This is a genomic window from Phycisphaeraceae bacterium (assembly GCA_015709595.1).
Classification (GTDB): domain Bacteria; phylum Planctomycetota; class Phycisphaerae; order Phycisphaerales; family SM1A02; genus CAADGA01.
The window spans coordinates 1,439,945-1,496,668 of sequence record CP054178.1; the positions used below are offsets into that span (position 1 = coordinate 1,439,945).

General features: G+C 67.8%; 51 protein-coding genes, 1 tRNA gene and 1 pseudogene (1 of these 53 running past the window's edge). 19 read left to right on the forward strand and 34 right to left on the reverse strand.

Features of this window, described 5'->3' with window-relative positions; all coding sequences use genetic code 11:
* Positions 1–52: 52 nt before the first annotated feature.
* A complete protein-coding gene (locus HRU76_06020; GenBank protein QOJ17159.1) occupies positions 53–568 on the forward strand; it encodes a DinB family protein in 516 nt (171 codons plus the stop codon).
* A gap of 46 nt (positions 569–614) precedes the next feature.
* On the forward strand, positions 615–3,134 hold the full coding sequence (locus HRU76_06025) for a hypothetical protein (protein ID QOJ17160.1): 2,520 nt from the start codon (positions 615–617) through the stop codon (positions 3,132–3,134).
* A gap of 39 nt (positions 3,135–3,173) precedes the next feature.
* Here HRU76_06025 and HRU76_06030 read toward each other — a convergent pair whose 3' ends face one another.
* The 4 genes and pseudogenes from HRU76_06030 to HRU76_06045 form a co-directional block, all read right to left on the reverse strand.
* Entirely contained in the window at positions 3,174–5,555 is a 2,382-nt protein-coding gene (locus HRU76_06030) for a BamA/TamA family outer membrane protein (GenBank protein QOJ17161.1), read from the reverse strand.
* Between the two features lie 306 nt (positions 5,556–5,861).
* Complete coding sequence (locus HRU76_06035; GenBank protein QOJ17162.1) at positions 5,862–6,551, reverse strand: hypothetical protein; 690 nt, start codon at positions 6,549–6,551, stop codon at positions 5,862–5,864.
* 256 nt (positions 6,552–6,807) lie between these two features.
* On the reverse strand, positions 6,808–7,686 hold the full coding sequence (locus HRU76_06040) for a hypothetical protein (GenBank protein ID QOJ19121.1): 879 nt from the start codon (positions 7,684–7,686) through the stop codon (positions 6,808–6,810).
* Positions 7,684–8,547 (reverse strand): annotated as a pseudogene (locus HRU76_06045) (hypothetical protein). Before HRU76_06045 ends, HRU76_06040 begins: the two are co-directional and overlap by 3 nt.
* Positions 8,548–9,367: 820 nt before the next feature.
* On the opposite strand from HRU76_06045, the gene HRU76_06050 reads away from it, so the two are divergent.
* On the forward strand, positions 9,368–10,126 hold the full coding sequence (locus tag HRU76_06050; protein ID QOJ17163.1) for a hypothetical protein: 759 nt from the start codon (positions 9,368–9,370) through the stop codon (positions 10,124–10,126).
* Positions 10,127–10,686: 560 nt separating this feature from the next.
* On the opposite strand, the gene HRU76_06055 is transcribed toward HRU76_06050, so the two are convergent.
* Positions 10,687–11,013 carry an ATP-dependent Clp protease adaptor ClpS gene (locus tag HRU76_06055; GenBank protein ID QOJ17164.1) on the reverse strand — a complete coding sequence of 109 codons (327 nt, stop codon included), beginning with the start codon at positions 11,011–11,013 and terminating at the stop codon, positions 10,687–10,689.
* 298 nt (positions 11,014–11,311) lie between these two features.
* Between HRU76_06055 and HRU76_06060 the strand changes: the two genes are divergently transcribed.
* The 5 genes from HRU76_06060 to HRU76_06080 all read left to right on the forward strand — a co-directional run bounded on the left by HRU76_06060 (position 11,312) and on the right by HRU76_06080 (position 15,551).
* Positions 11,312–11,827: a hypothetical protein gene (locus HRU76_06060; GenBank protein QOJ17165.1), complete on the forward strand. Its 516-nt coding sequence runs from the start codon at positions 11,312–11,314 to the stop codon at positions 11,825–11,827.
* Positions 11,824–12,540, forward strand: a complete 717-nt coding sequence (locus HRU76_06065; GenBank protein ID QOJ17166.1) for an ATP-binding cassette domain-containing protein — start codon at positions 11,824–11,826, stop codon at positions 12,538–12,540. The genes HRU76_06060 and HRU76_06065 overlap by 4 nt, the downstream gene beginning before the upstream one ends.
* Before the next feature lie 99 nt (positions 12,541–12,639).
* The gene (locus HRU76_06070) at positions 12,640–13,404 is read left to right on the forward strand and encodes a hypothetical protein (GenBank protein QOJ17167.1); all 765 of its coding nucleotides are present in this window, start codon (positions 12,640–12,642) and stop codon (positions 13,402–13,404) included.
* Positions 13,405–13,600: 196 nt separating this feature from the next.
* Positions 13,601–14,116 (forward strand): hypothetical protein, encoded by a 516-nt coding sequence (locus HRU76_06075; protein ID QOJ17168.1) that lies wholly within the window; start codon positions 13,601–13,603, stop codon positions 14,114–14,116.
* Positions 14,106–15,551, forward strand: a complete 1,446-nt coding sequence (locus HRU76_06080) for a hypothetical protein (GenBank protein QOJ17169.1) — start codon at positions 14,106–14,108, stop codon at positions 15,549–15,551. The genes HRU76_06075 and HRU76_06080 overlap by 11 nt, the downstream gene beginning before the upstream one ends.
* Positions 15,552–15,570: 19 nt before the next feature.
* Here HRU76_06080 and HRU76_06085 read toward each other — a convergent pair whose 3' ends face one another.
* The 8 genes from HRU76_06085 to HRU76_06120 form a co-directional block, all read right to left on the reverse strand.
* The gene (locus HRU76_06085) at positions 15,571–18,396 is read right to left on the reverse strand and encodes a tetratricopeptide repeat protein (protein ID QOJ17170.1); all 2,826 of its coding nucleotides are present in this window, start codon (positions 18,394–18,396) and stop codon (positions 15,571–15,573) included.
* 194 nt (positions 18,397–18,590) lie between these two features.
* Entirely contained in the window at positions 18,591–19,568 is a 978-nt protein-coding gene (locus tag HRU76_06090) for a diguanylate cyclase (GenBank protein ID QOJ17171.1), read from the reverse strand.
* Between the two features lie 24 nt (positions 19,569–19,592).
* Complete coding sequence (locus HRU76_06095; protein QOJ17172.1) at positions 19,593–20,759, reverse strand: 23S rRNA (adenine(2503)-C(2))-methyltransferase RlmN; 1,167 nt, start codon at positions 20,757–20,759, stop codon at positions 19,593–19,595.
* Positions 20,752–21,096, reverse strand: a complete 345-nt coding sequence (locus tag HRU76_06100; protein QOJ19122.1) for a lipid-A-disaccharide synthase N-terminal domain-containing protein — start codon at positions 21,094–21,096, stop codon at positions 20,752–20,754. The genes HRU76_06095 and HRU76_06100 overlap by 8 nt, the downstream gene beginning before the upstream one ends.
* A 284-nt stretch (positions 21,097–21,380) precedes the next feature.
* Positions 21,381–22,307: a glycosyltransferase gene (locus HRU76_06105; GenBank protein ID QOJ17173.1), complete on the reverse strand. Its 927-nt coding sequence runs from the start codon at positions 22,305–22,307 to the stop codon at positions 21,381–21,383.
* A 345-nt stretch (positions 22,308–22,652) separates the two neighbouring features.
* Positions 22,653–23,891: a hypothetical protein gene (locus tag HRU76_06110; protein ID QOJ17174.1), complete on the reverse strand. Its 1,239-nt coding sequence runs from the start codon at positions 23,889–23,891 to the stop codon at positions 22,653–22,655.
* Between the two features lie 217 nt (positions 23,892–24,108).
* A complete protein-coding gene (locus tag HRU76_06115; GenBank protein ID QOJ17175.1) occupies positions 24,109–24,399 on the reverse strand; it encodes a hypothetical protein in 291 nt (96 codons plus the stop codon).
* A gap of 65 nt (positions 24,400–24,464) precedes the next feature.
* Complete coding sequence (locus HRU76_06120) at positions 24,465–25,046, reverse strand: hypothetical protein (protein QOJ17176.1); 582 nt, start codon at positions 25,044–25,046, stop codon at positions 24,465–24,467.
* A gap of 201 nt (positions 25,047–25,247) precedes the next feature.
* Between HRU76_06120 and HRU76_06125 the strand changes: the two genes are divergently transcribed.
* The 3 genes from HRU76_06125 to HRU76_06135 all read left to right on the forward strand — a co-directional run bounded on the left by HRU76_06125 (position 25,248) and on the right by HRU76_06135 (position 27,505).
* Positions 25,248–25,715, forward strand: coding sequence for a low molecular weight protein arginine phosphatase (locus HRU76_06125; GenBank protein QOJ17177.1), 468 nt, complete (start codon positions 25,248–25,250; stop codon positions 25,713–25,715).
* On the forward strand, positions 25,712–26,191 hold the full coding sequence (rpiB, locus tag HRU76_06130) for a ribose 5-phosphate isomerase B (protein QOJ17178.1): 480 nt from the start codon (positions 25,712–25,714) through the stop codon (positions 26,189–26,191). Before HRU76_06125 ends, rpiB begins: the two co-directional genes overlap by 4 nt.
* Positions 26,192–26,302: 111 nt before the next feature.
* Positions 26,303–27,505: a tetratricopeptide repeat protein gene (locus tag HRU76_06135; GenBank protein ID QOJ17179.1), complete on the forward strand. Its 1,203-nt coding sequence runs from the start codon at positions 26,303–26,305 to the stop codon at positions 27,503–27,505.
* Positions 27,506–27,528: 23 nt separating this feature from the next.
* Here HRU76_06135 and HRU76_06140 read toward each other — a convergent pair whose 3' ends face one another.
* Both HRU76_06140 and HRU76_06145 read right to left on the reverse strand, forming a co-directional pair.
* Positions 27,529–29,148, reverse strand: a complete 1,620-nt coding sequence (locus HRU76_06140) for a methionine--tRNA ligase (GenBank protein QOJ17180.1) — start codon at positions 29,146–29,148, stop codon at positions 27,529–27,531.
* Between the two features lie 81 nt (positions 29,149–29,229).
* Entirely contained in the window at positions 29,230–29,928 is a 699-nt protein-coding gene (locus HRU76_06145) for a hypothetical protein (GenBank protein ID QOJ17181.1), read from the reverse strand.
* A gap of 86 nt (positions 29,929–30,014) precedes the next feature.
* Between HRU76_06145 and HRU76_06150 the strand changes: the two genes are divergently transcribed.
* Positions 30,015–30,638 (forward strand): hypothetical protein, encoded by a 624-nt coding sequence (locus HRU76_06150; protein ID QOJ17182.1) that lies wholly within the window; start codon positions 30,015–30,017, stop codon positions 30,636–30,638.
* On the opposite strand, the gene HRU76_06155 is transcribed toward HRU76_06150, so the two are convergent.
* The 4 genes from HRU76_06155 to HRU76_06170 all read right to left on the reverse strand — a co-directional run bounded on the left by HRU76_06155 (position 30,547) and on the right by HRU76_06170 (position 34,136).
* Complete coding sequence (locus HRU76_06155) at positions 30,547–31,929, reverse strand: MFS transporter (protein QOJ17183.1); 1,383 nt, start codon at positions 31,927–31,929, stop codon at positions 30,547–30,549. The genes HRU76_06150 and HRU76_06155 overlap by 92 nt on opposite strands.
* Before the next feature lie 204 nt (positions 31,930–32,133).
* On the reverse strand, positions 32,134–32,409 hold the full coding sequence (locus tag HRU76_06160) for a hypothetical protein (protein QOJ17184.1): 276 nt from the start codon (positions 32,407–32,409) through the stop codon (positions 32,134–32,136).
* A gap of 620 nt (positions 32,410–33,029) precedes the next feature.
* A complete protein-coding gene (locus HRU76_06165; protein ID QOJ17185.1) occupies positions 33,030–33,578 on the reverse strand; it encodes an HIT domain-containing protein in 549 nt (182 codons plus the stop codon).
* A 45-nt stretch (positions 33,579–33,623) separates the two neighbouring features.
* A complete protein-coding gene (locus tag HRU76_06170) occupies positions 33,624–34,136 on the reverse strand; it encodes an NUDIX domain-containing protein (GenBank protein QOJ17186.1) in 513 nt (170 codons plus the stop codon).
* Between the two features lie 109 nt (positions 34,137–34,245).
* Here HRU76_06170 and HRU76_06175 point away from each other — a divergent pair, with 109 nt between their 5' ends.
* Positions 34,246–35,250, forward strand: a complete 1,005-nt coding sequence (locus HRU76_06175; GenBank protein QOJ17187.1) for a threonylcarbamoyl-AMP synthase — start codon at positions 34,246–34,248, stop codon at positions 35,248–35,250.
* A gap of 191 nt (positions 35,251–35,441) precedes the next feature.
* Here the strand turns inward: HRU76_06175 and HRU76_06180 are convergent, their stop codons facing one another.
* From HRU76_06180 to HRU76_06220, 9 genes are all read right to left on the reverse strand, one after another.
* Positions 35,442–36,092, reverse strand: coding sequence for a cyclase family protein (locus tag HRU76_06180; GenBank protein QOJ17188.1), 651 nt, complete (start codon positions 36,090–36,092; stop codon positions 35,442–35,444).
* Positions 36,093–36,528: 436 nt separating this feature from the next.
* Complete coding sequence (locus HRU76_06185) at positions 36,529–36,894, reverse strand: hypothetical protein (protein QOJ17189.1); 366 nt, start codon at positions 36,892–36,894, stop codon at positions 36,529–36,531.
* A 16-nt stretch (positions 36,895–36,910) separates the two neighbouring features.
* Entirely contained in the window at positions 36,911–38,320 is a 1,410-nt protein-coding gene (locus HRU76_06190) for a 2-oxo acid dehydrogenase subunit E2 (protein QOJ17190.1), read from the reverse strand.
* A gap of 238 nt (positions 38,321–38,558) precedes the next feature.
* Positions 38,559–39,527 carry an alpha-ketoacid dehydrogenase subunit beta gene (locus HRU76_06195; GenBank protein ID QOJ17191.1) on the reverse strand — a complete coding sequence of 323 codons (969 nt, stop codon included), beginning with the start codon at positions 39,525–39,527 and terminating at the stop codon, positions 38,559–38,561.
* A gap of 68 nt (positions 39,528–39,595) precedes the next feature.
* Positions 39,596–39,841 carry a hypothetical protein gene (locus HRU76_06200; GenBank protein QOJ17192.1) on the reverse strand — a complete coding sequence of 82 codons (246 nt, stop codon included), beginning with the start codon at positions 39,839–39,841 and terminating at the stop codon, positions 39,596–39,598.
* Positions 39,838–40,968 (reverse strand): pyruvate dehydrogenase (acetyl-transferring) E1 component subunit alpha, encoded by a 1,131-nt coding sequence (gene pdhA, locus HRU76_06205; GenBank protein ID QOJ17193.1) that lies wholly within the window; start codon positions 40,966–40,968, stop codon positions 39,838–39,840. Before pdhA ends, HRU76_06200 begins: the two co-directional genes overlap by 4 nt.
* A complete protein-coding gene (locus tag HRU76_06210; GenBank protein QOJ17194.1) occupies positions 40,958–42,031 on the reverse strand; it encodes a Glu/Leu/Phe/Val dehydrogenase in 1,074 nt (357 codons plus the stop codon). Before HRU76_06210 ends, pdhA begins: the two co-directional genes overlap by 11 nt.
* A 65-nt stretch (positions 42,032–42,096) precedes the next feature.
* Positions 42,097–44,040, reverse strand: a complete 1,944-nt coding sequence (locus tag HRU76_06215; protein QOJ17195.1) for an acyl-CoA dehydrogenase family protein — start codon at positions 44,038–44,040, stop codon at positions 42,097–42,099.
* 278 nt (positions 44,041–44,318) lie between these two features.
* Positions 44,319–45,071, reverse strand: a complete 753-nt coding sequence (locus tag HRU76_06220; GenBank protein ID QOJ17196.1) for an enoyl-CoA hydratase/isomerase family protein — start codon at positions 45,069–45,071, stop codon at positions 44,319–44,321.
* A 64-nt stretch (positions 45,072–45,135) separates the two neighbouring features.
* Between HRU76_06220 and HRU76_06225 the strand changes: the two genes are divergently transcribed.
* Positions 45,136–45,208: transfer RNA gene (locus tag HRU76_06225), tRNA-Ala, on the forward strand.
* A 40-nt stretch (positions 45,209–45,248) separates the two neighbouring features.
* Here the strand turns inward: HRU76_06225 and HRU76_06230 are convergent.
* Positions 45,249–45,809: a heme-binding protein gene (locus HRU76_06230; GenBank protein QOJ19123.1), complete on the reverse strand. Its 561-nt coding sequence runs from the start codon at positions 45,807–45,809 to the stop codon at positions 45,249–45,251.
* 154 nt (positions 45,810–45,963) lie between these two features.
* Between HRU76_06230 and HRU76_06235 the strand changes: the two genes are divergently transcribed.
* The 4 genes from HRU76_06235 to HRU76_06250 all read left to right on the forward strand — a co-directional run bounded on the left by HRU76_06235 (position 45,964) and on the right by HRU76_06250 (position 49,738).
* Entirely contained in the window at positions 45,964–46,236 is a 273-nt protein-coding gene (locus tag HRU76_06235; GenBank protein ID QOJ17197.1) for a hypothetical protein, read from the forward strand.
* The gene (locus HRU76_06240) at positions 46,233–46,634 is read left to right on the forward strand and encodes a type II toxin-antitoxin system VapC family toxin (GenBank protein QOJ17198.1); all 402 of its coding nucleotides are present in this window, start codon (positions 46,233–46,235) and stop codon (positions 46,632–46,634) included. The genes HRU76_06235 and HRU76_06240 overlap by 4 nt, the downstream gene beginning before the upstream one ends.
* Positions 46,635–46,895: 261 nt before the next feature.
* Positions 46,896–48,176: a cystathionine gamma-synthase gene (locus HRU76_06245; protein QOJ17199.1), complete on the forward strand. Its 1,281-nt coding sequence runs from the start codon at positions 46,896–46,898 to the stop codon at positions 48,174–48,176.
* A complete protein-coding gene (locus HRU76_06250; GenBank protein QOJ17200.1) occupies positions 48,173–49,738 on the forward strand; it encodes a homoserine dehydrogenase in 1,566 nt (521 codons plus the stop codon). Before HRU76_06245 ends, HRU76_06250 begins: the two co-directional genes overlap by 4 nt.
* A gap of 7 nt (positions 49,739–49,745) precedes the next feature.
* Here the strand turns inward: HRU76_06250 and HRU76_06255 are convergent, their stop codons facing one another.
* Entirely contained in the window at positions 49,746–52,523 is a 2,778-nt protein-coding gene (locus HRU76_06255; protein QOJ17201.1) for a hypothetical protein, read from the reverse strand.
* Between the two features lie 190 nt (positions 52,524–52,713).
* Entirely contained in the window at positions 52,714–53,496 is a 783-nt protein-coding gene (locus tag HRU76_06260; GenBank protein ID QOJ17202.1) for a tryptophan 2,3-dioxygenase, read from the reverse strand.
* Between the two features lie 615 nt (positions 53,497–54,111).
* On the opposite strand from HRU76_06260, the gene HRU76_06265 reads away from it, so the two are divergent.
* Positions 54,112–55,641, forward strand: a complete 1,530-nt coding sequence (locus HRU76_06265; GenBank protein QOJ17203.1) for a helix-turn-helix transcriptional regulator — start codon at positions 54,112–54,114, stop codon at positions 55,639–55,641.
* Here the strand turns inward: HRU76_06265 and HRU76_06270 are convergent.
* From HRU76_06270 to HRU76_06280, 3 genes are all read right to left on the reverse strand, one after another.
* Complete coding sequence (locus HRU76_06270) at positions 55,593–56,024, reverse strand: hypothetical protein (protein QOJ16073.1); 432 nt, start codon at positions 56,022–56,024, stop codon at positions 55,593–55,595. The two genes, HRU76_06265 and HRU76_06270, sit on opposite strands and share 49 nt — an antisense overlap.
* 21 nt (positions 56,025–56,045) lie before the next feature.
* On the reverse strand, positions 56,046–56,300 hold the full coding sequence (locus HRU76_06275) for a hypothetical protein (GenBank protein ID QOJ17204.1): 255 nt from the start codon (positions 56,298–56,300) through the stop codon (positions 56,046–56,048).
* Positions 56,301–56,653: 353 nt separating this feature from the next.
* A protein-coding gene (locus tag HRU76_06280) for a hypothetical protein (protein QOJ17205.1) crosses the window boundary here: on the reverse strand, positions 56,654–56,724 show its final stretch. It continues 574 nt past the right edge of the window; only the last 71 of its 645 coding nucleotides appear in the window; its start codon lies beyond the right edge, outside the window; it ends in the stop codon at positions 56,654–56,656.

The window sequence follows — 56,724 nt, forward strand, 5'->3', positions numbered from 1 at the left end:
CCCGTGTCCGTACAGTATCAGGACGGTTCAACCATCCTGAAAGGACGCATCCATGCCGGCGACGGTTTCCCAGATCGCGGACATCATGATCGCTTCGGGGTCGCGGGCCCTGGGCTACGGCGAACTGCTGCTCAAGGACATTCCCGCCGACAGGTTCGCCCACATGCCCCTGCCCAACATGAATCACGCGGCCTTCAACTACGGCCATCTGTCCATCTATCCCAACCGGCTGCTGAGCATGATCGGGCGGGACGACCTGGTGGTCGAGAAGCCGGGTTTCACAGACCTCTTCAAGGCGGGCAGTCCCTGCGTGGAGCAGGACGGGCGCTACCCCGCCAAGGACGTGATCGCGTCCTACTACGTGGACCGCTACCAGGCGCTGCTGAAAGCCCTGGAGGGCGTGGCGGAAGAAACCTTCGCCAGGCCCAATCCGGCGGAGGGGCGGATGCGCGAACTCTTCCCAACCGTGGGCAAGGCGGTCAACTTTCTGCTCGGGGCGCATCACATGATGCACCTGGGGCAGGTCAGCGCGTGGCGACGCGCCATCGGGCTGGGTTCGGCGATGTGACGACGCCCGGCGGACGCGCCGCCGGCGACAGACTCAGGGAGAAGCCATGAACACCACGACGCTCAATCGAACGCCGTCGTCGTCGCGCCTTGCGCGGGTCTTCCGGTCGGGGATGTCCCTGCTGGCGGCGGCCCTGTGCCTGCTGCTGCCGGTCCAGCGGGCCGCGGCGCAGGGGGGCGACGGGTTCATTCCCTCGCCCTTCTCGAGCGAGTCGTTCAACAAGTCCATCACCACGCTCAAGCCCACGTACGAGCAGCGGCTGGCGCTGGAGGCGGCCCACGAGGCGTACAAGACCCGCTTCCGCCAGCTGCGCGACAGCGAGGCGGAGATGATCCTGCGGCGGATGCACGAGGTGCAGTCCAACTCCATGTTCCGCGTGCCCAAGAAGCGCGACGTGGAGGAGCTGCTGCGCATGCGCCGCACGCTCATCGGGCAGATCATGGCCATGGAGGGCGAACTGTTCGACCGCATGGCCGAGGCGCTCCACGAGCGGCAGATGGGCGGGCTGGCCCGCATCCGGCGGGCCCGCGAGCGGGCCATCTGGAGCGAGGGCGACATGATGTCGGGCATGGGCGGCGGCGACGCGCCGGACCTCGTCAACATCGTCATGTCCCTTCAACTCACCGACGAGGAGCTGGGGCGCATCGATCCGGCGCTGGTGGAGTACGAGATCTCCATGAACGCGGCGGTGAAGAACCTGCACGACAAGGCCCTGGGCATGATCTCGTCGGTGGTGGACGTGATGAGCCAGATGGGGCTGGACGAGGTGGACATCACCGACCAGGACCAGATGATGGAGTACGGTCGCCGCATCCAGGAGGCGATGCAGCGTTTCATGAAGGAAGTGCAGGACGCCGCCGCCCGCGTGGACGCGGTGGGCGAGCGCGGGCACCTGTCGCTCATGCAGGTCATGCCCGCCTCGCGCGTGCCCGAGTACGAGAAGGCCTACCTGCGTCGTCGCTACCCGGATGTCTTCACCGACTGGACCTCGCCGGAGCGCATGTTCGAGCAGGCCCGGAAGATCGAGGGACTGGACGGAGGCGCGCTGGCCGCCATCGACGCCGCCGAGGCGGCCTGGAGGCCTCAGTACGAGGCCGCGTCGAAGAAACTGATGACCATCAGCGACAAGACGCGCGCCAGTCAGCGCGCGAGTTTCGACTTCGACGGCTCGGCGTGGGAGGCGATCTGGCGCGATCGACAGGCCGCCGAGCAGGAGCGCAACACGATCAATCAGCGCGCCGAGCAGGCCCTGCTGGCCGCGCTGGGCGAGGAGCGGTTCCAGCCGCTGCAGTCGTACCGCGGCGTGGACGCGGACGCCGCGGGCCACGGGCCGGGGGCGGTGCTCGATGAGGCGGGGGGCGGCGTCATGGTCGGGGAGTCGCCCGAGGCGCCGGGCATGGGCATGTCGATGATGATCCGACCCGATCACCTGCTTCCCGCGCCCATCAGCGACGAGGAGTGGGCCGCCTACGCGGCGCGTCTGGATCTGTCGCCCGACGCCCGCGTGCTGACGGGTGAGTTCCTCAAGGAGTACCGTCGCCAGTTCGACGCGGTGATGGCCGACGACTTCCAGCGGCTGGTCAACGAGCCGCGCGGGAAGATGTGGGGGGAGGATGCGCTCAACGAGCAGGCGGCGTCGCAGGTGATCGCGGGCCGCCGCACCGTGGCCCAGCGGCTGGCGGCGCTGGAGGAGGAGTTCTTCGGCGACGTGGCGCTGGTCATCACCGACGCCCAGCGGGCGCGTCTGCCGATGATCCGCCGCGCCCGCGAGTGCATGATCTACGACGCGCGGGAGATGGCGCAGCGCGGCTACCAGGAAGGCGCGGTGAACCTGATGGAGCTGCTTGGCTCGCTGCGTCTGACCGACGCCGAGACACGGAGCATCGACGCCGCCCTTCTGAAGTACGAGGAGCAGCTGCTGCCCATCGTGAAGTCGCAGCACGAGACCATGCTGGCCCAGGAGGAGGCCCAGATCAAGGGGCAGCCGCTGATGCGCAAGATTCAGCAGGATCCCGAGGCGAACATGGACGCCTGGGCCGAGTGGGAGCGGCTGATGGAGCCGCTGGAGGAGCGTCTGCAGCAGCTGACGCGGCGTCGGCTGGAGCTGGACAAGTCGTCGCTGCCGGAGTTCATCGCCGCCCTTCCCCCCGACCCCGCCGCCCGGTTGAAGGAGCTGCACGATCAGCGTCGGTATCCGCGGGTCTTCCCCGACCGGGGGGACGCCCGGACATCGGTGGAGTCGGCGCTGCAACTGCCCGATCTCTCGCCGGCGCAGCGGACCACGCTGGAGCGGATCGCCGCGGAGCATGACGCCGGGCACCGCGCCCTGTGCCAGGAGATGGTGGCGCTGCTGGACTCGCTGGGCGAATCGCCCGACTGGGAGCCGCAGAACGCCAGGGCGATCATGGAGTGGCAGCGCAACCAGGAGCGGGTGGAGATTCTGCAGCTCGACCGCGCCGAGTTCAACGAAACCACGCGGCGCCGCCTGCGGGCCGTTCTGGGCGAACCCCAGGCCGCGCGGGTGCGCGGGCTGGGGGTGGGGTCTCAGGAGACGGCGTCGCGGTGACGCGGCGAGGCGATGCGGCCTGGTCGATGCCGAGGCGCTTCAGAACGGAATGTCCACCGAGAAACTGAAGAGCTGGCGCTCGTCGTCCCGTTCCTTGAGGATGGGGAAGGCGAAGTCGAAGGCCAGCGGCGCGGGGCCGAAGGCCTCGATGTAGAGCCGGATGCCGAAGCCCACCGACAGCCGGTACTCGTCGAATCCCACGTCGTCGCTCACCGTGCCGGAATCGACGAAGAGCACGCCGTTGAAGAGTTCCTCGAAGATGGGGAACTCGTACTGCGCCCCGAGGAAGAAGAGCCACTCGCCGCCCACCGGCTCGTCGCTGGGTTCGCCGTTGTCGTTGCGGATGCCCTTGGGGCTGATGGTGCGGAAGTCGAACCCGCGGAAGGTGCGTCCGCCCAGGTAGAACTGCTCGTACACCGGGGCCTCGTCGCTCTCGAAGATGTGCGACACCCTGGCGTTGAGCCGCAGGATGCTGCGCCGGCCCAGGAAGTCCTCGCGCATGGTGATGAAGGTGATGAACTCGGCGGTGGCGGTGGTGAAGTCGTAGTCCCCGCCCATCAGGCCCACGCGGTCCACGCTGAGCTCGAAGACGCTGCCCCGCCAGGGGCGCACGATGGTGCCCACCGTCGATCGCCGCAGCCGCAGCCCCAGGGCGGTGATGGTGTCGGGCCCCTCGGCGGCGAACACTTCGGTGGGCGCGAAGTCGGCGATGGCCGGCAGCTTCACACGCTCGAAACGCGTCACCGCGCCGATGGACCAGAACTCGCCCAGCTGACGCGTCAGCGACAGCGTCAGGTTCATCCGATCCTCGTCGTACTCGTTGTACTGCCACTGGCGGAAGAACGCGCTGACGCCGAACGACAGCGGCACGTCGAACAGGTACGGCTCCGTGAGCGAGATCGAGTAGGTGCTCACCTCGTCGCCCGGCGACAGACGGAGCGAGAATGACTGCCCCGCCCCGCGGAAGGCCCGACCGCGGATGTACTCCTCGAACGACTCGGGCGTGTCGAACAGGTCGAAGTTGCGCTGGGTGATCGAGAACTCGCCGGCCACGCCCGTGTCCGACCCCACGCCCACGCCGAAGTTGAACGAGCCGGTGTTGCGCTCCTTGACGCGCACCAGGATGTCGCGGTAGCGGGGATCATCCGGATCGGGCGGCTGGATCGTGATGGACGGCTCGTTGAACAGCCGCGTGGAGCGCAGGCGCTGCTCCGCCCGGGCGATGGCCACGGGGTTGACGGGTCGTCCCGGCTCCACGCCGGTGAGCTGACGGCGGATGACCCGATCCTGCGTGAGCGTGTTGCCCACGATCATCACCTCGCCGATGAGGGCCTTCTCACCCTCGTCCACTTCCAGGCGCAGGTCCACCTCGGGGGCTTCGCTGGTGCGGATTTCGACCGCCCGCACCCGCACGTCCGGCCGGGCGAGTTCGGCGTAGCCGTCCTGGATCAGCCGCAGCGACTTGCGGATGCGGTCCTGGCTGTACACGTCGCCCGACTTGATGTCGATCCACGCCGCGATCTGCTCGGAGGGGATGGTGGCGCCCACGGTGCTCACCTGCCGCATGGTGTAGACGCGGCCCTCGCTGATGACGAAGACCACCTTCACCTCGCGGCTGTCGGGGCTGAGTTCGAGTCGTCGATCCACGCGCACGTCGAGGTAGCCGCGGTTCTTGTAGAAGGCGTCGATGGCCGCCACGTCGTTGGCGATGACCTTCTGATCCAGTCGCCCGGATCGCAGCAGAAAGATGGCCGTCTCCGTCTTGATCTCCGCCCGCAGGCGCTTGTCGGGAAAGGAGTCGTTGCCCTCGAACTCGATGGCCCGCACGCGCACGCGAGGCCCCTCGATCACCTGGAAGATCAGGATCGACGACTCCTGCATCGCCCTGGCGTCGGTGGTCACCTCGGACAGATAGTGCCCCCGGTTGCGGTACAGTTCGACGATGCGCCGCTTGGATTCCTCGATCAGGTACTCATCCGCCGGGGCCCCCGCGCGAACCGGGATGCCCATGAGAATCTCCTGGTCGGAGATCACCCGGTTGCCCACCACGTCCACCCCCGCCAGCAGGGGCTGCTCGCCCAGGGTGTAGGTCACGACGACGGTTCGGTCCGGCTGCAGGGCGGCCCGCACGTCCACGGTGCGGAACTCGCCGAGGCGGTAGAGCAGGTCCACGTCCAGCCGCACGGTGCGCGGGTCGTAGGGGTTGCCCGTGGCGGTGCGGATGGTGTTGAGGACCGTCTGACGCGAGACGCGGTTCAAGCCCACGATGTCCACGCGGGAGATGGTCAGCCCGGCCAGCGCCGCGTCCTCGCCGCTGATCCCCTGCGCCCAGGCGCGCCCTCCCGTCAGCCCCGCCACCCCGATGAGGGGCGCGGCGGCGACAAGCCAGAGCATCAGGGCGACAAGGGGAAGCGTTCTCATGCGGCGTGAGCGGAGAGGATACCGGCCCGAACCCGCTCCAACAAGCGAAGCCGGCTTTCTGGCGAACCACGATGGCGAGGCGCGACCGTGAGGGAGCGGTTTGCCGCGGCATCGTGCGACACGTCCACTCCCTCACGGTCGCGGCTCACTCACCTGAAGAACACGGTTGCCCACATCATGGTCATCCATCAGCAGAGTTCGTTGAGTCCGGAGTGCATCATCTCGACCACTCAACCAGGGGCGCAAACGAACAGGGGTCCGATGATCGGACCCCTGCGAGGTTTAGCGGAAGAGTGAGCCACGTGATCAGCCGCGGACTTTCACAAGCCGCCGACGGAAGACGCCCACGCCGAGCAGGCCGGCCAGGCCCATCCACGCGGCGGGGGGCAGGGGAATCAGCGCCGTGTTCACGAACGAGTTGCTCTGACCGTCGTTCAGTGACTGCACGTGAATGCCGACGACCAGATCGACGCCGGGCGTGAAGGGCATGGTCAGGCCGCTCGTGAGCGAACTGATGACGTCGTTGAAATCCTTGCCAATCTTCAGCTGGAAGGTGACCTTCACCCACTCGCCGGGGTTCACGCCACCCGGTGAACCGCTGCTTGAGGCCTTGAAGTCCCATTCGGTGTTGGGCAAGCCGTATGCAGAGCCGCCCGGCAACGGGCCGCCGCCAGCCGGGCCGGTGATGCTGACGCCGGCGGAACTGGTGACTGACATGGTCGCGCCCAGCAGCGCACCGTCGTAGAACCAGATGCCGGTGATGGACGAGTCGGGGTTGGGGTTGCCCGCAACGGCGTTCTCGAAGAGGAACGAGACGAAGTTGAACCCGCCGCTCGAACCTTCATCGGTCACCGTCATCGAGTACGACGACCCGTTCTGGGCGTTCGCATTGCCGTTGGTGGTGATGTTCTTGAACCCGTACACGCTGGCGGCCGAGGCGCTCAACGCGCCGGACGCCACAACCAGACCCGCCACGAGCCCCTTGAACCGTGTCATGTTGTCTCTCCCTGAACCCGGAATGATTGTCTGAAGGCGTCGCCCCCTCAGGCGACCTTCACCAACCCTCACCACGTCAAGACATGATACTCGTCGCGGCACGTCCGATTACACGAAATCAGGCCACTTTCTGGCAGAGACAGGTGAGGACCGATTCTGGGCGATTCTCGTCCTATAATACATGACTCAGTGACTCACCAACGCACTCCGTCGAATCGGGTCGGGCTCCCACCTCAGGAAAAAGACGATTCGGAATTCACCGGGAATTGTCCACAATCCATCCCCAGAGCGTCTCCACATCCGCCATCCTTGTCCGCCACGCGCCCACCGCCACGCGCAGCGTCAGATGGCCGTTGAGTCGCGTGTGCGTGATGAACGACTGGCCCGATCGGTTCACGCCGTCGAGTATGCGCTGCGTCGCCGCCTCGCCGCCGCGGTGACGGAAGCACACCAGCGACAGCGTCGGGGTCGCGGCGAGCTCCAGGTCGGGATGCTCCTCCACCCGTCGCGCCAGCCACCGCGCCATCTCCACGCATCGTCGCACGTGCGTGCGCAGCCCCTCCACGCCGTAGTGGCGGATGACGAACCAGAGTTTCAGCGCTCTGAAGCGGCGTCCCAGCGGAATCTGCCAGTCGCGGTAGTCGATCACCGCGCCCGACTCGGTGGCCTGGTTGCGCAGGTACTCGGGCAGGATCGACAGCGCCCGGATGAGCGCCGCCCGGTCGCGCACCCACAGGCACGAGCAGTCGAAGTTCGTCAGCATCCACTTGTGCGGGTTGAAGCAGTACGAGTCGGTCCGCTCCACGCCGCGGTTGATCCAGCGGAACTCCGGGCAGAGCGCCGCCGTGCCCGCCAGGGCCGCATCGACATGGAGCCAGGGCCGCGTGCTCCGGCTTCCGACAGGTGCGCCGCGGTTCCCGGCGGGTGTGCCACGGCTCCCAAGTGGTGTGCCACGGCTCTGTGAGCCGTGCGTTTCACCCGCGGCATCCGACCTCGCGGAAGAGCCATCGTCTCCGGGCTTTCCTGCGACTGCACCGCTTCCGCCGCCGCACGTGTTCTCCGCGCCCGCACGGCCGACACGGCCGTGGCACACCTCGCCGTGGCTCGCTTCCCGCTCGAACACTTCTTCCAGCATCTCTCCGATCGCTTCCACCGGGTCGACCGCCAGCGACGAGGTCGTGCCCACCGTGGCGCACACGAAGAAGGGCGTCAGACCCGCCTCGAGGTCGCGCTCGATCGCCTGTCGCAGAAGGTCCACGCGCATGGCGAAGCGGTGATCGGTTTCGATGAGCCGCAGGTTCCGCGACCCGATGCCGGCGATCATGGCGGCCTTCTCGACCGACGAATGCGCTTGGGCCGAGGTGTACGCCACCAAGGTCTGCCGGACGACTCCCGGCGCGCCGACGCCCGCCAGGCCGTCGCGGTTGGACGCCCCGCCCGTGGCCCGCTCGCGCGCGGCGAGCATGGCGCAGAGCACGGCGCTGGATGCGGTGTCCTGAATGACGCCGCCGCCGACCGTTGTGTGAAGACCCACACACCCATCCGCACCCTCACTCCCAATCCCTCTCCCAGTGGGACAGGGGAGTGCGGACACCGAACGAAACCCCGCAGGCAGTCCCAGCATGTCCACCAGCCAGTCCAGCACCAGGGTCTCGAGTTCGGTGCAGGATGGGCTGGTGGCCCACAGCATTCCCTGCACGCCCAGCCCCGCGCTGAGCAGTTCGCCCAGGATGGACGGGTACGAGTTGTTCGCCGGGAAGTACCCGAAGAAGCCAGGCGACTGCCAGTGCGTCACGCCCGGCAGGATGATCTCCTGCACGTCGCGCAGCACCTGCTCGAACGGCTCGCCCGATTCGGGCGCGTGCCGCGGCAGGCGATCTCGCACCTCGCCCGGTTTGACCGGCGACATCACGGGGTATCGCTCCACCTGCTCCAGGTAGTCCGCGATCCAGTCGATCACCGCCCGTCCGTGACGCCGGAAGTCATCAGCCGACATGTGCGGCGAAGCGGGGTCGGTCATGCGAGGAGAATAGGGCGGGGCGGACTGTCGGTTCCGGGCTGTCGGCTTGTTGACTGACGGCGGCTTTGACGTGTGCCGCGGCCGTGCGGTCACGCCAAACCCGTGTGTGCCACGGCCGTTTCGGCCGTGCGGCCGTGCGGGCGAGGTGAGACCTGCGGAGAGATGGAATCGTGCGGGAGGCCGCCGCCTGAGGTACTCGCGGTATCGGTCGCCTGGGGCCGCTCGCACGGCTCACAGAGCCGTGGCACACTTCGGTCGGACGACGCGGCATACGCCTCTTCTGTGAGTTTCTGTGGATGAGTTGTGAGGAAGTGGGGTTCAGCGGCGGGCCATCGGCGATCGGTTTCGGGCTGGCGGCTGCAACGAACAGCCGCCAATGAACCTCGGAATGGGGCTCCGTCCGTCCCAATACCGCCAATTTGACCCCGGAATCGCTCGTTCATTCGCCTCGATCGCCAGGTCATCCCGCTTCCGCGTCAATCTGGGTAAACTTGAGCCGGATTATCTCGGCTCCGCAAAAACCCTGTAAACTCTGGAACTTCCCTCTTGGCACCTGCGAAAAAGTCGCCATAATGGAGAGGCGGTGTTGATCGGCTCGCCGGTCGCATCGCATCAGGTTCGTGGGACCAAGGGGAGAGCGATCGGGCCTTCACGACATGCTCGGGTGCATGGCTGGTGATGGTTCCCTCGCTCAATCCGGCGTCCTTGGGTCATGGTGGTCGAGCCGATCGTCGTGACTCACGGTTTCAATCATCCGAGCATTCGCTCACACACACGTAGACTAGAGGAGGATTCGATGAGGAAGAGCACCACATTCGGGCTGGCCACCATCGCTGGCCTGTTCGTCGCCAGCTCCGCCACGGCGGGCGTCGTCATGTTCGACCTGCGCGGCGGCACGACCGACTGGGACGCCGCCCTGCTCAACGCGGGCAAGACCCTCAAGGCGTCGTGGGATTTCGGCACCCTGCCGGACTTCGGCCTGCTTGACGGAGACGAGCCGCTGGACTGGCGCGGCAGCCGGGGCAACGCCGCTGGCCGCGTTCCCGAGGGCTTCCTGCCCACCAACGTCCGCTTCCAGTCCAACCTGGATCAGTGGGGCGCCAACGGCGAGAACCCCGGTGGCGAGCGTGGTGGCGCCCAGCCGCTGGTTTTTGTCGGCCCGTCGCAGGGTTTCGGCAACACCAAGAACTGGCTCGGTTCGAACTTCGCCGCCGACTCGTTTGACATCGTGTTCGACGGCGGCACCAAGACCGCGGTTGACCTCGTCGTGTCGACGATTTTCGCCACCAGCACTGATGTCAGCGTTTACGGCGCCAACAACGAACTGCTGATGCGCGTCACCCTGGCCGGCACCGCCAACGCCGGGTATCGCGTGGGCTTCCTCGCCACCGAGGGCAGCATCATCTCGCGGATCAACATCGACACCACGAGTCAGGCGCTCTACGAGGGCGTTCAGGGCATGATGAACGTCTACGAGGGCGTCATCCCCGCTCCGGGCGCTCTGGCCCTGCTGGGCGTCGCCGGGCTGGTCAGCCGTCGTCGTCGCCGCGCCTGATCCGGTCTCCTCCGAGTCCGATCGCACTTACGCGATTCACACGCCACGCCGCGGACAACCGCGGCGTGGTTCTTTTTGGTCGTGGTGGTGCGGCAGACGGACCGTCAGCGGTCGTCGGTTGTCAGTGATCGGCTCCGGCTGCTGCGCCGCGGCTTCCGACGACGTGTACCACGGTTCGGAGTGTGCCACGGCTCTGTGAGCCGTGCGAGCGGCTCCAGGCGACCGACGCCGCGAGTACCTCAGTGCGGCGGCCTCCCGCACGATTCCATCTCTCCTCAGGTCTCATCGCCCGCACGGCCGACACGGCCGTGGCACACGGGTTGGCGCGCCTACACGGCCGAAACGGCCGTGGCACACCAGTTCGGAGTGTGCCACGGCTCTGTGAGCCGTGCGAGCGATCCCAGGCGACCGACACCGCGAGAACCTCAGCGAGGCGCATCCACCGGACGACTTCATTGCTTCTGATGTTCCACCACTCCCGCGCGCCCGCACGGCCGAAACGGCCGTGGCACACGGGATGGCGCGTACACGGCCGAAACGGCCGTGGCGCCAGGGCGGCCTTACCGCTGATCCGGCTCGATCGTCACCGTGAGGAGCTTGGTCTCGAACTGCTCGCGGAGCAGTTCGGCGTGCTCGCGGTGCGTGACGACCAGCAGCGCCACGCCGGTCTGGTGCGCTTCGAGCGTGCGCTGCAGCGCCTCGGTGTGGTTGAACTTGCAGATCTCCTGCAGGGCGCGGATCACGTCCTCCATGAAGTTGCTGTCATCGTTGTGCAGCAGCACCTTCCACGGAGGGAGCTTGTCAACGCGCGGCGGCGCGACCTTGGGGCGCTCCTGAAGCGCCGCCTGCCCCCCGCCGTTCGGCTGATTGGATTGCTCGCTCGCCATGACTTCTTCGTCTCGCCCGGTGGTCCCCCCGACGATTCTGCGTTCACGTGGTTATAGGCGCGGCGCGGGGGTCAAGGCGACTGAAAACGCCGCACGACTCTGAAATGCCGCGATCATCCGCGGAGCGGGCAACCGCGGGGCGCCGTCCCGCACGGAGCCGCCTGGCCCGTCTGACGTGTCCCGCGAAGTGTGGGCAGGCCGCTTGACTCGCGGAAATGTACGGCATATGTTCGGTATTGTTGACGATCATGTCAACACCATCGGGCTGGTCCGAGGGGCAGCCCACAGGAGGCCGGACATGACCATGCTGACCATCGCTCCCCCGCCGCCAACATCCGGCCCACCTGCTGCGCCGGTGTGCGACGGGAGTCGTTCTGCTCCGCGTCGCCAGCGCAGCCGGGGCGGAGGTCGTCGAGCCGCGGGGCTTCGTACGACGCGGCTGATCGCCGAGCAGTGCCTGGACCTGGCGATTCACCTGGCGGAGCCCGATCGGTGGCTGATCGAGGCGGTGCTGCGCGGCGGTGTGTCGTGCGCCGCCACGGCGCAGCGTCTGGGGGTGCCCGAGCGCACCCTGCAGTGGCGCGTGAGGCGACTCATCGGGCGGCTGCGCTCGCCCGAGTTCGCCTTCATCGTCAACCAGCGCGAGGTCTGGCCCGAAGCGCGGCGCCGCGTGGGAGAGATCGTTCACCTGCGGGGCGGGACGCGGGAGCAGGCCGCCCGCGAGACCGGGCTGACGATGCACCAGGTGCGGCGCGAGCTGACGGCGATCGACGTGCTGATGGAGCAGGCCCGGGCCATGGGGCGCCTGCGATGAAGCGCATCACCAGCGGCGCAGGCGTCCCGCCCGTGAAGCGCTGCCGCCCGCGGGGACACTCCCCGCTCTGGTCGCTCCGTGTGCTCGAGGTCGCCTCGATCTTCGGTCTGGACCTCGATCACCTGCACGACGCCGCCCGCGTCTTCGACCGTGCCGCGCTTGATCGTGCCGACGCACTGGCCTCGTGGCTGGCGCCGGGGGCCATCGTGCTGCTCACCGGCCCCAGCGGCTCGGGCAAGTCCACGCTGCTGCGGGCGATCGTCGAACGACTCTCCCATCGGGGTCGCGCGGTCATCGACCCCGGCGATGTTGAGATCGACGAGTCAGAGTGCGTGATCGAAACGATCGCCGGCTCGACCGAGGAGCGCTGCGCCCTGCTCGCCCGGGTGGGGCTGGCGGAGGCGCGGCTGCTGGTCTCGCCCGTGCGCCGACTGAGCGAGGGTCAGCGGGCGCGGCTGCGGACGGCGCTGGCCTTCGACGCGGCGCGGCGCCCGGGGGGTTCGGCGTCGTCGGTATCGCCGGGTGATGCCGCCGCGGTCATCGTCATCGACGAGTTCCTCTCGCCGCTCGACCGCGTCACGGCCTGCTGCGTGGCGCGGAGCGTGTCGCGGCTGACGCGGGCGTCAACCTGCTCGCTTCTCGTCGCCACGTCCCACGATGACCTGGCAGCCGCGCTGACTCCTGACGTCCACGAGCGGCTGGAGTTCGCGTGATGTGATGACCAGCGAGGCGTTCCGCGTTGGGCGGCGCGACGTGAAGCGTCGCGCCTCGACGTGGTGAACGACAGCCGCGTGTCACGTCCTCCATCGACCATGACCTCCCCACCCATCCAACTCGACGCCATCATCCTCGAGTCGGGCACGTCGGCCGACCTGCGCGCCCTGGAGCGATTCCACTACCGGGCCGGGAGGCCCGCGACGATCGACTCGATTCTGCGCGCGGTGGTTCACCCCACCGATCCGGCGCCGCCGCTGCTCGTCGGCGTGCTGGTCACGTCGTTCCCCGTGCTCTCGTGCGCCGCCCGCGAGCGGGCGATTCCGCGCTACGCGGGGCTGACGCTGGCGTCGAAGGCGCGTCTGCTCAACCGCGAGGTCCGCACCATCAGCCGCGTCATCGTCGATCCGCGCTTCCGGGCCGTGGGCGTCGCGTCGCGTCTGGTGCGCCAGGCGATGGCGCGGCGTTCAACGCTCGTCATCGAAGCGATGGCGAGCATGGGGCGGGCCTGCCCCGTGTTCGAGCGCGCGGGGATGCGCCGATTCGACCCGCCGATCTCGCGCGGCACGCTCCGCCTGCTGACCACGTTCGACCGCGCGGGGATCGCGCTGCCCGTATTGGCCTCCACCCGGATGGCCGTCGAGACCATCGAATCGCTCGACGCCGTGACGCGCGGACACGTGATCCATGAACTGACTCGCTGGAGCCGCCGGGTGTTCGACCGCCGCCGCGATCGCACGCTGGCCTCGCCCGAGTCGAGCGCGCTGCCCGCCCTGGTTGCGCGGGCCCGCGAGCGGCTGGCGTCGAGGCCCGTGTACTACGTGTCGGAACGGCGCGAGTCAGACCGCCGTGATGCCGCCTGACGCGAGCCGGCGCTCGGTGTTCTCGTCTTCCCGCGACTCGGAGGAGCGGCTCAACCCACCGGAGAATCGCATGTCGTCACCCGCTCGACGTTCCTCGTTCACCAACCACGCGGCTTGCGAAGCCGCTCCACTTGACACGGGCCGCAGACCCGCGGCGCCGCGTCGGCGTTCTGCGCCGACTGCGCAGCCGCTCTCGATGGATGAGTCCATCCTGCGGCGCCTCTTCCGCCGAGGCGATGAACCGGCTCGGCTGGCTCGATCGTGCGGGCTGTCGCTGGTCGATCTGGCGCGCTGGGCGTCTCGGGTCGATCACGTGGAGCTGCTGGTCGGCCTGGAGCGGGTGAGCGACGCGTGCTTCCGCGCCGCGCTGGCCCGCAGCCGCGTCATCGCCGCTCGAACGCTGACGCGGCTGGCCTCGGGCGACGGAGATGAGGCGCTCACCGACCTCACCCGCCGCAGCTGCGTCGATCTGCTCAGCGCGTGCGCGGAGCGGCGACGTGAGGCGCGGTGCGCCGCCGCCTCGACCGGCGTCGATCGCGCCCGTCGCGCCGCGTCGGTGAAGGACGCCGCCTCCCTCGCCCCGCCCGTTCCGGACGAGGAGGCGATTCTCGCCGCGCTGGAGCGCGTCGCGCGCGAAGGCGACGCGGATGATGACGGCCGCGGCTCCGAGACCTCGTCACCCGCCGTCCCGGAGCAGTCCGATGCGGCGTGACGATCTCTCCCGCGTGCTGCGTTCCGTCTCCCCGCGCACGCCTGACCAGTTGCACGCGCTGGTGCGGGTGATGCTGGGGTTCGATGTGCCTCGCGTACCCCGCTCACCGGGCGGTACGGCGCCCTTCGACTACCTGCGTCACGCCTTCTTCGAGGATTCGTCCGGTCCGCGCGACTGCGTGGTGTGGGCCTGCCGGGGCGGGGGCAAGACGCAGCTGGGCGCGATCGCCACGCTGCTGGACGTGCTCTTCAAGCCGGGCGTGCAGGTGCGCATCCTGGCGGGCTCGCGCGAGCAGGCGTCTCATCTGTACGTCGCGTTCCGCTCGATGATCGAGCGCGAGCCCTTCGCCGACCTGCTGGAGCGTCCGCCCACCGAGCACGTGACGCGCCTGCGCAGCGGGTCGCGCGTGGAAGCCCTGGCCCAGTGCGAGGCCTCGGTGCGCGGGCACCGCGTCCACAAGATCCGCTGCGACGAGGTCGAGCTCATCGACGACGCCGTGTGGCGCGCGGCGCAGCTGGTTACGCGCTCCACCCGCTGCGGCGGGGTGCCGGTGCGCGGCGCGGTCGAGGCCATGAGCACCATGCACAGGCCCAGCGGACTCATGAGCCGCCTGATCGAGGAAGCCCAAGCCGGCACGCGCCGACTCTTCCGCTGGAACGTGCTGGATGTGCTGGAGCGCTGCCCGAGTGATCGTGAGTGCGCCGCCTGCCCGCTGCGCGCATCCTGCCAGGGGCGGGCCAAGCGCGGGCGCGGCTTCGTGCGCTACGACGATGCGCTGGCCCATTTCGCCCGCATGGGACGCGACGACTGGCACACCGAAATGCTCTGCGACAGGCCCAGCGAGCGCGACCGCGTCTACCCCATGTTCGATCCGCTGGTCCACGTGCGCGAGTTCGATGCGCGGACCATCATCGGCCCGTGGCTGGGCGGGGTGGACTTCGGGCTTCGCTCCCCCACCGCCTTCCTGTGGGCGGTGCATGATGAAGTCAACGACGTGCTGCACGTGGTGGATGAGCACGTGCAGCGCGGCCTGCTGGCGCCGGCGCACATCTCGCGTGTGCGAGCCGCGCCCTGGCCCATGCCTCGCTGGGTCGGCGCCGACCCGGCGGGCAGCAACCGCAACGACCAGACGGGCCGCAGCGCCATCGGCTGCTGGCGCGAGGCGGGCTTCACCATCCGCGCCAGACGAAGCGACGTAGCGCCGGGGGTGGCGGTGGTGGCGGCGCGATTCATGCGGGCGGATGGAACTTCAGGGCTGGTCATCCACCCCCGCTGCCGCACGCTCATCCGATCACTGCTCGGGTACCACTACCGCCACGACCAGCCGGACGCGGAATCGCCGGTGAAGGACGGCCCGGACCATGCCTGCGATGCGCTGCGCTACCTGGTGGTGAACCTGGATCAGCGGTTTGCGACGGCGGCGGGAGCGTACTGAGCCAGCGCCGCCTGCCCGGTTACTCCAGCATGGCGCGGTACCGCGCCGCGTCGTCGGGTCGATTGACCCGCTCGTAGTACTGCACGATTCGCTCGATGGCCTGTCGGGTGCGGGCGTGCGACGAACCATGGCGCGGGCTGGCGGCGAGCGTCCGGTGGGCCTCGATGAGGAGCGGCTCCGCCTCCGCCGGGCGACCCGCGGCCTCGTGCAGGCGGGCCGCCTGCGTCAGCGAATCGGCCAGATCGGCGGGGGTGGCGTCCGGGGCGGCGCGGCGGATCGCCAGCGCGGCCAGGGCGTGCGGCTCGGCCTCGGCGGTCCGGTTGCGCTGGATCAGGAACTCCGCGAAGGCGTACGCCGTCACCGCCACCGAGGTGTTGGGGCCTTCATAGAGCGTGCGCTTGATGTCGAGGCATTCGACGAAGCGGCGTTCCGCCTCGTCGAACTCGCCGATCTCCCACAGGAAGATCGCCAGCAGGTGCAGCCCGCGCGCCACGTAGGCGTGCTGCTCGCCTCCCAGTTCGCGGGCGGTGTCGATGGCCTCCTCGAAGAGCCGCTTGGCCTCGGCCCGCCTGGCGGGGTCGTCCTGGTGGCGCAGGCAGTTGGCCAGGTTGTTCTTCACCGCGGCGATGAGCATGGGGTCGATGGAGGCGGGGTTGGCGGCGTGGAGTTCGGTGCGGATGGCCAGCGCCTCGCGGAAACTCGGCTCGGCCTGATCGCGTCGACCCATCGAGTTCAGGCAGGCCGCCAGGTTGTTGAGCGCCTCGGCCACCGGCGCGGAGCGCGCCGGGAAGAGCCGCTTCCGCATGGCCAGCGCGTCCTGGTAGAGGGGCAGCGCCTCCTCGAAGCGCCGCTGCCACCAGAGCGTGTCGGCCACGTCGAGCATGCTTTCGGCGATCTGCTCGTGGTCGCCCGAGTGAAGGCCCTTGCGCACCTCCAGGGCGCGCAGCATGGCCCGTTCCGCGCGGTCGTACAGGTCGAGGTTCTTGTACGACAGCCCCAGCGTGCGATAGACGTCGGCCAGCGAGGCGGGGTCATCGCCCAGCTGCTGCTGGGCGGCGTCGAAGGCGGCGTCAAGCGCGGAGGCGATGGTGACGCTCATGCCCGCCTCGCGCCCCCCCCCGCCTCCCCCCGCGCGCTGGCGCGTGGGATCGGAGCGGGCGATGATTCCCTTGACGAGGTAGTCCAGAAGCCGGTTCTTGCGTTCGAGCTCGCGCTCCGCCAGCCCGCGCAGGTCGCGTTCGCGCACGAAGAGCGCCGCCGCCATCGCCAGCAGCCCCAGCAGGATGAGCGACGCAAGCCCCGCGAAGCGGGCCGCCCGCCTGCGCCGGGCGGCGCGGCGCCGCTGGTCCAGCGAGCGCAGGCGCTCGGCCAGTTCGGCGGCGCTGGCCAGCCGTCGCGAGCCGTCCGCCGCCACGCACGAGGCGATGTCCGAGCGCAGGATGGGGTCGGGCACGTCCCGCTCCCAGCCGTGGCCCAGCGGGCGCTCGAAGTCGCCCACGACCATCTGGTAGAGCATCACGCCCAGGGCGTAGATGTCGCCCTGCACGGTGAAGGGCTTGCCCGCGAAGGCCTCGGGAGGCGAATAGAGCGGCGTGCCGGTGTGCGTCTGGTTCTGGCCCAGCAGCGTGCGCGTGAACCCCGCCGCCGTGAACTGCCGTCGGTCGAGCGGCGTGCGGTCGGTGAGCATGCCGATGCCGAAGTCGGTGAGGCGCGGGCGTGGGTTGCCCTCGCGGTCCTTGTCGATGAGGATGTTGCCGGGCTTGATGTCCTTGTGCAGCACGCCCACGGAGTGCGCCGCCGCCACCGCGTCGGCGACGCGGGCGATGATGTCGATCCGCTGCTCGAGCGGCGCCCGGTCGAGTCCCCCGATGCGTCCGGCCCACTCGACCAGCGAACCCTGCTCGGTGAACTCGCTTTCGAGGAAGAAGGGCGGTTCATCCAGCCGCACGTCATAGAGCCGGGCGATGTCGTCGCGGTCGCCCAGCGCCTCGCGGAGCAGGCGGAAGAGGGTGAGCTCACGCTTGAGGGATCGCAGGCGTTCGGCGTCGTAGCAGAACTTGAAGACGCGGCGCGTGCCTGTGGCGGGGTTGACGCCAAGCCACACCTCGCCGAAGCCGCCCTCGCCCAGACGGCGCTCCAGCACCCAGCCGCGCCGGTCGGGGATGCTCATGCCCGCGGCGGGTCGCCAGCCGAGGGTTTCCTCCTCGTCGGCGGCCACGGCGCGTCGGGCCTTTTCGCCATCGGGCGGCGCGACCAGCGGCGCCCCCCCCACCGCTCCCCCCACCGCGCTCCCCACCGCGCCCACCTCGAACACCTCCATCGGCTCATCGCTGCCGTGGAAGAGGTAGGGACCATGCGCCATCCACCGCAGAGGGGGCGTGGCGGCCCCTGGCATGGGCGGATGCTCCCGCAGATTCTGGCGGGCGTTGTCGAAGGCGGCGCGGGTCAGCAGGATCTGACCCGGCAGGGCCAGCCCCATCACGCGGGCCGCCAGATCGACCGCCAGCCCGGAAATCTTCGGCTTGCCAGTGGCGTCCTCCGGCTCCAGTTCCGACGCCTCGCCCAGGTGGACGCCCACGCGCGCCCTCAGCACGCGCTCCGCGGGCCACGGCTCGGACCTCATGGCGTGCTGAAAGCGAAGGGCGGCGATGACGGCGTCGCGGGCGCTCTGAAAGCGGGCCATGAAGCCGTCGCCCGTGTCCTTGAGCACTTCCGCCGCGGGCAGGTCGGCGATGGCGGCGCGGAACAGCGCGTCGTGCCGCGCGATCAGTCGCCCCGCCTCGTCGTCGCCCAGACGCCTCTTCAGGTCCACCGAGCCCACCAGGTCGGTGAACAGCAGGACCATGACTCGGGATGGGGCGGGGACATGGGCCACGGCGGAACTCGGGCGAGATCAGTCCACCGACGGACACGGCTTACAACCGTCCACCGATGAACAGACGTGAACAGGATTGTCCGACTGTCTCCTGCTTTCCGCAAGCGGGAGGGGATCATTCAGCCGCCGCCTCATCCATTTCATCCGTGGATTGGGCCGAATCCTCACCGCGCCAGGACCGGCTCGCCCGTGGCGGCGGCGTGACGGTTGCGCCCGGAGCGCTTGGCGGCGTACAGGGCGTTGTCGGCGAGGCGGATGGCCTCATCCAGCGACTCGGGTCGGTCCAGGCGGGCTTCCGCCAACCCGAAGGACAGCGTCGGGCGCGGGATGTTCCGCCCGTGCCAGTTCATCTGCCGCACCAGCGAGCGCAGGTGCGCCGCCAGCGCGGTGGCGCGTTCGAGCGACTCGTCCGGGAGCAGCACCAGGAACTCGTCGCCGCCCAGTCGCACCACCACGTCGGCGCGGCGCACGTTGTCTCGCAGCAGCCGGGCCACGAAGACCAGGCACTCGTCGCCCGCGCCGTGGCCGAGCGTGTCGTTGATGCGCTTGAAGTGGTCCACGTCGATCATCATCACCACCAGGCGGCGCGGCGCGTTCCCGGATCGCGCTGACTCGACCAGCGCCAGCCGCGCCGCGTCCAGCGCGCGGCGGTTGCCCACGCCGGTGAGGTGATCGCAGACCGACTCCCGCGCCAGTTGCGCCGTCACCTCGCGGGCGGTCTTCTCCACCGCGTGATGCAGGGTGCGGCGGGCCCGACGCGCCTCGCCCAGGGCGGCGATCGACGCCGCCAGGCAGTCGTGCACGCGGCGGCTGACCTCGCCCACCGCGTCGCCGCGCGACATCAGCACGCCCGCGATCGTCTCCTGCCGAGATTCGAGGTTCACGCCTTCCAGGCGACGGGCCAGATCCGCCGCGGCGAGCTGCTGATCCCGCGCCAGACGAATCGCGCTCATCGGCAGCGCCAGCCGGAACGAGCACGCCCCCACCAGCAGAATGACCAGCGCCTGCCAGGCGTCGGCGGCTCCCGCGCGGTCGAGCAGAAAATGAGCCAGTGCCGCGGTGGAGACCGCCAGCCACCCCGCGGCGAGGATGGGCCGGGTGGCGAGCGGTTCGAGGCCGGATGGCTCGGGTCTGGGGGTCATTCCCCCATTCGTCGGATGGTCCGGTCACGCACTCGCGGGGTTCGACTGGTCGGCGTCATTCTCGGACCCGATCGACACAAAACGACGCCGCCGGATGCCCGGATTACCCAGTTGACCACACGCCGCCATCACGCTGCGACCCAGCGTGCGGCGACGCTTGACGAACAGCCCCAGCGACCTCAATCGCTCGACGAACGACGCCACGACGGATTCCTCCGGCGCGGGCCAGGGTGAGTCGCGCCGCGGGTTGTAGGGGATCACGTTCACCTTGCACGGCAGGTCGCGCAGGTACGCGGCGAGCTCCTCCGCATGCTCCGGCTGATCGTTGACGGACGGGATGAGGACGTACTCGATGAGGACGGGCGTGCCTGCCGCATCGTCGACGCCGGCTTGGGTGGCGCCGGCGTCCCGCCGGCGATCCTCACGACCAACTCCCGTCCACGCCTGCATCGCCTTCTTGAGCATCTCCATCGGCTCGGCCCGGTTGATCGGCATGATGCTCGACCGGATGGCGTCGTTGGGCGCGTTGAGCGACACCGCCAGCTTGAGCCGTCGAAAACCCGGCTGGGCGGCGAAGCGACGCAGCCGCTCGATGCCCTCCACACGCCCCACGGTGGAGACGGCGATCGACGCCGGGGCGATGCACGGACCGTTGCGGTCGGTGAGCACGCGAATCGCCTGCAGCACGGCGTCCAGGTTATCCATCGGCTCGCCCATGCCCATGAAGACGATGTTGCGGATCGGCGCGCCGTAGCCGTGACGGGCCACATGCCACTGCCGCACGACCTGGGCGGGGGTGAGATTCCTCAGCAGCCCCATCCGGCCCGTCTCGCAGAAGCGGCACCCCATGGCGCACCCCACCTGCGACGAGACGCAGAGCGTGTACGACGTGCGCCCGCGCCCGTGCATGGGCAGGATGACCGATTCCGTCTCCAGCCCGTCCTCGATCGGCAGGACGAACTTGAGCGTCTCGCCCTCGCGCAGCTCGCGGATGGCGCCCACGGCGCGTGGCTGACGGCTGATGGCTGACGGCTGGCAGCTTCCAGAACTCGGAACCTCCTCCAGCACCCCTTCGCGGAACACACGTCGGTACGTCGCCAGCGCGGCGCCGGTCCCCTCGCCCGCCGCTTGGCGCATCGCCACCCACTCGCCCGAGGTCAGCCCCAGGATGTCAGTCGTCGCGTCATTCATCGCGGGTCGTCACCACGGGGTCGAGGGCGGGTTCGGCGTCGGCGTCATCGGACACGCTGGGGGCTCTGGCGCCGCGGTGGATGAGCCACAGGTTGCGGATGTAGATGATCCATCCGGTGGCCTGTCCCAGCACGCCCACCACGTCCTTGCGCCAGATGAAATACGTCAGCAGCATCGACGCCCCGACCAGACTCATCCACCAGAAGGCGGTGGGCACGACCGATTTCTTCGCCCGTTCGCTCACCAGCCACTGCACCAGCATGCGCCCGGTGAACATGAGCTGCCCGACCAGCCCCATCACGACCCAGGCGATGCCGATGGGCGAGGTGATGTTCATCACCCGCTGCCACCACGCGCCCCTGGTGCCCGCGTCGTACAGGCGGCGGGCGAACTCCTCCGGGGTGATGTCGGCGGTTTCGCCGCCCGCCAGCGGAATGCGGAAGATGTACGAACCGTCCTCGCGCCGGATGAGCGTGGGGTCGCCGCTCGACTCGGGCAGCCACGCCTCGACGGAGACGGACAGCGGCGGAGCCGGCCCCGGCGCGTCGCGGGCCAGCAGGAAGAACCCCGCCACCACCACCGCCAGCAGCACCAGCACAAGGATGGCGAAGGTGAGCGGCTTCATGGCGCGTCAGCCGGAGCGGATGGCATCGTCCTGAGCGCCGCGCGTGGGGCGCCGGGACGCAGGTCGTCAGTGATCGGTTGCCGGTTGTCGGTCGTCTGCTGATGGCCGATGGCCGATGGCTGGCGGCTCACCGGCCCTTCGGCTCGCACCGTCTCCGGCATTGTGATTGCGTCAAACGCCACGGGTCGTCTTCGCCGGCGCATCCAGCGCACCGCGAAGCAGTCGATCAGTCCCGGCAGGGCGCGGTTCCAGATGCCGTACTTCGCCTGGCCTGATACGCGCGGGCGATGATTGACCGGATGCTCGACGACCTTCAGCCCCATCGATCGCGTGGTGAAGGGCACGAAGCGATGCTGCCCGCGGAACTCGAGCGGCAGCGACAGGGCCAGTTGCCGCGTCATGACGCGGATGCAGCAGCCCGTATCCACGGTGGGGTCGTTGAGCAGCAGCACGCGGAACCAGCGGCTGATGACGGATGACGCCCGCCGAACGAGCGTGTCCCGGCGCTTGCCGGACCGATCGCCCTGCACCAGGTCGGCCTGGGTGTCCCGCAGGGTCGCCATCATGCGGGGCAGGTCGGCGGGATCATTCTGCAGGTCGGCATCGAGCGTGGCGATGAAGCGCCCGCGCGAGGCGCGGATGCCCGCGTGCGTGGCCGCCGACTGCCCGTGTCCGCGCCCGGCGGGCGTGTGGCGCATCTTCACGATCCGCAGCCGGGGGTGGTCAGGCAGCAGGGTGGTCGCCGCCCCCAGGGTGCCGTCGGTGGAGCCGTCATCGACCAGGATGAACTCCCACGCCTCGCCCTTCGCGTCGAGCGCCTGCATGGCCTGCTCGATCTCGCGCACCAGGGGCGCCACGTTGCCCTCCTCGTTGTGGGCGGGTGCGATGATGGACAACAGGATGTCCGGCTCGACGTGGGGCATTCGGAAAGGATAGGGACGCCTCTCTGTCGGTGCATCCGATGGGAATGTCACGAGAAAGCGTGCCCGCACGGCCGTGGCGCACCAGTTCGAAGTGTGCCACGGCTCTGTGAGCCGTGTCCGCAGCCCCCGCCCGCACGGCCGACACGGCCGTGGCACAACGGTCCGGAGCGTGCCACGGCTCTGTGAGCCGTGTCCGCGGCCCTGGTCCCCCGCCCGCACGGCCGACACGGCCGTGGCACGCCTTTTCGGTAGGTGCTCGCGGCTTCCGGCCCATCGTGCCACGGCTCTGTGAGCCGTGTCCGCGGCCCCAGGCGACCGGCCCCCGCGTCAACTCCATCGCGTGCATCACCGACCGCGAGTACGATCGCGCCGGGCGGGCAATCGGCGCACCTGCTCCTCGGTGAGCAGGCGATGCAGGGCCAGGATCGTCTCCGCCTCCATCGACTCGCGCTCGGCGTAGGCGTCGCGCACCAGGGTGCTGTTGCGGTTGAAGTCGTCGCTGACGCGGCGTCGGTCGCGCTGGGCGAGCGCCGCCTCGACCAGGCGCTCCGCGGCGCGGGGCTCCTCGGTGACGGTCAGCCGTTCGATCTTCTGGTTGGCCTGAAGCAGGCGGTTGGCGTGTACTTCCGCCAGGGCCTCGATGTCCCGCGCCGCCAGCGGATCGAGATCCTCGAAGGCCAGGGCGGCCTGAAGCACGCGCTGGGCGTAGGTTTCCGTGTAGATGCGGGGGAAGGCCGCCGCCTTCCACGCCTGCTCGAAGGCGCGGGCCTCCTCCTCCATGGTCATGGCGCCGCGAATCTGATCGGCGAACATGATGTTCACGTCGCGCACGCGCGTGCGCAGCGTGCGCAGGTGACGCGCCATGCGGCGCAGATCGTTGGCGTCCGCCACGCCCGACTGGTAATCCCGCATCACGTCGCGGAAGGCGTCATCATCGTCGTCCGACGCCGCCTGCTCGCGCCACACCAGGGCGGCGTCGAGCTGCATGGCGTAGTCCGCCAGCAGGGGCTCCACGGCGAAGCGGCTCTCCTCGCTCAACTCCAGGCGGGCGACCACCTGGAACAGGTCCACGCGCTCGCCCGAGACCTCGCCCCGCGGCAGCAGGTCGCGCCGGCGCAGGGCGCGCTCCAGATCGGGCCACCGGTCGGCCTGCTCGGGCGTCAGCACCGCGCGGGCGTTGGCGATGAATTCCCCCGCCGCGTGCTCGTGACGTTGCTGCAGCGCCTCGACCCGCTCGCGGGCGCGGAGCGCCACGCCGGCGTCGGTGGGCGTGCCCGACTCCCGCGCCCAGCGTGCCCGGTCGCGCGCCAGTTCGCGCTCGCGGTCGGCCTCGGCGCGAATCTCGGCGTAGACCGCCGCGTAGTCGCGCAGGAACGCCGAGACCAGCACCTTCTGGTCATCCGAGAGGTTCAGGAACGTGGTCATGAGGTTGACGTGATCCGTCGCGTACCGCGCCCGGCGCAGGTCGCCCCACGCGATGCCATCCTGCCCGAGGGCGGCGGGAGCACCCAGCATCAGAGCCGCGAGCAGCGCCGCGACGCCGCGCCCGACCAGGCCGCTTCGATTCTCAGAGTGGTTCCGCACGATGCGCCTCCCGACGATGGACCACAACCACGCCCCTCTCCTGTTCAACCGCTCAAGGGTCGGAAGGTTCCCGGAACGGGCGCGGATCTGCGAGGCGCATTCGCGCTCGGGCGCGACCTGCTCCGCGAGTCTCACTCATCCCGTTCTGAGTGAGCCGCCGTGAACCATCAGCATCAGACCGGCAACCGAGAACTGAGAACCGACAACCCCCGCGTGGTCACGCCGTCACATCCACGTGGGGCTGGTCGTTCCCGTCGCCGGGGCGCGGGGGTTTGCGGCGCGGATCGCGCCGCTCCTGGGCGGATTCCTCGCTGTTGTTGGGGGGCAGGCGACGGGCGGCGATGCCGCCATCCTCCACTCCGGCGATGCGCAGGTCCACCTCGTCCTCGGCGGGGCGTCGGGGCGACTCGGCTCTGGCCCGGTCCCGGTCGCGCACGCGCGCGGCCTGCTGCTGGGCGGTCACCGCCTGGAGCAGGGAGCTTTCGATGGGCGGGCCGACCTGGCTCATCACCCCTGATATCGACCGCCGCGGGGGCGTGGATTGAGGCCGGGGACGCCGAACCGGCGACCGCGTCAGATGTGCAGGGCCTCGGTCACCTCGTCGGCCAGGGCCTGGTTGCCCAGCATGACCCGCAGCGCGCCCTGCGGCACGACCTCGACCAGCAGCGGGGCCCCCGTGGTGGTGATGGTGATTCCCTGGTCCGGCGATTCCGCGTCGGAGAGCAGCGCTCCCACCAGGCGGCGCAGCGTGTGGTAGTCCCCCGGCTCGCACAGCAGCGGATCGCGGGTGTTCAACTCCACCGAGGCCATGGCGTCCACTTCCTGCCAGTGCTCATCCGAGGCCATGCTGAAGGCCACGGCGTCGAACACCGTCCGCCACTTGCCCACCGGGAAGACGAGCACCTGGGCCAGCCGAAGCACGCCGATCATCGACTCGACCGCCCCGGCCAGATCGTCCTTGGGCAGGGTGATGCGTCGGGCGCCGTCGAGCGATGCCGCGTCGCACCCGGCGTCGGCCAGGTGGAGAAAACAGGCGTCCTCGGGCAGCTGATCGGGGTCGGGCTCGAAACGAAGATGGGCCTCGTCCGGAAAGTCCGGATAGATCCCCAGGTCAGCCAGCGCGTCCACGGCCTCGTCGAAACTGATGAACTCCACGGTCGGTCTCCGACCCCGGCCGGCTCGATGTCGGGCTCGGGGCCGCGTCAATCTACCCCCGACGCGGGGATTGCTCAACTGGAAGCCCGACGGAAGCGTGCAAAGCGGCGACCGTCCCCGGCCCGGTCGGGGCGGCCGTCGCCTACGATGGCGTCGGGGCGTCCGAGCCGCGGCGGTTCGGCGGATTCCCGAAGTCGAACCATGCGCACCGTTCTGTTCGTCTGCACCGGAAACACGTGTCGCTCGCCCATGGCCGAGGCGATTGCACGCCGCCTGCTGGATGAGGGGGTGCTGGGCGCGTCCACCAGCGCGGGCGGCGACGTGTTCGTGGCCTCGGCGGGGGTGTCCGCCGGTGAGGGACACCCCACGACCCCGGAGACCGTCGAGGCCCTGGCCCGCCTGGGGATCGGGTTCGACGGGCGCTCCCTTCGCCTGACGCCCGAGATGATCCGGCGCGCCGACCTGGTGCTGTGCATGACGGAGTCGCACGCTCAGGCCGCCCGGTCGCTGGTGGCGGGCGACCCGGACGCGCTGGCCAAGATCGCCCTCGTGGACCCGTCAGGCGACGTCGAGGATCCCATCGGGCTGGGACAGGATGCCTATGATCGGCTGGCGAGGCGACTGAGCCGGGTGATTCCGCTTCGTCTTCAGGAGCTGCTGCAGCCATGAGGATCGCGATCGGATCCGACCATCGCGGGGTTGACGCCGCCCGGAGCATCCGCCCGCACATCGAGGCGCTGGGCCACACGGTCGCGCTGCTGGGCGAGTGCAGCGGCAACCCGTGCGATTACCCGGACAACGCCTGGCTGGTGGGGCGTGCGGTGGCCTCGGGCGAGGTGGACCGGGGCATTCTCATCTGCGGCTCGGGCATCGGCATGTCCATCGCGGCCAACAAGATCCCAGGCGTGCGGGCCGCGCTCGTCACCGATGAACTCACCGCGCAACTGTCCCGCGCCCACAACAACGCCAACGTGCTCTGCCTGGCCGCCGACCTGCTGGGGCAGAACCTGCTTCACCGCATCATCGACACCTGGCTCTCAACACCTTTCGACGGCGGGCGCCACGAACGACGCATCCAGAAGATTCACGCCATCGAGCGGGGCGAGAATCCCACGCTGCTCAAGCCCGACGCCGTGTCGGCGTGAACGCGCGGCGGGTGCGCGGTTGATCCTCGACGAACCAGCCATCACCTCAACCCTCTCCCAGAGGGAGAGGGGGCGCGGCGCCGACAGGTTGTATCATCAGCCATCAGCCGTATGTCCATTCCTCGCCGAGACGCCATCTACCTGACTGCCGTCACGATCGTCGCGATGACGCTCATGCTCAGCGGCGCGGCGATCGTCCTGTGGCAGGCCCGCCAGGGCGGCGACGCCGCCGACGATCTTCAGGCGATGCGGCAATCCATCAGGTCCGATCCGGAGGCGGCGCGGGCGTTTCTCGACCGGGTGCTGCGCCGCGTGCCGGATCACATCGACGCGCGGCTGCTGCGGGCGGAGATGCGGCTGGGGGTGGGCGAATCCGACGAGGCCATCTCGGATTACAACCACGTCCTGACCCTCGAACCGGGGCACGCGAAGGCGCTGCTGGGGCGCGCCCGGGCGCGTCTCTCGCTGGCCGATCAGGATGGCGCGATCCAGGACATCAGCGCCGTGCTCAAGGCGGACCCCGCCGACCCTGAGGCCCTGCATCTTCGCGCCGTGATTCGATCGTCCCGGTTCGAGAACGACCTGGCGCTGGCCGATTTCGACGCGGCGATCGAGCGCCAGCCGGACCGCGTGGACTGGCGCCTGGAGCGGGCGGAGATGCGCCGCGAGACGGGCCGCTTCGCCGAGGCGGCGGAGGACTTCGAGCTGGTCCTGTCCAAGCGGCCCGACCGCGCCGAAATCTGGAGCGCGATGGCCTGGTGCCGCTGGGGCGCGGGCGACCTGGACGGTGCGGTGGAGGCGTTCGACGAGGCGCTGAAGCGAAGCGCGGAGAACGCCCACGCCCACTTCGGGCGGGGCGCGGTGCTGCTGAACGAGGGCCGCCTGGACGAAGCCGTCGCCTCGCTCGACAAGGCCCGCGCCAGGCCCGCCCAGCGCGTGGAGTACGCCGCGCTGTACGCCTGGATCGCGCGGGCGCGGCTGGGGCGCGCGGACCAGGCCGATGCGCTGCTGCGGACCGACCTGGCCAACGACGCCTTCGGCTGGCGCCTCTGGCCCAGGCGCCTGGCCGCGTTCCTGCTGGGCGAGATGGATGAGGAGACGATCCTCGAGTTCAGCCGCGAGGAGCAGGACGGCAACACCGCGCAGGAGCAGCGCTGCGAAGCGCTGTACTACGCGGGGTGGAAGCGCCTGCTGGCGGGCGACCGCGACGGCGCCGCCGATCTGCTGCGCCAGTGCGCGGCGATTCCGCTGACCCGCTTCTATGAATGGAACAGCGCCCGGCACGACCTGGCGTCGCTCGACAGCGCGGAGTGAGCGCCTCGAAGGACAGGACGCCTTCAGTGCGTCGCCGCGGCTGGGGCGTGCTCGACACGGGGGAAGAGCGCGATCTTCTCGACCTTCCGTCCCGCCGTCAGCCCGCCCCAGCGGGCCAGGTCGCGCAGACCGCCCTTCGTCGGGTCGATCTCGCCGCAGCCGATCGCCCGCCAGAACGCGCTGGTCGCATCCGGCATCACGCACCACAGCAGCAGCGTGGCGATGCGCACCGCTTCGAGACACTGGTGCAGGATCGAGCCGACCTGCGGAACCCGAGCGGCGTCCCTGGCCATCTTGAAGGGTTCGGTGGCGTTGATGAAGGCGTCCACGCGGCGGATGAGCGCGATGGCCGCCGCCGCCGCCTCGGCCAGGTCGAAGCGGTCGATGGCGGTGATCGCGGTCTCCACCGCCTCGCGGGCCGACGCGGGCAGGTCGAAGCCCGGCAGGGTGTATCGCTCGGGGGCCATCTCGGGCGGGACCGCTCCGTCGAAGTACTTGCCGATCATGGCCGTCACGCGGCTGGCGCAGTTGCCCACGGTGTTGACGAGATCGGTGTGGTACACGCCGTGGAAGTGCGCCGCCGAGAAGTCCGAGTCGGTCGCGCCCAGCGGCCCCTGGGTGACCATGTAGTAGCGCCAGCCGTCGAGCGAATAGGTGCGAAGGTACTGCTCGATGGTGGGCAGGTCGATGAAGTTGCCCAGCGTCTTGGACATCTTCTGCCCCTCGCTGATCCAGAACGAGTGGCAGTAGACGTATCGGGGCAGCGTGACCCACTCGTAGCCGGGCCTCGTTCGCAGGGCCAGCAGCATGGCGGGCCAGATGGCCGCGTGGAACCAGAGGATGTCCTTGGCGATCACGTGGATCGGCCCGCAGGTCCAGTACTTGCGGCGCTCGTCGGTATCGACCGTGGAGAGGTAGTTGAAGAGCGCATCAATCCACACGTAGATGGTGTGCTGCTCATCGCCGGGGATGCGGATGCCCCACGGGGCGCCGCTTCCCTCGGAAGTGCGGGAGATGGGCACATCCTCCATCTCGCGGATGCGCGCGATGATCTCGTTGCGCCGGGCTTCGGGCTTCACGTCGAAGGTGGCGCCGTTGACGGGTTCGCGCCGCTCCAGCAGGGCCAGCAGCGGTTCGCGGTAGGCGCTCAGACGAAAGAAGTAGTTGTGTTCCTTCCGGCGCACCAGCGGCTTGCCGTTGATGGGGCTTTGGTAGCCGTACTCCTTGGCCTTGCTGTCGGTGACGTACTCTTCCTGCCCGGCGTCGTACCAGCCCTCGAAGTCGCCCAGGTAGACGTCGCCGCTGTCCATCAGGGCGCGGACGTAGCGGGCCACGCGGGTTTTATGCCGCTCCTGCGTGGTGCGGATGAAATCGTCGTTGGAGATGTGCAGGAGGCGGAAGGCGTCCTGAAAGGCCGCGGCGTTCTGATCGGCCCACTGCTGGGGCGTCAGCCCGCGCTGGGCGGCGGAATCGACCACCTTGGCCGCATGTTCATCGGTGCCCGTCAGATAGAACACGTCGCGCCCGAGGAACCGCATGAACCGGGCCGCCACGTCGCACAGCGTGGTGGTGTAGGCGTGGCCGATGTGCGGCTTGTCGTTGACGTAGTAGATCGGCGTGGTGAGGTAGGCGCGGTCGGTCATGGGAGGCGATTGTACGGGCATCCGTCGCCAGAAGTCGGCGCGCCGTCATCCCAGTCGCCCCTGACGCGCCGCGACCGGTTCTCAAGCCCGTTGAGACGCCCGATGGAACCGCGTCTCGACACGCCGTCTGTTCTTGCCGAGCAGCCCCAGCACCAGCAGTGGCAGCACGCCCGGGGCGGGGAACGTGGCGTCGATGGTGAAGGCGAAGTCGGTGGGGAAGTTCAGGATGCCGGACTGGGAGATGGGCGTCCACTGGGGCACGCCGAAGTGGTCGGAGATGAAGTAGCCCTCCGATCCGTTGACCTGCCCGTCGCCCGCCGTGCCCCACCAGGCGCGCCCCGCGCCGTTGCCGATGGCGTAGGGGGAGAGCCAATAAACACCCTCAGGCGTATGTTCTCCACGCCCATCAACCACCACTTCAATCAAGCGCAACTCGGGATCGCCATTCCACACGCCACGATCGGACATGCCGAGGACATGATCGAGCGTGAACATTAACTGTCCAGAACCTTGCGCGGATGATAAAAACAGATCCACAGCATAGTTCGATGGAATGTTGTTTGCAGAAACAACCATTTGGAAAGTGATGCTGTTCAGAAAAAAGTGGAATCCGACTGTAGCAAAATCATCCGCCGTCCGCGCGCTCGAGACCAGCGTGTTCTGCTCGCTTGGTGAGCGATCTCGAAAGTCGTGCGGTTGGTGGAGGAAGATGTCTGCCAAGCCGGAAATCGGCCACATTGCCGCGATCAGCAGCATGAACCCGAAGACCCTGAGTGCCATGGCATTCTCTCCCTGATCGTGAGCCAACGCCACTGTACACCCCAGCCGAAGCGGGCGGAAGAAGTTTTTGGGATTCCCACAACTTTTTGCTTGACACCACCCGGTTTTTTTTTGCCCAATGCTCAGGCATGTTGCCGCGTATTGGTGTTGATGGTGAGTTGTACATTGGCTTCCTGTCCGGGAGTGCCGTTCGCGTGGCACGCAGCGTTTCGCTTGATACCAACGGTGTCCCACAATTTAGCAGCTTGCTGACCGCCGCGACGGTTGACGCCGGCTACTCGTACGCGTGGTTTCCCGGCAACTTCCGCGTCCCGCGCATCGCCTGTATCGCGGTCGATCCCAGCGACTCGAAGAAGGTCCATGCCGTGTGGGCGGACAAGACCAATGCGGTCGGCAGCCGCGTGAACGTGGACCTGTACTGGACCATGACGGAGGACGCCACGGCGACCACGGTGTCGTGGCGCACGCCGGAGATCATCATGGGCGGCGAGTCGATCGAGGGCGACCAGTTCTTCCCGTGGATTGAGAAGGATGCGCACGGTCGGCTCCACTTCCTGTTCATAGATGGGCGACGGGGCCGATGGGCGGGTGCGAATCCACATGACGCGGCGAATGGCATCAATGCCCGCGTCGATGCACCTGCTCCAGCAACCCTTCCCTCGCCATGCGTCGGCGCAGAGCGACGAAACCCAGCGCGCCGGACGTGTTGAGCACGAGCGTGACAAAGAACACCCATCCGCCCCCGCCGTGCGCGCCCTGCGTGAGCACGCTGAAGAGTTCGTACAGCCCCACGCCCGCGATGGGCGCGATGATGCCGCGGATGCCGGTGAGCGTGACGTGAACGCCCATGTAGGCCGAGTCGCGGTGGGCGGGCGCGAAGTCGTGGTGGCCCAGGTTCCACGCCAGCACGCCGCCCCCGTTGGCGATGCCCGTCAGCACCGCCGACGCGAACATCAGTTCAATCGACTGGAGCATGACCCCGGCCCACATCACGGCTGCGGCGGAGACGTAGGACCAGGCGTGGATCGAGCGGAACTCCACCACGTGGCGGCGGGTCATGAGTTTCGTCCACAGCGGAATGCTGGGCGGCATGAGAATCGCGGGAATGGCGCTGGTGATGAGAATGCCCGTGGTGTAGCCGACGTTGAACACCTCCTGCAGCACGATCGCCAGCGGGGCGGTGAGCATCAGGTTGCCCAGCCCGAAGATGAACATGCAGGTCATGAAGCGTCGGAACATGGGGTCGCCCCGCAGCACCCGCAGAATGGAGGCGGGGTTCATCGAAAGTTGCTGGCTGCGGTCGCCGGTTCGCTCATGCCGGGCCAGGCGCTTCTGCCCGCGCAGACGGACCGAGCGGTAGATGGCGACGCCGATCAGCCCGCCCAGCGCGCTCAGGGGAAAGAGCCAGTGGAAGGATGATTCGTCCCAGTCCATGGCCAGCCCCAGCCCGGCGCCGACCAGCGAGATCACGATGCCCTGCACGGTGGCCAGGTTGCCGGCGATGCGGGCGCGGTCCGCGCGGGGGTAGTTGGCCCCCCAGATGGCGGTGCGCAGGGTGATGACGCCCGTCCAGCAGATGCGCGAGCACATCACCGCGGCGACGAGCAGGTACAGCCCGCCCCGGCTCTGCTCGGCCATGCCCACGATGGACACGAAGGCCACGGTGGCCAGTTGCAGCCCGACGATGAACTTCACCTTGGCCTTGCCGTGCGCCAGCGAGGCCCAGATGAAGCTGGTGATGTTGGCCAGCGACGGCGCGGCGACGACCGCGGCGACGGCGAAGTTGAGCTCCTGCTTGGGCAGCCCGGGCACGCCGTCGAAGGCCTTGCGCACGATGTTGCCCATCGCGCCGCCCTCGACCGCCGCCAGCATGATCGGCAGGAACCACCAGGCCCAGAGTTCGCGGCCGTAGTTGGCCCGCAGCATGGGCGGGAGCGTCTTCGGGTGGAAGGACGCGACCATCCGCTGGAGCAGGGCGACCGGGATTCCGGCGTGCTTCACGACGGGCAGTTATTCGCTCGCTGAGGGCGGGAGGCAAGGAGAATGAACAGGCGGCATCGCCGACGGCGGGTCATCATCAGAAGATCGGCTGTCGGTTCGGCTGTGACGGCGGAGATCCGATGGCCCGAAACGAACACCCCCGGCATAGCCGGGGGCGTCGAGGATCAGCCATGATCAGCCATGTGGTTGACGGGATTGAACGGATCAGTGGGGCTTGCCGCTCACCGAGACGATCTCGATCGGGTTCAGGCGGCTGGGGTGATCGAGATAGAGGGTGCGTCCGAGGTCTTCCCAGAACAGGCGACCGTTCACGTCGTGGGTGTAGGCCATGTGGCGCTTCACGTCCGAGCCGCGCTGGTTGAGCGTCATGACTTCGGGGGTCATGTTGCCGGTCACGTCGTTGAGCGAAACCCCCGTCGAACTTCCGCAGCCGGTGAGCAGCAGCGCGGCGACGGATGCGGCGGCGAGCATGGTCTTCATGGATCGTTCGTCCTTCTCTGGAGTGTCTGGGCGTTCACGGGCCACGGGGAGAGCGCCCCGGGGCGATGCTCCTGTCCACGGACACGTAGGTGTACCATCGGCCGGGAGGGCTGTCAATGCCTCAAGGGATGTCAAAAATCCTCCGGACAGGCAAAAACCCCGCCTCGCACCCCCCGCGAAAGGGGTGGATTCGGGGGAACCGCCCCTCGACGGATATCGAACCGGAGGGTAAGGTGGCCCGGAGGACGGCCTCCGGCCCCGTCGGGAGCGTGTCGGCGTCCAGACGCTCGAACCACTGAGAACCCCGAGGGATCGCGTTCATTCCGCGGCGAAGATCATGCCTCCCTTGCGTGGAAGATCGGGTCCGACGGGTCGCGAACCCACCTGATTTCGGGGTTCGAGCACGCGCCGGGGCGGCTTCGGCCGCCCAATGCCGCCCGATGGGGCCGGGGGCCGTTCGGTGGGCGTGTCGGCGATGACGGTGTACCACGGCCGTGTCGGCCGTGCGGGCGGGGCGGGGCCGCGGACACGGCTCACAGAGCCGTGGCACACGGCGATGACGGTGTACCACGGCCGTGTCGGCCGTGCGATGCGATCCACGAATCACTCGACCGGCGCCTCTACGCCGCCCCCAGGCCGGCGGTGCGGATCGTTTCCCGATACGACGCCGCCATGCGGTCGAGCGAGTCCGGGATGACGCGGATATCGCCCACGACGGCCATGAAGTTGGTGTCGCCCGCCCATCGGGGGACAAGGTGGGCGTGGAGGTGGTCGATCACGCCCGCGCCGGCCGCCTCGCCCTGGTTGATGCCGATGTTGATGCCTTGTGGATTGAGGGTTCGCTCCATGAGGTCCGCCGCCAGGTCCACCAGTCGCCAGAATGCGGCCCGCTGGTCGGGCTCGTAGTCCAGCAGTCGGGGGCGCGGCTCGCCCAGGGCGGCCAGCAGGTGCCCGTTGGCGTAGGGGTAGCGGTTGAGCATCAGCAGCCCGTGGGCGTTGCGATAGACCACGTGGTTGGGCTCATCCATCTCGGGGTGCGACCAGTAGGCGGCGAAGAACGACCCCGCCGGGGCCTCGCGCAGCGGTTCGGCGCCCAGTTCCCGCGCCTGGCGCGTGAGATCGCGCAGATAGGTCATGCGCCACGGAGCCCAGAGGTTGGCGTGGTTCATGGTGGTAGTGAACCAGCATCGTGGACAAAAGTCCAAACGTGACGCTCACTCGGCCTGCGACGACTCCACCAGCCGCCACGACAGTTCATCGGCTCCCCAGTCGATGTGGGCCATGAAGAACCCCCCGCCGCGATGCTGCTGCACGAGCGGCCACATTACCTCGCGGTCGGTGGATGGAATGTCCAGGCCCGGCACGTCCTCCAGCGGCACCCACTCCAGCACGCCCTCCCTGAACTCGGTCCACTTGAGTTCATCGTGGCGCACGGGGCGCGTGACCTCGAAGAGGAACATCATCCAGTGCGTCTGGTGCTCGTAGGCGCGTTCCGTGACGATGCCGGTGAGGTGGATTTCGTCGTAGGAGAGCGCCAGGCCGATCTCCTCCTCGATCTCGCGCAGGGCGCACTCGTGCGGGCCTTCGCCCTCGCTCTCGTGCAGCTTGCCGCCGATGGGCGAATACATGCCCGCGTTGGGCATCTGACGCCGATGCAGCAGCAGCACGCGCCCGGCGTGGTCGTAGAGGTAGCAGAGGACGGCGATCTTGTGAGGGAGTTCGTTCATCGGTGCGAATCACGCGGTCGGGGACTTCGATCGCCTTGAGCGTAGCCGTCATGGCGGGCGACGCGGCGTGATGTATCCCGCATCCTCCTTCGCGGCTACAGTCGCGCGCATGCCGCGCGTTGCGCCCATTCACGCCGAATCGCTGCTGGAGGCGGTGCATCGTCTGCGCGCCGGGCAGCCGGTGGCGTTTCCCACGGAAACGGTGTACGGGCTGGGGGCGGACGCCTTCAACGTCGAGGCCGTCGAGCGCGTGTACGTGCTCAAGGGACGGCCGACGGACAACCCGCTCATCATCCACGTGGCGGACGCCCGCCTGGCCGCCGACCGCGTGGTGGCCGCGGGAGCGTGGGGCGACCGCGCCGCCGCGCTGGCGAGGCGTTTCTGGCCCGGTCCGCTGACGCTGGTGCTTCCGAAGCGTCCGGACCTGCCCAGGCAGGCCACCGCGGGGCGCGACACCGTGGCGGTGCGCTGCCCGGCCCACTCGGGGGCGCAGGCGCTGCTGGGCATGTTCGGTTCGCCCATCGCCGCGCCCAGCGCCAACCGGTCGGGTCACGTCTCGCCCACCACCGCGGCGCATGTGGCGGCGGACTTCGACTCGGTGGACGACCTGCTCATCCTCGACGGCGGGCCATGCGCGGTGGGCATCGAGTCCACCGTGGTGGACCTGACGAGCGACCCGCCCCGGCTGCTGCGACCGGGGTCGATCACGGTCGAGCTGCTTCGTGAGGTGATCGGCCACGTCGAGTCGCCGCGCATCGAGTCGCAGGACGCCTCGCCCGGCACGGCGGAACGCCACTATGCGCCGCGCACACCGGCGATCATGATGGATCGGGCGGCGATCGAGCGGCGCCTTGCCGAACCGGGGCGACTGGTCGTGCTGGCGATCGAGGGCCTCGGCGTGCTTCCCGTGCGAGACGCGACCGCGGAGGGCCGGATCACGACGATTCCCATGCCCGACGCGCCGGAGTCATACGCCCGTCGCCTCTACGACGCCCTGCGCGAGGCCGACACAATCGGGGCGGCGGCGATTCTGATCGAGCGCCCGCCCGAGAATCCGGGGTTGTGGGCATCCATCCACGATCGACTGCGGCGCGCGACGCGGGCGGAAGTGTGAAGTGATGGAGTGTGAGTGTGAGGTTTCAAAGTGAGCCGCGACCGTGAGGGAGCGACTTGGCCACGCGTGGCAGTGCTCCAAGCCCGACCTGTTTCATGCAGCGGACGTGCATCGAACCGGACACCCCGCCGCTCTCTGACGGTCGCGGCTCGCAGAGCAACGACTGCCCCACGTTCCCACGCTTCATCACTTCACTTGATGCTCCGCAGCACCGCGCGCACCGGGCTGGCGTCGAAGCCCGCGAGCTTGAGCGGCAGGGCGATCAGTTCGTACACGCCCTCCGGCACGTCCGCCAGCGTGACCCCTTCGAGAATCGCCATGTCGTGGGCGAGAAATCGCTTGTGCGAGGGCAGATCCTTGGAGTGAAACAGGTCCACGCTGGGCGTATCCAGCCCGGCCAGCGTGAAGCACCGCTCATGCAGCCAGTCCACCAGCGCGGGGTCGAACGCCGCGAAGTCCTCGTTGAAGGCGCAGGGGTCGGGAAACGTGCCGGTGCGGAAGAGCGCGCGGCGGACACCACGGGCCGCGTCACCGGCGAGATCGTCCACCCTCGCGCGCGAGAGATGACCGAGCCCGAATCGCTCGCCCCGGGAGACGCCCACGTGAACGACGCGGCAGGGACCGAGATAGGGCTCAAGCGGGCGGGATTCGATCGACGGCGCGTCAAAGCCGTAGTGACTGGGCGCATCGGCGTGCGCCCCCAGGTGCACCGTGACCCGCAGCGTGGAGAGCGTCACCGTGTGCCCTCGCTTCATGTCCATCAGCACCTCGCGCGTGGCCGGCGTGTCGCCGGGCCACACGGCGAGATCGGGCGTGATGGTGGGGGTGATGTCGTGGAGCATGGATGGGCTGTCGACTCGCGGCTCTTGGCTCCCGTCATTGAGACATGTGCCCCATTCGGCGACAAATGCGTCAGATCAGTCCGGAGTTTCGCACTTCCTCCCGGAGTTCGTTGAGAGGCTCGAACGTGCCGCCTTCACCCCACACCTCCGATTCATGCGATTCAACCGCTCGAAGTACCCTCGACAGGACAACCATGAGTTCTTCTTCGTATGCGTGAGGAAGGAGAATCCGAAGCCCGGCCGTCATGGATGCGGATGCTTCATTGAACAATCGCGGACCAGCGAGGAGCCGTTCTTCGACGGACATCCGCCGCGACTTCTCGACTTGCTCGCGCGTGACGGATCGTCGAGGGAATGGCCAACCCTGTGATGCCTGCCTGACCTTGGCGCGTTCGAAGTCGAGGTTGAGATCGGGTGTCGGTTCCATGATCCGATTCTACCTCGCCTCGGCGACCCATCGGTCCAACGTTTCCTGTTGGATCGGCCGCAGTCCGTAGGCCGCGCGAACGGAGTCGGCGAAATCGGGCAATGTTGGAGTCGGCGCCTCGCGAAGCCAGTCGATGCAGAACGACGCCAAACGTTTCACTTCGGGCAGTTCGTACAGACGACATCCCCATGTGCCGAGCACGCATCGTTCGCCGACGAAGCCGACCCAGAAACTGTTGCCTGTCAGGTACCAGTCGCACCGCTTCGAAGCGACCGTTGTCCGTCGCCACGACCCCATGTCCTCAAGCCCGCTGGTGTGAAACCCCGCCGCCCGCACCGCGGCATCGAGTTCGGGATACCAATCGTCCTGTGGCATGTCGCCCCCATCGCGATCACGGCTTCAGCAGCCGCTCCGGACTCTCAAGATACCTGACCACGGTGTTGAGGAACCGCGTGCCCTCCGCGCCGTCCACCACGCGATGATCGCACGAGAGCGAGAGCGGCAGCGACTTGCCGATGAAGAACCCGCCGTGCTTGGCCATCACCTCATCCCGCGCCCGGCCGGCGGCGAGAATGGCCACCTCCGGGTAGTTGATGATGGGCGTGGCGAACATGCCGCCGTACGAGCCGACGTTGGAGATCGTGAACGTGCCGCCCATCAGTTCCTCGCGCGGGATGGTGCGGTTCTGGCAGCGGTCCGCGACGTCCTTCACGCGGTTCGACAGGTCCAGAATGCTCAGGTGGTCCGCGCCGGCGATCACGGGCACCATCAGCCCGTGATCGGTGTCCACCGCGCAGCCGAGATTGATGACGTTGCGGAGGATGATCTCCTCCTTCTCATCATCCACGTTGGCGTTGATGGCGGGGTGCTCCTTGAGGGCGCGGCACACGGCCGTGATGATGAAGGGCAAGAGCGAGAGTTTCTGGCCGGTGGCGAAGACCAGTTCCTTGCGCTTGGCCTCCAGAGCAGTCACATCCGCCGACTCGACCACGGTGAAGTGGACCGTGGTGGAGACCGAGTGGCGCAGCGCCTGGGCGATCTTGCGGCGGATGCCGCGGAAGGGGATGCGCTGGGAGACGCCGTCGCCGGACGGCGCGGGTGGCGCGCTGCCGGCTGGCGCGACACGCCGTGTCGCGCGATCATTCTCTGAACCGGCTCGGAGAGCCGGACCACCGGGATCGACTCGCAGAGTCGATCCACCCTGCCGCACGAAGGCCTCGATGTCGCTGGCCGTGACGCGACCGCCCCGGCCCGAACCGGGCACGCGGTCGATGTCGATGCCCTGCTCCCGCGCGATGCGGCGTACGGCGGGCGTGGCCAGGGCCTTGCCGCCGTTGCCGGCGACGGCCGCGTGTTCGGGCCTGCGGGCGAAGCGGCTGGAGATGGCCATCGTGCCCCCGACGGAGCCGACGACGGTGCCGGCGTCCTCCTCCTGCTTCGGCGCGGCGGCCGGCTGGGGAGAGGCGTGCGGGACGCTCTTCTTCGGCTCGGCGACTGGCTGCGCGCGGGCCGGGGCCTCGCCCGGCGCCCCGGCGGGGGCGCCGGTGTCGTACGTCACCAGCTTGGCGCCGACCTTGATGATGTCGCCCGGCTTGCCCAGCAGTTCGCGGATGACGCCGGCCCACGGGCTGGGCACTTCGACGCGGGCCTTGTCCGTCTCCATCTCGGCGATGGTCTGGTGCTCGGCGACTTTCTGCCCGGGTGCGACCTTCCAGTCGAGCAGTTCCGCCTCCGCCACGCCCTCGCCGAGGTCGGGAAGGATGAAGTACGACTTGTCCGATGGTTGTTTCACGCCGGCCATGACGGGGGCTCCGAATCAGTCTTCCAGCCAGTTTTTACCGCAGAGGCGCTGAGGATGCAGAGAGAGTCGGATTCGTCCACCGATGAGCAGGGGTGGATGCTGGTCATTGTGAATGAGAACGCGTGCGGCATGCTGGGTGTGAGTCGGGTTGATCCGCGAACGACAAACTCCCCTTCTCTCATTCTCCTCCGCGCCTCCGCGGTGATTTCAACCGAGCGGCGCCTGTGCCTGATGTCGATCAGTACGCCGCCACCTCCTCGATCGCCTTGCTGATGCGGTGGGCGTCGGGGAGGTATTCGAGTTCCAGCTTGTAGTAGGGCATGATGGTGTCGAAGCCGGCCACGCGCTGCACCGGGGCTTCGAGGTGCAGGAAGCAGTGCTCCATGATGCGGGCGGCGATCTCCGCGCCGAAGCCGCATGTCTTGGGCGCCTCATGCACCACGATGCAGCGTCCGGTCTTCTTCACCGACTCCACCACCGCCTCGGTGTCCATCGGGTAGATGGTGCGCAGGTCGATCAGTTCGATCGACTTGCCCGACTGCTCGATGGCGTTCATGCACTGCACCACGCTGGCGCCCCAGGAGACGATGGTCAGGTCGTCGCCCTCGCAGACCACGCGTGCCTTGCCCAGGGGAATGGTGTATTCGTCCTCCGGCACCTCCTCGCGGAAGGCGCGGTAGATGCGCTTGGGCTCGAAGAAGATGACCGGATCGGGGTCGCGGATCGAGCTGATGAGCAGCCCCTTGGCGTCGTAGGGCGAGGCGGGCATGACCACCTTGAGGCCCGGCTGATGGGCGTAGATCGCCTCGGGCGAGTCGCTGTGCAGCTCCGGTGCGTGGATGCCGCCCCCCACCGGCACGCGCACGGTCATGGGCACGGTGAAGGCCCCACGCGTGCGCGTGCGCATGCGGGCGGCGTGCGAGCACAGCTGGTCGTACGCCGGGCCGAGGAAGCCCTCGAACTGGATTTCGGGAACGGGGCGCAGCCCTCCCATCGCCAGCCCGATGGAGGTTCCGATGATGCCCGACTCGGCGAGCGGGGTATCGACGACGCGGTCGCCGCCGAAGCGCTGCCACAACCCCTCGGTGACGCGGAAGACGCCGCCGTTCCTGCCCACGTCTTCTCCGAGAATGATGACGCGATCGTCCTTCTCCATTTCCTGGATCAGGGCGAGGTTGATGGCTTGGACGAGTGTGAGGTTGGCCATGGATGTTCTCGATGACGATTCAGACGTGCGGCGGTCGAGGGGCGCGGCCGGATCCGGCGGGGAATCGGTCAGCCCGCCTTTCGACGGCGGGTACGTCCGTTCGTCGCGCGACGGATCGAACTGATGACCGCCGTGTTGATGTGGTCCGCCCCGCCATGCTTCGGATCGGCCACGTAGACCCATGTGCCGCGACCCGGCGGCACCCAGAGAAACTCCGGATGGGGGACGTGAAAGGTTCGTCCATCGACCAGCAGGATGTCGAACGGCTCGAACGGTCGCTGCGACTGCCATTTGCGGAGTTCATCGTTCGTCATCGATGCGCCTCCGCGCGATGCTCCGCATCAGTCGGTTGACTCGCCGCCTCCTGTCCCAGCGAACTGGTGCGGAACGTGGCGCGCTGCGTCTCCAGCTCGTCGCACAGTTCGGCGTACATCGAGTCGAAGAAGTCGGTCCGCGCCGGGGCGGCGATCTCCTCCGCCCGCTTGACGGCGGCGGCGACCTCCTCCTTGGCGCGCTCCCACGCGGCGGCCTCCTTCGAATCGTTCCACAGCTTCTTCTGGGTCATGTACTGCTTCAGCCGCAGCAGCGGGTCGCGCTGCTTCCACACTTCGACCTCCTCGGCGTCGCGATAGCGGCGGGCGTCGTCGGCGGTGGTGTGGTCGCCCAGCCGGTACGTGGTGGCCTCGATAAAGGTGGGCCGCCTGGTCTTCCGGGCGTTCTGCGCCGCGCGCTTCACGGCGTACACGACTGCGAAGAGGTCGTTGCCGTCCACCTGCACGCAGTCCATGCCGTAGGCGATGCCGCGCTGCGCCACCGTGGGGGCGGAGCACTGAATCTTCGACGGCACCGAGATCGCCCAGCCGTTGTTCTGGCAGAAGAAGATGACGGGAATGTCGAGGTTGGCGGCGAAGTTGGCCGCCTCGTGGAAATCGCCTTCGCTGGTCGCGCCGTCGCCGAAGAACGTGCAGGCGATGTCGTCCTCGCCTCGGTACTTGGACGCCCACGCCAGCCCGGCGGCGTGCAGCATCTGGGTGCCGATGGGGATGGCAAGGGGCGTGACGCGCAGGTCGCGCGGAATCTGGTTGCCGCGCTCATCCCCCATCCAGTGCAGCAGGATGTATTCCATCGGCAGCCCGCGCCAGAACAGCCCGGCATTCTCGCGGTAGCAGGGCACCAGCCAGTCCGTCTTGCGCAGCGTGTAGGCGGCGCCCAGCGACGTGGCCTCCTGCCCCATGTTCTGCGGATAGGTGCCCATGCGGCCGGAGCGCTGCAGCCGGAAGGCGATCTCATCCAGGTGTCGGCACGCGACCATGTGCGTGTAAAGGCGCACCAGGTCGTCGTCCGGAATGAGCCCCTTGCCGAGCTTGGCGTCGAAGGCGCCGTGCTCGTCGAGGATCGAAATCCGTTCGATGGATGTCTCGAAGACCTTCTTAACCGGCATGGATGCGCTCCCGCTTGCTGGCGGCCCCGGCGGCGATGCGCCGGTCGCCCAGCGCGATGGCCGCCTCGTAGGTTGACGAGAGCGTCTCGCCCTCGCGCAGAATCTGGGCGGTGGTGGCCTCGATCTCGTCATTCATGGCGTCGAGTTTCTGGCGCGAGTAGTTGAGGTACTGGCCGGAGAGCTCGATCACGCCGCCGGCGTTGACCACGAAGTCCACGCCGTACACGATGCCCCGGCTCTTGAGGACGACGGCGTCCTCCTCCGGGCAGTCGAGGACGTTGTTGGCTCCGCCGCACACCACGCGGCAGTTGAGCTTGCGGGCGGTGTTGGCGTCGATCACCCCGCCCAGGGCGCAGGGGGCGAGCACGTCGCATTCGGTGAGCAGGATTTCATCGGTGGAGGCGGCGGTGATGCCGTACTGGTCCACGCAACGCTCGACGTGCTGCCTGTTGATGTCGGCGCCGATCACGCGGGCGCCGTGCTCGACCAGCAGCTTCACCAGGTACGTACCCACGTTGCCCAGCCCCTGCACGGCGACGGTGCGGCCTTCGACCGACGGCGAGCCGAAGGCGTACTCCAGGCAGGCCTTCATGCCGTTGAAGACGCCGCGTGCGGTGAAGGGCGAGGGGTCGCCCCCGCGCGACACCTGCTCGCCGCCCATCACGTGGGCGGTCTCCATGGCCATCCAGTCGATGTACTGGGGGGTGGTTCCCACGTCCTCGGCGGCGATGTAGACGCCGTTGAAGGTGTCCACGAAGCGTCCCATGGCGCGGGCCTCGGCTTCGGTGGGCGCGTGGCCTCGCTGGGGGAGCCAGACCACCGACTTGCCGCCGCCCATCGGCAGCCCGGCGCAGGCGCACTTGTAGGTCATGCCCTGGCTCAGCCGCAGCACGTCGTGCAGGGCGTCCTGCTCGGTGGCGTAGCACCAGCGTCGGGTGCCTCCCAGCGCGTTGCCCAGGACGCTGGAATGCAGGGCGATGATGGCGCGCAGGCCGGTCTGAGGATCCTGGTGGAACGCCACGCGCTCGTGGCCGTACTCACGCATCTGCTCGAGGATGTTCATGACGACTCCGGGGGCTTGGATGATCGGTGCGGGACGAATTGAACGCGCGGCAGGCCCGCGCCGGCTCAGGCGTGGGCTGGCTCGGTGAACGTCGAACCCGCGCCGAAGTGCTGGATGGCGGGGTGATCGACCTTCTTGCCCGTGCCCCGCGCCTTCAGGTTGGGCGTGCGCTCGGGAATGGCGTAATCCGAGTTGGGCAGCGGGTCGACGCGGGCGATGGCGGCCTTGGCGGCGGCCCGCATGGGCTCATCGACGTTGTGCCGCAGTTCGCGCAGTTCGTTGCGCGCCTCGTGGTTGGCCTTGGCGCACAGGTAGCGGACGATGGCCAGCTCCTGCTCCAGCGAGGGGCCGTCCATGCCGTTGCGGATGTTGAAGTCCGCCCTGGACAGGGAGCACACCATGGCGTGAATCCACAGCACGGCCATCGAGAGCCGCCGCTGCACCATCTGGTTGGTGATCAGCCGCTCCTCGTGCTCCTTGAACATCATCTTGACCTCGTGGGCGAAGTCGCGGACGAGATCCTGCAGCAGGACGCGTTCGGAGGCCAGTTGCGGGTGAAGCCGCGTGATGATGGGTGCGGCGCGTTTGATGCGGCCGTAGAGCTCCAGCCCGATGCGCAGCGCGGCGCCGATGTTGGCGGTGGGGTTCTCCTTGAGCGCGATCATCCACTCACCCAGCTGCTTGGAGCCGTAGGCGAAGACGAAGGAGTGCATCACCTCGTTGGCGCCCTCGACGATGGTGTTGATGCGGCTGTCGCGCCAGAGGCGCTCGACCTCGTTCTCCGTCATGTACCCTTCGCCGCCCATCACCTGCACGGCCTCGTTGACCACGCGGTAGCCCCACTCGGAGCAGAAGACCTTGCACAGGGCGGTTTCGAGCATGATGTCCTCGTCGCCGCGGTCGAGGAAGCCGGTGGTCATGTAGAGCATGGCGTCCATGGCGTGGCAGTACGCCGCCATGGTGGCCAGTTTCTCCTGGATCATCTCGAAGTCGGCGATGGGGCGGTCGAACTGGTGCCGATACTGGGCCCACTTGACGGCCTGCTCATAGGCGTACACCGCGGCGCCGATCATGCCCGCCGACAGCGTGCAGCGCCCGAAGTTGAGGCATGAGAGGGCGATGTTGAGCCCCTTGCCCTCCTTGTGGAGAAGGTTCTCGCGGGGCACCCTGGCGTTGGTGAAGCGGATGCGCGCCTGCCACGTGCCGCGGATGCCGCACTTGCTGCGGTTGCGGCTGAAGATTTCCACGCCCTCCATGTCGGGCGTGCAGATGACGGCGGTGACGCGGTCCTTGCCGTCCGCCATCTTCTGCCGGCACATGACAGTGAACATGCCCGAGAGCGCGCCGCTGGTGGCCCACTTCTTCTCGCCGTTGAGGATGTAGTGCTTGCCGTCGGGCGACACGTCGCAGCGCGTCTCCTGCCCGCCCGCGTCGCAGCCGACGTTGGGCTCGGAGAGACAGAACGCCGAGAGCGTGTCCTTGGCCATGCGCGGCAGCCACTGACGCTTCTGCGCCTCGGTGCCGAAGAGCATGACCGCCTTGCAGCCGATCGACTGATGAGCCGAGACCAGCACCGCAGTCGAGCCGCAGGCGCGTCCGATGCGCTCCAGCACGCGGTTGTATGACGTGATGCCCAGCCCCGCCCCGCCGTACTCGCGCGGGATCGTCATGCCCAGCACGCCGATCTGGAAGAGCCGGTCGATGCACCACTTCGGAATCTCCTGATTCCGGTCGATCTCGAGGGTGGGGTGCTCGTTGCGCAGGTAGTCATCCAGCTCCGCGAGCATCTGGTCGCAGCGGGCGGTTTCCTCCGCGCTCACCTGCGGGAAGGGGAAGACCAGCTCCTCGCGGAAGTTGCCCCAGAACAGGTTCTTGATGAACCCCATGGTGCGCGGATCGGGGCCCAGCATCTCCTGCGCCTGCTCGATCTGCTTGCGATCGCGGGCGGAGACGTTCTTGAGGGCCTTGGCAAGGTCGGGCTTGGCGGGCGTGGTCTGGGCGGTGCTCATGGTCGCTCCCGTCGAGTGGTGTGGGGGGAGTGGTGGCGGATGCGGATTCTCATCACGACGCATCTTACGGGCTTGGGACGCGCCGGGGATTGAATCGCAGCCCGACCGCGCCGCCACGCCGGCGCCTTCCGTGTGCGAGTGTCGCGGCTGCTCCGTCAGCCGCTCCGTTCCTCGGTTGTGTCGACTGTCGCGATGGTCCCATCGAGTATACGGCAGGAATGGCGGTGCGTGCAACAAAATGCCGGTATCCCATCATTTTGCCGAAGGATCATCCGCCATCAGCCGCTCACGCCGAATAATCGTCGGAGATTCGTCTGGGCCTCCTCCCCCGCGATGACCTCGGCGGACAACGATGCCGCCCGATGGGCGATCGCCTCATCGAGCGAGCCGTCCAGTTCGTTGAGCCATCGCTTGGTGACCGCCTGAGCATGGCGCCCCCCGGTGGCCAGTTTCCGGGCCAGATCGTGGGTGAACGACTCCAGCTGCTCGCGCGGGACCAGGTGATCCACCAGTCCCCGGCGATGCCCCTCCTCGCCGGTGATGGTTCCGCCGGAGAGCAACATGGCCCGCGCCCGGCCGGCGCCGATCTTGCGGATCAGGTGCGGCGCGACCACGGCGGGGCAGACGCCCAGATCGACTTCCGGGTAGCCCACTTTCGCGTCGGGATGCGTGATAGCGAGGTCGGTGACGACCATGAGCCCGCACCCGCCCCCCACCGCCGCCCCGTTCACCATGGCGATGGTGGGCACCGGAAGCGCCCGGATGCGCAGCGCGGTCATGGCCAGGGTGTCGAGCATGCGGCTCATGGCGGGCACATCGGTGATGACGCCTCGCAGGTCCATGCCTGCGCAGAAGGATCGTCCCGCCCCGGTCAGGATGACGACCCGCGCCTGAGCGTTGCGGTGCGCCGCCTCCACCGCGTCGTGCAGCGCTTCGATGAGATCCAGCGAGAGCGCATTGTGCTTGTCGGGCCGGTTGAGCGTGATGGTCAGAATGCCATCATCGAGGCGTGAAAGCGCGAGATCAGTCATGCCCCAGTGTACGCCTGCGCCAAGGGGGAACGCCCGTCAGCGCGGCCTACAATCGCCCGATCACGGGGCCGTAGCTCAATTGGGAGAGCACGTGCTTTGCAAGCACGGGGTTGCCGGTTCGAGCCCGGTCGGCTCCATTCTCACGGACGCGCACGCCGCGCCCGAACCGGCGACGGGCTACTTGGCGCCTTCGGCCCCCGCCATTGCCACGATGTGGTCGTTCTCAACGGTGGAACCCGACACGCCGATGGCGCCGATGATGTGGCCCTCGGCGTTGCGGATGGGCACGCCGCCGGGGAAGGTGATGAGCCCGTCGTTGGAGTGCTCGATGCCGTAGAGCGGGCCGCCCGGCTGCGAGAGTTTGCCGATCTCGCCGGTGTTCATGTCGAAGTATCGCGCGGTCTTGGCCTTGCGGATCGAGATGTCGATGGAGCCGAGCCACGCGCCGTCCATGCGTGCGAAGGCCTTGAGGTTGCCTCCCGCGTCCACGATGGCGATGTCCATTTTGGTGTTGATCTCGCGGGCCTTTCGCTCCGCCGCCAGGATGGCCGCCTGGGCCTGCGCCAGCGAGATGTCGCGCGAGGTGAGCGAGCGATCCACCCGCGACTGGGTGGGATCCTGCGCGGGGGCCGCGGGCTCGGCCCCGCCGCGCGTGGCGGTGAGGCCCGCGCCGAGCAGGACCAGTCCGGCGGCGAGGGAGAGGGCGAGCGAGGCGGAGCGGCGTGCGTGCAGCGGCATGGGGTTCTCCTTGTCGAGCATGAGGTGCTTTGTTGAGTGGTGTCAGTTGAGGGGACTATTCTGCCCTAAAACCGGCCCCAGTGCCAGCGAGCGAGCGGCGCGGATGAAGCGGCGACTATACTTGCTCGCGCATGGGCGCGACGTGGGTGTCACCATGACCTACCGCGGATACATCGAGAACGGCAAAGTGCGTCTGGTCGAAGAGACCGGCTTGGCTGACGGCACGGAGGTCCGCGTCGAGCCGGTTCGCCAAAGCCGTCCGAAGCCGCAGCGCCGCAAGTCCGTCTCGCCGAAACGCGGCGCCCGCGCAAGGAACGACTCTCTTGCATCACATTACGCGGGTGTGATCGGCGTGCTGACCGACCTGCCGCGCGACTTCTCACGGCAGCATGATCATTATCTGTACGGGCATCCGAAGCACCGATGAGCGTCGCGTTCGCCGGCACATCGTTCTACCTCGCGCTGGTGAACGCCGCCGATGATCACCATGACGCTGCGGTTGAGTGGATTGCCCGGTCACGAGACCGCATCGTCACGACGGAGTATGTGCTCGTCGAGCTTGGCAACGCGCTGTCCGTGCGACGGTCTCGATACGTGTTTGCACAACTGCTGCAGAAAATACGAGAGGATCGGCGGACATCCATCGTGTTCGCAACGTCGTCTCTGTTCGAGCGCGGTTCGCGCCTGTATCTGGATCGTCCTGACAAGGACTGGTCGCTGGCCGACTGCCTGTCGTTCGTCGTGATGGGGCGTCGTCGTATTCGTCGCGCCCTGACTGCCGATCGGCACTTTGTCCAAGCGGGCTTTGAGACGCTGCTTTCGTGAATCGCCCCTTCTGTTCAATCGGCGCTTGACTCACCGCAAGCATCGGCTACGCTTGCCCCCGAATGCACACACGCACCGCCATGATGATGTCTATGGCCATGCCCAGCCCGGGCGCGGGAGTCGACTCCTGCGTGCGGCTGGGCGCCACCCGCGTGTGACGCCTCCGCACCAGTCGCAGGAACTCTGACTCCCGCCGTCCGGGCCTTCCCGAACGCGGCTGTTTCTTTCCACGCTCCTCCTTGCACGACAAGGGAGTCAGAGATGTCCCTCGCCTTCGATACGCTCGCCATTCACGCCGGTCAGCCCAACGAACCGCTCACCGGCTCCGTCATCACCCCCATCCACCAGACCACCACCTACGCCCAGGATGAACTGGGCGGCACACCCGACTACTGCTACTCGCGCACCGGCAACCCCACGCGCACCGCGCTGGAAGCCAACCTGGCCGCCCTCGAAGGAGGCCGGCACGGCCTGGCCTTCGCCAGCGGACTGGCGGCGGCCAACGCCATTCTGCAGGCGCTCTCATCGGGCGATCACGTGGTCGCCTCGCGCGACCTGTACGGCGGGTGCTACCGGCTCTTCACCAAGGTCTTCGCCCGCTTCGGCGTGGGCTTCTCGCTCATCGACACCACCAGCATCCGCTCCGTCGAGCAGGCCATCCGGCCCGAGACGAAACTGCTCTGGCTGGAGACGCCCAGCAATCCGCTGCTGCGCATCACCGACATCGCGGGCTGCGCCGCCGTCGCCAGGCAGCGCGGCGTGACCACCATCGTGGACAACACCTTCGCCACGCCCGTCTTTCAGCGTCCGCTGGAGCTGGGGGCGGACATCGTGCTCCACTCCACCACCAAGTACATCGGCGGGCACTGCGACGTGATCGGCGGGGCGGTCATCACCAGCGACGATGACTGGCACGCCCGTCTCAAGTTCCTGCAGAACGCCACCGGCGCGGTGCCGGGGCCGCAGGACTGCTTCCTGCTGCTGCGCGGCATCAAGACGCTGGGTCTGCGCGTACGCCAGCACGCCGCCAACGCCCAGCGCGTCGCCGAGCACCTGGCATCGCATCCCGAGGTCACCCGCGTCATCTACCCCGGCCTGACCAGCCATCCCCAGCACGACTTGGCGAAGCGGCAGGGCAAGGGCTTCGGAGCGATCGTGAGCGCGGAACTCATCGGCGGCGTGGGCCGCGTGCGCGCAATTGTGAAGCGGCTGCGGCTCTGGCCGCTCGCCGAGTCGCTGGGCGGCGTGAAGTCGCTGCTCTGCCACCCGGCGACCATGACGCACGCCAGCGTGGAGCCCGCCGAGCGCGCCCGCATCGGCATCACCGACGGGCTGATCCGTCTTTCCGTGGGCATCGAGGACGTGGACGACCTGATCGCCGACCTCGACCGAGCCCTGCGCGAAACCCGCGGCGTGGGGTCGGACGACGCGGTCGCGGACCTGGAACGTGATGCACACTCCCCTCTCCCTCTGGGAGAGGGGCCCCCGGAAGTGGGGGTGAGGGCGAGGACCGCCGAAGCACGAAAGGCGGTGACGGCATGAGTCCGCCCATCGCCAAGCACGCTTCAACACCATCGGGACACCGGCGCCTCAACCCCGGCGAGCCGCGATCACTGTCCAACGATCCGCAACCCCTCAACAGCGAGCCGCGACCGTCGGGGGGCGGTCCGACCGCCGCGCGCACGATCCGCATCGCCCTCCTCGGCTGCGGGACGGTGGGGGGTCGCGTCGCCGCCACGTTGCGCGACGAGCACGATCGGCTGCTCGCCCGCACCGGGCTGGATCTGCGCCTGGTGCGGATTCTGGTCCGCAAGGCGGGCCCTCGCCGATCCATCTTTGGTGGGATCGTCACGGAGCGGTTCGAGGAGATTCTGGAGCAGCGCCCCGACGTGGTCATCGAGGCCCTCGGCGGGGCCGAGCCCGCCGCCACGTTCATCGAGCGGCTGCTCGAAGCGGGCGTCCACGTTGTCTCGGCCAACAAGACGGCGATCGCCCACCACGGCCCGCGCCTGCGCGCGGCGGCGACGCGGGGCGGGGTCATCCTGGCGCACGAGGCGGCGGTCGCCTCGGCCATCCCGGTGCTGGCCGCCCTGCGGCACCTGCGGGGCGATGAGATTCAGTCGGTGCGAGGCATCGTGAACGGCTCGACCAACTTCATCCTGGATCGCATGACCGAAGCCGGGCTGTCGCGCGACGACGCCCTGCGCGAGGCCCGCCGCAGGGGGCTGGTCGAGCCGGACCCCAGCGCGGACGTGTCGGGCCGCGACGCGGCGGAGAAACTCTGCCTGCTCGCCCACGCCGCGGGCTTCGGCGAGTTCACGCCCGTGGATGTGGACCGCGCGGGCATCGAGGCGATCACCGCGGAGGATGTGCTCGCCGCGCGCCGCCACGGCTACGCCATCAAACTGGTGGCCGAGGCGGTTCGCACGCCCCACGGCGTGACGCTGCGCGTCGGCCCCACGCTGCTGCCGCGCGATCATCGGCTGGCCCGCGTGCGGCTGGAGGAGAACGGCGTCGAGATCAACGCCCTGCTGGGGGGCGAGATCTTCCTGCAAGGCGCCGGAGCCGGACCGGAGCCCACCACCAGCGCGCTGCTGGGCGATGTGCTTCGCGTGCTGCGCGCCGGCAGCGGGCCGGAACTGACGCTGACGGGGCACGAGCCGGACGCTCCGCCACGATCGCGCGATCACGCCAGCCGCGACGCCGGCTTGAGCAACGACGCCAAAACGAGCCGCGACCATGAGGGAGCGGTTTCCCCGTCCCTCGCCTCGCGCTCCCACGTCCCCCCCGCCATCCCGCGCATCCACCTCGTACGTCTGGCCTGCGACCGACGCGCCATCACCCCCGCGCGTGTGCTGGAACCCTTCCGCGAGCACGGCGTGGGCTTCCGCGAGATCGACGTGACGCCGCGCAGCGCCATCCTGCTGACGCACGCGGTGCCTGTCGATCGGATCGAGCGGGCGGTCGCGGCCATCGAGCGCGTGACGCCGGCGGCGTCGCTGGTCGTGCCCGAGGCGTCGTGCGCCCGCCGCCGCCCGTCGAGCGCGGGAGAGACCGGCGTGGAGATTGTCGCGTCCGCGGGAACGGCGTCGATGGCGGGGTGATGGGCGACTAACGCACCATCACCTGCACCCAGTCGATATCAGACTCGAAGTTGAAAGCGAACACCGGCGCCACCACCACGTGACGGATTGAGACTTCGATCGCGCCATCATGGCGGACAAAGCGAGATGCCTGGATGTTCTCCATGGTGTGAAGTCGGTCGAACGGACCGATGACAGATGTGCCGATCGTGACGAAGGTTCCTGTATCCCAGTTACGCAACTGCACGCGCTGAGTGCCGCTGGGTTGATTGACACGGGAAACGACATTGACTCCCAGGGTTTCCGGGGAGGCCGCTGCCGTCATCCCACGAACATGCAGGATCATGGAATGAAGATCGGTGAACGTCTGGCCGTACCCGGAACGGACTCGCAGCCATCCGGACGAGACGTGTCGAATGCTGTTGACATCCCCGAAGAGGTGGGTGCCGCGCGTGATTTCGAGAGCGTTCAGCAACGCCTCCTCGAAGGTCGGACAGCCCACCCACGCCGCGATGTAGTTCGACGGCGTGGCGCCGACCGACCAGAACCCGCCTCCGAGATACAGCGCCGGGCGACGATCGGCGCCAAACACAAACGGCCGCGCCACGTGGATGGGATGCGTGCCCAGGCCATTGTTGGGATCGCGTGTATAGACCGAGCGCCACGATTGCCCGTTCCAGCGCCAGACGGCCTTCTCGCCCAGCAGAAAGAGCGCGGGTCGGCTGTCAATCCCGTCATCGAAGGTCGCCATGGTTGACCAGTCGTCGCCCGACTGCAGGTTGACGCCCACGATTCGCCAGCCGCCGTCGCGATATCGCGCGAAGTCCTGGACGTTGAGTCCACCGACGCCTGAGAAGTCTCCCAGCACGTAGAGTTCCGGTCCGCCACCATCATCGTGAACGTGCATCGCTCGGACCGTGCCCGATGTCCAGCCCGGCACGGGATGCCAAGCGAGGCCATCCCAGCGCGCAAGCCCCGCCGCAGCGACGCCGCCGATCGAGCTGAACTGCCCCCCCGCATAGAGCATCGGGCCTTCACCATCGTCAAAGACAATCATGCTGTTGATCGTCCCGGATGTCGGTAGTCCGGTTCCCAGCGAAGACCACTGCTGTCCATCCCACGCTGCCACGCGCCCCGGCAATGGTGTCGAGCCGGACTTGGTGAACGTGCCGGTGACCACCAGTCGCTCTCCCGCGCCGTGCCCGTCGTCGTAGACGGTCATGGCGCGAACGATCCCGCTCCCGCCCTGTGATGTCTGGAGTCCCTCGCCCACAGAGTGCCATGCCGCGCCGTCCCAACGCGCGATCCCTTGCACGGAAGTCTGCCCCGACGCGGTGAAACCGCCTCCAGCGTATATGAGCGTCCCAAGCCCGTCCTGGAATCCAGCCAATGCGTTGACCGATGCGTTGAGGCCGTCGCCCAGCGGACGCCACGAAGAGCCATCCCACCGGCCTACGTTGGCCAATGGGACGAAACCAGCAGCGTCGAACTGACCGCCAACGTAGAGTGCCGTCTCACCAGGCACGACATCGGGCCCAACCGCCATGGCCCGGACCACCAAGTTGCTCCCTGTGATTCCCTCACCCGGCGTGGTGAATCCGCTCCATCCGACGCCTTCTTCAAAGAGCGCGATGTTCGGCGTGACCACGTTCCCGGCGCGGGAAAATGATCCGCAGACGACGAGCATCGCGGCGTCATCTCCATCGGGCGTGAGGACGAGGGTACTCACCACTCCTCGAGTCGAGTTGAGTCCCGGGTCAATCCATTCTCCTTGACGGAGCAGCATCAGGGTTCTCGGTCCGAATCCCTGCACGGTGAACGCGCCACTGACCACCAGATCAAAAGAGTCCTTCACGCCGTTGGGACGGAGATTCAGGCGAAGGTCTGACACACCACTGAGTCGCATGTCCACGGGCGTCCACGCGCTATCCCGGTACATGGCGAGAAAACGGGTCTGCACCCCCTCGATATGAGTAAACAGCCCGCTTGCGTAGAGCGAGGTCCGCCCTTGCTCGTCGGTGTACGCCCTGACGCCGCGCACCGGTCCGTTCGCTTGTCCAATGACCGACCAACCGGATCCATCCCAGCGGCTGACAAAGCCGGCGCTCGAAGTTCCCTGTCCGACGATCAAACACGGTCCTTGACCCCCGACATTCCTTGTCACTTCCATGTCATAGACGATGAATCCCGGGTTGCCCGTTGAATGCCAACTCTGTCCATCCCATCGTGCGACGAAGCGCATCGAGACACCGCCGACGCGAACAAAGTCACCCCCAATGTACAGCCCGGGCGCCGACCCCTCGGCCATGTGTCGAATCACGTTGATCTGCCCGGCGCCTTCATCGACACCGGCACCGACCGGCTCCCATCGAACGCCATCCCACCGCGCGATGCCGTTGGCCGGCACCCCGTTCACCTGCGCGAAGGCACCTCCCACGAACAAGCCCTGCCCCCGACCATCGTTCAGGTCGGCCACTTCAATCGCACGCAGGTACGCGCTCGAACTCTGAGGGATCGAGGCCCGCACGACACCGATCGTGACCCACTGGTCGCCCTCCCAGCGCGCCACGCCCCAACTCACGCCATCGGCATGAGGGACCAGGCCAATCACATGCAGGCGAGGCCCGGCCCCGAGCCCATCATCGAACATGACGGCCTGTTCGACGAATGGCAACCCCGGCGCCCCAAAACCATCGGCCCAATGCGGGGCACAGTCTTCTTGCGCCGCAAGAGCCGAACCCATCACCGCCGCCACCATGAGACCGAGAACGAGACAAAGATGCCTGATTCGCCAATGCTGCGCCATGATGCGCCCCCTCTGGCCACAAGATGACCGTGGACCTAACTGACCTGCGACCATCGTCATACCTCGGCGATGGTTGAATACGCAAGTCACATTCTGACAAGACTTTCCAGAGAGTTCAATGGGCAAGCCAAGCATTTTTGCTAAAATACTTGCGGCAATCTGGCGGCGCTGAAGGTGCCGACCATGCCCCCTACAACCGATGCCGCACCGCCCACAGGTCGGGGAAGACCGGCAGGAAGAGCGACTTCTTGAGGAACTCCACGCCCGGCGAGCCGCCCGTGCCGTGCTTGGCGCCGATGGTGCGCTCCACCACCTTCACGTGGCGGTAGCGCCATTCCTGGAATCCCTCGTCGAAGTCGGTCATCAGCTCGAAGAGGATGGCCACGTCGGGCCGCGTGCGGTAGAGGTGGTAGACCGCCTCCTGCACCGCCTCGTCCGGCTCGGCGGGGGCGTCCGCCGGGCGCTCGCGGAGGCGCTTGGGCACGGCGGCGCCCAGCGTCTCCAGGTAGTCGTACCAGTGGTCCACCACGCTGCGTTCGGTCAGCCGCCGCATCACCGCGGCATGGCCGGGGTCGCCCTCCTTCAGGTACTTCACCACGCCCGGGCGCTTGTAGCCCAGCAGGAACTCGATTTCGCGGAACTGCGCGGACTGGAAGCCGGAGGATGTCTCCAGCCGGTCGCGGAAACTGGTGAACGACATGGGCGTCATGGTCTCGAGGATGTCGAGCTGGCCCACCAGCGTCTTCATGATGGTGCGGCAGCGCTGCCAGGTGGCGATGGCGCCGTACAGGTCGCCCGCGCTGAAGTCGCGTTTGATCTTGTCCAGTTCGTGCAGCAGCAGCTTGAACCACAGCTCGTAGGTCTGGTGAATCACGATGAAGAGCATTTCATCGTGCTCGGGCGGGCTGGAGCGCGGCTTCTGCAGCGACAGCAGGGCGGGAATGTCCAGGTACGTCGAATAGGTGAGCGGCATCGATCAAGTGTATGGGCCGCCGCTCGAGCGCAACGAACGTGGCGCGGGGTCGCCGCGCCACGGGGCGTCATCGAGTTTCACGACGCACGAGCCGCCGACCGGGCGACGATCACCGTCGGCGCCGTCGCCGACCGAGCACCATCACCCCCGCGGCGGCGAAGAGCAGCCCCGCGCCCGGGGTGGGAGCCGCCGTCACTGATCAGCGTGCCGGCGAGATCCTACCAAGCGGGGCGTCGATGGTCAGATGGATCTGCGACGAGCCGCGACCGTGAGGGAGCGGGCCGCGGCGCCCGCCCGTGGATCATGGGGGCGAGGGGAGCACTTTTTCTCAGAAGTTTGTCACGCTCGGGGTTGGCGAACGCCTTCATGAGGAGGGAAGCGCGATGGGTTCGCGCGAACCATATGCGACCGGGAGGCGAACAGACCATGCGGGAGACAATCCGTGGAAAGCCATCAGCCGACAGCCGACAGCCGACAGCCGACAGCCGACAGCCGACAGCCGATCCTACCACATCTGGGGCCATGGCATCACTGCACGCCCCACGTTCAGTGGTTTCCGCACCGGGTGCCGTGGAGCGTCTTGGCCGCCTCGGTCTTTCGGCCCGGCAGGCGGAAGTGGTGTTGCTGCTGGCGGAGGGAATGACGGAGGAGGCGGCCGCGGATCGGCTGTGCGTCTCGCCGCATACGGTGCATGACCACGCCAAGCACATCTACCGGCTCCTGGGGGTCCACAGCCGGGTGGAACTGGCGGGAAGGATCTTCAGGATTTTGGCGGAAACCCCTGAGGAGGGGATTGCACATCGAGATCGCTCCAGTACGTTTCTCATCGTGGTGATCACACTCTGTGACATCGTCGAGACTACATCTGGAGAGAACATAATGTCACCAAGAACAACATGCCATTCAGCGCACGATCTGGCCCCGAGGTTTCGGTGCCTCGAGTATCCTGCCACCAATCGGAACTCTCTCTCTGGCGCAAGAGCTACCAATCGCCCGACGTTCGAGACTCTCATCGCTGTCGTCGCCTCGGCAGCTGTGATCGTGCTCGCACTGATGTCAGGTTCTGCGCATGCACAACATGGAGCCAATGGCACACCTCAGCAGCCAAATGGACAGAACGGCATGTCTGGGACCGATCCCGAGAATCCCATCCGACCCCACGGCGGAAATGGCGGACATGGGTGGGGCGGCGGCAACGGAGGGCACGGTGGAACTGGTGCGAATGCGTCTTCATCGACCAGTTGGGATGAACCTGGAAGGGGTGGGTATGGTGGTGACAGTGGCGAGAGCGGCGGATTCGGAGGACAAGGCGGTGATGGAGGCGGCTGGTCCGGCTACCAGGAAAGTTCCTACACCGATGGTGCCGATGGTGGGAACGGAGGGCGTGGTTATTCCGGCGGTGGAGATGGCGGCTGGGGTGGGAAAGGACAATCAAGACAGTCCGGAATGGGAGGGGATGGTGGCAAAGGCGGATTTGGTGGGGATGTCCTTGATGCCAGCACCAATGCCGGTCATGGGGGTGTGGGTGGTGGTGGCGGTGACGGAGGCGACAGCAGTGATTCGATGGGCGGGTGTGGCGGCGATGCAGGCTTCGGGGGAGATGGCGGCCCAGGAGGTGGAAATGGTGGTGACGGAGGCCTGGGCGGTAAGGGTGGCAACGGCGCATGTCCAACTCTTGATAATCCTTTCGGTGCGGATGGCGGCGACGGTGGGATCGGCGGAGCTGGCGGAAATGCAACAATCACTTGGATCGGGGGAAACGGTGGTCGTGGCGGGGATGGCGGCGACGGTGTTGTGCCGGGGTACGGTATGGTTGGGGGGTACGGGGGAACTCCAGATGGTCTTAATGGTAGTGATGGGGATGACGGGAACGTTCTCGACTGCTTCCCAGTTGGAGGCGGTGGAACGATCTGCCGCCTTGACATCAGACAACTCTTCACCGATGGACAAAAGATCTGGGGAGCAACAGCATGTCGCGTTTCATTCGTTCCATCGTCACGGCGGCTTCTCTGGTCGTCTTCGCTCCCTGCGCAGCCCAACAGCTGGCTCCCATCCACGAGACAGAACTTGTGCGGTATCTCGCCATCATCTGCCCCTCAGATGAAGAGGCCATTCTCATTCAGACGCTCTTCAGGGATTACCTGAATCGCTTTGATGCGTTGATCCGGGCTGACTTGGAGGAATACTCGGTCCAGTTGCGGTCTGCGGAGAACAGGCAGGCCGGGGGCAGGCGGCCGCGCGAGAGAGCGCAGGACGAGGCGGAACAGGACGTGATGCCTCTTCACGAACGGTATCGGCGGATCTACGAAGCACAAACAGACCTTGTCCGCCGACTCGAAGCGCTTGACAGTTGGTTGTTCGATGAGATCGAGAGTCTGTTGGACCTGTCTCTCCAAGAACGGGTTCGGCGTGCGCGGCACGCTCGACTCCGTTTCATGTTTCGTGACGAGCAGGCCGGTCCTCTTGAGTTGCGAGTCGATCTGGTCGAAATCGCGCGCCCGTTCGCTCAGAGTGAGACAGAGCTCCACAACAAAATACTCGACGCCTATCTAGATGAATATGAGCGGCGCTACATCGATGCCCTCAGGCACCTGAACGATGTACGCCGACAGTGGCGCGTGGTATGGCACGAAGGAAATGGCTACGAAGAGATGATCAACTCCGAGCGCATGGCGGCTCGCCTGGAAACCCGGACGGCCCGCGAAGAACTGATTGATCAATGGACCGCTGCGCGCGATCGCCTCCACGATCGGGCCGGGCGCATGGCGGTCGCGCCGTATTATCGACTGCGTGACCTGCTGCATGACGGGGTGATCGAGATTCGCAATCGATTGGGCGAAACGGATCGAACTGTCTTCGAAGCGATGTTCAACCGGACAGCATACCCCACGATTTACCCAGACCCAGGATCAGCCGAGTCCCTGTACGAAATCGCACGGGCACTTCCGGACTTATCGGAATCTCAGCGCACGGTGATCGTGGAGCTGCGTGATCGCTATCGTGTTGAACACGACGAGTTGAGCCGCCGCATGGCAGTGTCCGAGTTGGAGCGCACGCTCGCTGGTGTTCGTAACGAGCCCAACTCATCGAAACGCAACGCTGATTACTGGTCTGAGTTGTTCGCCCTCGGTGAGAGCCGAGAAGCCCTCAACGAACGTCAGTCGGTTTCCATCCGCGCGATCCTGACGCCTGAACAGTCCGCCGGACTGCCGGTGTGGAATTTCAAAG

What these genes read in the sequence shown, in the direction of transcription:
- HRU76_06055 (QOJ17164.1), bottom strand. Translation starts at nt 11,013, where the DNA reads ATGGCGAGCGAGCAATCCAATCAGCCGAACGGCGGGGGGCAGGCGGCG.
- HRU76_06060 (QOJ17165.1), top strand. Translation starts at nt 11,312, where the DNA reads ATGACCATGCTGACCATCGCTCCCCCGCCGCCAACATCCGGCCCACCT.
- HRU76_06250 (QOJ17200.1), top strand. Translation starts at nt 48,173, where the DNA reads ATGAGTCCGCCCATCGCCAAGCACGCTTCAACACCATCGGGACACCGG.
- HRU76_06185 (QOJ17189.1), bottom strand. Translation starts at nt 36,894, where the DNA reads ATGCCACAGGACGATTGGTATCCCGAACTCGATGCCGCGGTGCGGGCG.
- HRU76_06255 (QOJ17201.1), bottom strand. Translation starts at nt 52,523, where the DNA reads ATGGCGCAGCATTGGCGAATCAGGCATCTTTGTCTCGTTCTCGGTCTC.
- HRU76_06105 (QOJ17173.1), bottom strand. Translation starts at nt 22,307, where the DNA reads ATGCCCCACGTCGAGCCGGACATCCTGTTGTCCATCATCGCACCCGCC.
- HRU76_06195 (QOJ17191.1), bottom strand. Translation starts at nt 39,527, where the DNA reads ATGGCCAACCTCACACTCGTCCAAGCCATCAACCTCGCCCTGATCCAG.
- HRU76_06115 (QOJ17175.1), bottom strand. Translation starts at nt 24,399, where the DNA reads ATGAGCCAGGTCGGCCCGCCCATCGAAAGCTCCCTGCTCCAGGCGGTG.
- HRU76_06275 (QOJ17204.1), bottom strand. Translation starts at nt 56,300, where the DNA reads ATGCAGCAGGTCACGCAGTCGATAATACGGCGCGACCGCCATGCGCCC.
- pdhA (QOJ17193.1), bottom strand. Translation starts at nt 40,968, where the DNA reads ATGCCGGTTAAGAAGGTCTTCGAGACATCCATCGAACGGATTTCGATC.
- HRU76_06170 (QOJ17186.1), bottom strand. Translation starts at nt 34,136, where the DNA reads ATGAACGAACTCCCTCACAAGATCGCCGTCCTCTGCTACCTCTACGAC.
- HRU76_06160 (QOJ17184.1), bottom strand. Translation starts at nt 32,409, where the DNA reads ATGAAGACCATGCTCGCCGCCGCATCCGTCGCCGCGCTGCTGCTCACC.
- HRU76_06070 (QOJ17167.1), top strand. Translation starts at nt 12,640, where the DNA reads ATGACCTCCCCACCCATCCAACTCGACGCCATCATCCTCGAGTCGGGC.
- HRU76_06210 (QOJ17194.1), bottom strand. Translation starts at nt 42,031, where the DNA reads ATGAACATCCTCGAGCAGATGCGTGAGTACGGCCACGAGCGCGTGGCG.
- rpiB (QOJ17178.1), top strand. Translation starts at nt 25,712, where the DNA reads ATGAGGATCGCGATCGGATCCGACCATCGCGGGGTTGACGCCGCCCGG.
- HRU76_06145 (QOJ17181.1), bottom strand. Translation starts at nt 29,928, where the DNA reads ATGGCACTCAGGGTCTTCGGGTTCATGCTGCTGATCGCGGCAATGTGG.
- HRU76_06125 (QOJ17177.1), top strand. Translation starts at nt 25,248, where the DNA reads ATGCGCACCGTTCTGTTCGTCTGCACCGGAAACACGTGTCGCTCGCCC.
- HRU76_06140 (QOJ17180.1), bottom strand. Translation starts at nt 29,148, where the DNA reads ATGACCGACCGCGCCTACCTCACCACGCCGATCTACTACGTCAACGAC.
- HRU76_06200 (QOJ17192.1), bottom strand. Translation starts at nt 39,841, where the DNA reads ATGACGAACGATGAACTCCGCAAATGGCAGTCGCAGCGACCGTTCGAG.
- HRU76_06095 (QOJ17172.1), bottom strand. Translation starts at nt 20,759, where the DNA reads ATGAATGACGCGACGACTGACATCCTGGGGCTGACCTCGGGCGAGTGG.
- HRU76_06165 (QOJ17185.1), bottom strand. Translation starts at nt 33,578, where the DNA reads ATGAACCACGCCAACCTCTGGGCTCCGTGGCGCATGACCTATCTGCGC.
- HRU76_06215 (QOJ17195.1), bottom strand. Translation starts at nt 44,040, where the DNA reads ATGAGCACCGCCCAGACCACGCCCGCCAAGCCCGACCTTGCCAAGGCC.
- HRU76_06025 (QOJ17160.1), top strand. Translation starts at nt 615, where the DNA reads ATGAACACCACGACGCTCAATCGAACGCCGTCGTCGTCGCGCCTTGCG.
- HRU76_06230 (QOJ19123.1), bottom strand. Translation starts at nt 45,809, where the DNA reads ATGCCGCTGCACGCACGCCGCTCCGCCTCGCTCGCCCTCTCCCTCGCC.
- HRU76_06180 (QOJ17188.1), bottom strand. Translation starts at nt 36,092, where the DNA reads ATGCTCCACGACATCACCCCCACCATCACGCCCGATCTCGCCGTGTGG.
- HRU76_06050 (QOJ17163.1), top strand. Translation starts at nt 9,368, where the DNA reads ATGAGGAAGAGCACCACATTCGGGCTGGCCACCATCGCTGGCCTGTTC.
- HRU76_06190 (QOJ17190.1), bottom strand. Translation starts at nt 38,320, where the DNA reads ATGGCCGGCGTGAAACAACCATCGGACAAGTCGTACTTCATCCTTCCC.
- HRU76_06235 (QOJ17197.1), top strand. Translation starts at nt 45,964, where the DNA reads ATGACCTACCGCGGATACATCGAGAACGGCAAAGTGCGTCTGGTCGAA.
- HRU76_06080 (QOJ17169.1), top strand. Translation starts at nt 14,106, where the DNA reads ATGCGGCGTGACGATCTCTCCCGCGTGCTGCGTTCCGTCTCCCCGCGC.
- HRU76_06030 (QOJ17161.1), bottom strand. Translation starts at nt 5,555, where the DNA reads ATGAGAACGCTTCCCCTTGTCGCCCTGATGCTCTGGCTTGTCGCCGCC.
- HRU76_06175 (QOJ17187.1), top strand. Translation starts at nt 34,246, where the DNA reads ATGCCGCGCGTTGCGCCCATTCACGCCGAATCGCTGCTGGAGGCGGTG.
- HRU76_06090 (QOJ17171.1), bottom strand. Translation starts at nt 19,568, where the DNA reads ATGACCCCCAGACCCGAGCCATCCGGCCTCGAACCGCTCGCCACCCGG.
- HRU76_06085 (QOJ17170.1), bottom strand. Translation starts at nt 18,396, where the DNA reads ATGGTCCTGCTGTTCACCGACCTGGTGGGCTCGGTGGACCTGAAGAGG.
- HRU76_06040 (QOJ19121.1), bottom strand. Translation starts at nt 7,686, where the DNA reads ATGCTGGAAGAAGTGTTCGAGCGGGAAGCGAGCCACGGCGAGGTGTGC.
- HRU76_06075 (QOJ17168.1), top strand. Translation starts at nt 13,601, where the DNA reads ATGGATGAGTCCATCCTGCGGCGCCTCTTCCGCCGAGGCGATGAACCG.
- HRU76_06065 (QOJ17166.1), top strand. Translation starts at nt 11,824, where the DNA reads ATGAAGCGCATCACCAGCGGCGCAGGCGTCCCGCCCGTGAAGCGCTGC.
- HRU76_06240 (QOJ17198.1), top strand. Translation starts at nt 46,233, where the DNA reads ATGAGCGTCGCGTTCGCCGGCACATCGTTCTACCTCGCGCTGGTGAAC.
- HRU76_06135 (QOJ17179.1), top strand. Translation starts at nt 26,303, where the DNA reads ATGTCCATTCCTCGCCGAGACGCCATCTACCTGACTGCCGTCACGATC.
- HRU76_06220 (QOJ17196.1), bottom strand. Translation starts at nt 45,071, where the DNA reads ATGACTGATCTCGCGCTTTCACGCCTCGATGATGGCATTCTGACCATC.
- HRU76_06245 (QOJ17199.1), top strand. Translation starts at nt 46,896, where the DNA reads ATGTCCCTCGCCTTCGATACGCTCGCCATTCACGCCGGTCAGCCCAAC.
- HRU76_06260 (QOJ17202.1), bottom strand. Translation starts at nt 53,496, where the DNA reads ATGCCGCTCACCTATTCGACGTACCTGGACATTCCCGCCCTGCTGTCG.
- HRU76_06100 (QOJ19122.1), bottom strand. Translation starts at nt 21,096, where the DNA reads ATGAACATCACCTCGCCCATCGGCATCGCCTGGGTCGTGATGGGGCTG.
- HRU76_06035 (QOJ17162.1), bottom strand. Translation starts at nt 6,551, where the DNA reads ATGACACGGTTCAAGGGGCTCGTGGCGGGTCTGGTTGTGGCGTCCGGC.
- HRU76_06020 (QOJ17159.1), top strand. Translation starts at nt 53, where the DNA reads ATGCCGGCGACGGTTTCCCAGATCGCGGACATCATGATCGCTTCGGGG.